Source organism: Nostoc sp. (assembly GCF_036917235.1).
Lineage (GTDB): Bacteria > Cyanobacteriota > Cyanobacteriia > Cyanobacteriales > Nostocaceae > Nostoc.
In genome coordinates this window covers 1-42,855 of sequence record NZ_JBALDU010000056.1, presented here as the reverse complement: position 1 = coordinate 42,855, position 42,855 = coordinate 1, and the positions used below count along the sequence as shown (strand labels likewise).

Annotated in this window: 31 protein-coding genes and 2 pseudogenes; 6 read left to right on the top strand and 27 right to left on the bottom strand. The window is 41.2% G+C overall.

Annotated elements, in window-relative coordinates; all coding sequences use genetic code 11:
• Positions 1-670 precede the first annotated feature (670 nt).
• The 8 genes from dxs to V7K44_RS17210 all read right to left on the bottom strand — a co-directional run bounded on the left by dxs (position 671) and on the right by V7K44_RS17210 (position 10,899).
• Positions 671-2,584 (bottom strand): 1-deoxy-D-xylulose-5-phosphate synthase, encoded by a 1,914-nt coding sequence (dxs, locus tag V7K44_RS17245; RefSeq protein WP_334933150.1) that lies wholly within the window; start codon positions 2,582-2,584, stop codon positions 671-673.
• A gap of 718 nt (positions 2,585-3,302) precedes the next feature.
• A complete protein-coding gene (locus V7K44_RS17240) occupies positions 3,303-3,746 on the bottom strand; it encodes a hypothetical protein (protein ID WP_334933149.1) in 444 nt (147 codons plus the stop codon).
• Positions 3,747-4,198: 452 nt separating this feature from the next.
• Positions 4,199-5,449, bottom strand: coding sequence for a competence/damage-inducible protein A (locus tag V7K44_RS17235; RefSeq protein WP_334933148.1), 1,251 nt, complete (start codon positions 5,447-5,449; stop codon positions 4,199-4,201).
• A gap of 111 nt (positions 5,450-5,560) precedes the next feature.
• A complete protein-coding gene (gene glyA / locus V7K44_RS17230; protein ID WP_334933147.1) occupies positions 5,561-6,844 on the bottom strand; it encodes a serine hydroxymethyltransferase in 1,284 nt (427 codons plus the stop codon).
• Positions 6,845-7,252: 408 nt separating this feature from the next.
• Positions 7,253-7,504 (bottom strand): hypothetical protein, encoded by a 252-nt coding sequence (locus V7K44_RS17225; RefSeq protein ID WP_334933146.1) that lies wholly within the window; start codon positions 7,502-7,504, stop codon positions 7,253-7,255.
• Positions 7,505-7,506: 2 nt separating this feature from the next.
• Complete coding sequence (locus V7K44_RS17220; RefSeq protein ID WP_334933145.1) at positions 7,507-8,358, bottom strand: hypothetical protein; 852 nt, start codon at positions 8,356-8,358, stop codon at positions 7,507-7,509.
• Between the two features lie 163 nt (positions 8,359-8,521).
• Positions 8,522-9,298 (bottom strand): RNA polymerase sigma factor SigF, encoded by a 777-nt coding sequence (locus V7K44_RS17215; protein WP_292729987.1) that lies wholly within the window; start codon positions 9,296-9,298, stop codon positions 8,522-8,524.
• 764 nt (positions 9,299-10,062) lie between these two features.
• Positions 10,063-10,899 (bottom strand): photosystem II manganese-stabilizing polypeptide, encoded by an 837-nt coding sequence (locus V7K44_RS17210; RefSeq protein WP_334721044.1) that lies wholly within the window; start codon positions 10,897-10,899, stop codon positions 10,063-10,065.
• Between the two features lie 564 nt (positions 10,900-11,463).
• Between V7K44_RS17210 and V7K44_RS17205 the strand changes: the two genes are divergently transcribed.
• Entirely contained in the window at positions 11,464-11,811 is a 348-nt protein-coding gene (locus V7K44_RS17205) for a hypothetical protein (RefSeq protein ID WP_334933144.1), read from the top strand.
• 110 nt (positions 11,812-11,921) lie between these two features.
• Here V7K44_RS17205 and V7K44_RS17200 read toward each other — a convergent pair whose 3' ends face one another.
• Entirely contained in the window at positions 11,922-16,970 is a 5,049-nt protein-coding gene (locus tag V7K44_RS17200; RefSeq protein WP_334933143.1) for an nSTAND1 domain-containing NTPase, read from the bottom strand.
• A gap of 103 nt (positions 16,971-17,073) precedes the next feature.
• Positions 17,074-18,405, bottom strand: coding sequence for a P-loop NTPase fold protein (locus V7K44_RS17195; RefSeq protein WP_334933142.1), 1,332 nt, complete (start codon positions 18,403-18,405; stop codon positions 17,074-17,076).
• A 900-nt stretch (positions 18,406-19,305) separates the two neighbouring features.
• On the opposite strand from V7K44_RS17195, the gene V7K44_RS17190 reads away from it, so the two are divergent.
• From V7K44_RS17190 to ftsZ, 3 genes are all read left to right on the top strand, one after another.
• Entirely contained in the window at positions 19,306-20,139 is an 834-nt protein-coding gene (locus V7K44_RS17190) for a cell division protein FtsQ/DivIB (protein WP_334933141.1), read from the top strand.
• Positions 20,140-20,868: 729 nt separating this feature from the next.
• A complete protein-coding gene (locus V7K44_RS17185; RefSeq protein ID WP_334933140.1) occupies positions 20,869-21,156 on the top strand; it encodes a hypothetical protein in 288 nt (95 codons plus the stop codon).
• A gap of 60 nt (positions 21,157-21,216) precedes the next feature.
• Entirely contained in the window at positions 21,217-22,533 is a 1,317-nt protein-coding gene (gene ftsZ / locus V7K44_RS17180; RefSeq protein WP_334877364.1) for a cell division protein FtsZ, read from the top strand.
• Between the two features lie 493 nt (positions 22,534-23,026).
• Here ftsZ and gshB read toward each other — a convergent pair whose 3' ends face one another.
• The 3 genes from gshB to V7K44_RS17165 form a co-directional block, all read right to left on the bottom strand.
• On the bottom strand, positions 23,027-24,001 hold the full coding sequence (gene gshB / locus V7K44_RS17175; RefSeq protein ID WP_334933139.1) for a glutathione synthase: 975 nt from the start codon (positions 23,999-24,001) through the stop codon (positions 23,027-23,029).
• Positions 24,002-24,237: 236 nt separating this feature from the next.
• Positions 24,238-24,510 (bottom strand): glutaredoxin 3, encoded by a 273-nt coding sequence (gene grxC, locus V7K44_RS17170; RefSeq protein WP_334721050.1) that lies wholly within the window; start codon positions 24,508-24,510, stop codon positions 24,238-24,240.
• A 396-nt stretch (positions 24,511-24,906) separates the two neighbouring features.
• Entirely contained in the window at positions 24,907-25,965 is a 1,059-nt protein-coding gene (locus tag V7K44_RS17165) for an XDD4 family exosortase-dependent surface protein (RefSeq protein WP_334933153.1), read from the bottom strand.
• Between V7K44_RS17165 and V7K44_RS17160 the strand changes: the two genes are divergently transcribed.
• Positions 25,928-26,203 (top strand): hypothetical protein, encoded by a 276-nt coding sequence (locus tag V7K44_RS17160; RefSeq protein WP_334933155.1) that lies wholly within the window; start codon positions 25,928-25,930, stop codon positions 26,201-26,203. The genes V7K44_RS17165 and V7K44_RS17160 overlap by 38 nt on opposite strands.
• 521 nt (positions 26,204-26,724) lie before the next feature.
• On the opposite strand, the gene V7K44_RS17155 is transcribed toward V7K44_RS17160, so the two are convergent.
• The 10 genes from V7K44_RS17155 to V7K44_RS17110 form a co-directional block, all read right to left on the bottom strand.
• On the bottom strand, positions 26,725-27,606 hold the full coding sequence (locus V7K44_RS17155; RefSeq protein ID WP_334933138.1) for a 2OG-Fe(II) oxygenase: 882 nt from the start codon (positions 27,604-27,606) through the stop codon (positions 26,725-26,727).
• Between the two features lie 446 nt (positions 27,607-28,052).
• On the bottom strand, positions 28,053-29,822 hold the full coding sequence (gene hflX, locus V7K44_RS17150; protein ID WP_334933152.1) for a GTPase HflX: 1,770 nt from the start codon (positions 29,820-29,822) through the stop codon (positions 28,053-28,055).
• Between the two features lie 230 nt (positions 29,823-30,052).
• Positions 30,053-32,290 carry a Z1 domain-containing protein gene (locus tag V7K44_RS17145; RefSeq protein WP_334933137.1) on the bottom strand — a complete coding sequence of 746 codons (2,238 nt, stop codon included), beginning with the start codon at positions 32,288-32,290 and terminating at the stop codon, positions 30,053-30,055.
• Positions 32,291-32,300: 10 nt separating this feature from the next.
• On the bottom strand, positions 32,301-32,762 hold the full coding sequence (locus tag V7K44_RS17140; protein ID WP_334933136.1) for a hypothetical protein: 462 nt from the start codon (positions 32,760-32,762) through the stop codon (positions 32,301-32,303).
• A gap of 92 nt (positions 32,763-32,854) precedes the next feature.
• Entirely contained in the window at positions 32,855-33,826 is a 972-nt protein-coding gene (gene cofG, locus V7K44_RS17135) for a 7,8-didemethyl-8-hydroxy-5-deazariboflavin synthase subunit CofG (RefSeq protein WP_334933135.1), read from the bottom strand.
• Positions 33,827-33,939: 113 nt separating this feature from the next.
• A complete protein-coding gene (gene crtW, locus V7K44_RS17130; RefSeq protein WP_334933134.1) occupies positions 33,940-34,701 on the bottom strand; it encodes a beta-carotene ketolase CrtW in 762 nt (253 codons plus the stop codon).
• A gap of 763 nt (positions 34,702-35,464) precedes the next feature.
• Entirely contained in the window at positions 35,465-35,911 is a 447-nt protein-coding gene (locus V7K44_RS17125) for an SRPBCC family protein (protein ID WP_334933133.1), read from the bottom strand.
• 19 nt (positions 35,912-35,930) lie between these two features.
• Positions 35,931-36,119: a CPXCG motif-containing cysteine-rich protein gene (locus V7K44_RS17120; RefSeq protein WP_012411100.1), complete on the bottom strand. Its 189-nt coding sequence runs from the start codon at positions 36,117-36,119 to the stop codon at positions 35,931-35,933.
• An 11-nt stretch (positions 36,120-36,130) separates the two neighbouring features.
• Positions 36,131-37,777, bottom strand: a complete 1,647-nt coding sequence (locus tag V7K44_RS17115) for a B12-binding domain-containing radical SAM protein (RefSeq protein ID WP_334933132.1) — start codon at positions 37,775-37,777, stop codon at positions 36,131-36,133.
• A gap of 21 nt (positions 37,778-37,798) precedes the next feature.
• Complete coding sequence (locus tag V7K44_RS17110; RefSeq protein ID WP_334933151.1) at positions 37,799-37,996, bottom strand: SemiSWEET transporter; 198 nt, start codon at positions 37,994-37,996, stop codon at positions 37,799-37,801.
• Between V7K44_RS17110 and V7K44_RS17105 the strand changes: the two genes are divergently transcribed.
• Positions 37,923-38,174 carry a hypothetical protein gene (locus V7K44_RS17105; protein WP_334933154.1) on the top strand — a complete coding sequence of 84 codons (252 nt, stop codon included), beginning with the start codon at positions 37,923-37,925 and terminating at the stop codon, positions 38,172-38,174. The two genes, V7K44_RS17110 and V7K44_RS17105, sit on opposite strands and share 74 nt — an antisense overlap.
• Before the next feature lie 164 nt (positions 38,175-38,338).
• On the opposite strand, the pseudogene V7K44_RS17100 reads toward V7K44_RS17105, so the two are convergent.
• The 4 genes and pseudogenes from V7K44_RS17100 to V7K44_RS17085 form a co-directional block, all read right to left on the bottom strand.
• A pseudogene (locus V7K44_RS17100) lies at positions 38,339-39,268 on the bottom strand (hypothetical protein).
• Positions 39,269-39,295: 27 nt separating this feature from the next.
• Positions 39,296-41,119 carry a hypothetical protein gene (locus V7K44_RS17095; RefSeq protein WP_334933131.1) on the bottom strand — a complete coding sequence of 608 codons (1,824 nt, stop codon included), beginning with the start codon at positions 41,117-41,119 and terminating at the stop codon, positions 39,296-39,298.
• Positions 41,120-41,247: 128 nt separating this feature from the next.
• Positions 41,248-42,336 carry a chorismate synthase gene (aroC, locus tag V7K44_RS17090; protein WP_334933130.1) on the bottom strand — a complete coding sequence of 363 codons (1,089 nt, stop codon included), beginning with the start codon at positions 42,334-42,336 and terminating at the stop codon, positions 41,248-41,250.
• A 285-nt stretch (positions 42,337-42,621) separates the two neighbouring features.
• A pseudogene (locus V7K44_RS17085) lies at positions 42,622-42,855 on the bottom strand (photosystem II q(b) protein); the annotation flags it as partial.

The following is a 42,855-nucleotide window of genomic DNA, read 5'->3' as shown; positions in this document are numbered from 1 at the left end:
CTAAAACGTCCGGATATTGCTATGTCTATGGCTTAGTTTTTAGGCGCTCGGCGCGTTCGACGCACCATTGCTTATGCCAGTTGCGTAAGTCCTATTTATGTTGGCTTTCTTTGTTCAGCCGTGATTTTTAATTGTCAAGAAAATTTCCTGATTACTTTATCAAAACGTCTAATTGCTTTATAAAAATACCCGTTTGCTTGCTCAATATACCGAAATGCTTTCTCAAAATGAGCTTTGACTTATTCAAAAGAAGCTTTTGCTTTCTCATTTTGGTGTTTTCCGCAAACAAAAGCTGCTTTTACTTTCTCAAACCCCGGTTTGCTTTCTCATTTTGGTGTTTTCCGCAAGCAAAAGTTGCTTTTACTTACTGATTTTGGTGTTTTCCGCAAGCAAAAGCTGCTTTTACTTACTCAAACCTTAGTTTGCTTTCTAATTTAAGTGTTTTCCGCAAGGCGTAGGTTAGCTTGAGGAACGAAATCCAACCTACTAATGCCAATCTGCTAATACATCAAGAACAGTCAATTTATGAACTAGCAGTCACGAAACAAAAGTCGGCTTTTAATTTTATTGCAATTGGTGAAGAGTGAATAGAAATAGCGATCGCTAATATTCTCACAAAAATAACCCCTGTTATAGGGGTTATTCTTAGATAATACTGTTGATAAGTAAACTAAACCACAGCAGATGCAGATACTTGCTGCTTAAAGAAAGCTTGCAATACTCTCTCTGCTATTTGATGACTAGTTAAACCTAGTTCTGTCTTAGATTCATTGGGTTCAGCATGATCTACCAATACATCTGGTACACCGAATCGCTTGACAGGAACAAGAATATCTGCATCTAGTAAAGCTTCGGCGATCGCAGAACCAAAGCCACCCATTACACAGCCTTCTTCTAAGGTGACAACACGGCCGATTTTCTTCGCTAAAGGTAAAATCAACTCGGTATCCAACGGCTTAACAAAACGGGCATTAATTACAGTTGCTTCAATGCCATGTTCGCTGAGAATTTCCGCAGCTTGCATTCCTGGATATACCATTGTGCCATAAGCAACAATTAACACATCATCGCCTGTACGTAGAATCTCGCCTTTGCCGATTTCCAAAGGTTCCCAACCTTCTTCCATCAAGGGAACACCGTAGCCATTGCCACGAGGGTAGCGCATTGCGATGGGGCCACTGGTATGGTTAACACCAGTTACTATCATGCTTTGCATTTCTGCTTCGTCTTTAGGTGCCATTATTGCTATGTTGGGAATGCAACGCAAATAGGCAATGTCATACATACCTTGGTGAGTGGGGCCATCAGCACCGACAATTCCTGCCCGATCCAAGCAGAAAAATACTGGCAGGTTTTGGATGCAGACATCGTGAACTATTTGGTCGTAGGCGCGTTGCAGGAAGGTAGAATAAATAACAGCTACAGGTCGCATCCCTTCTGTTGCAAGTCCTGCTGCTAGAGTAATCGCGTGTTGTTCGGCAATGCCGACATCTATATATTGATTCGGCAGTTTTGCTTGAAGTTTATCTAAACCTGTCCCCGTTGCCATAGCCGCAGTAATGCCGACGATTTTGGGGTTTTGTTCGGCAAGTTTTACCAGAGTGTGAGAAAAGACTTTGGCATAAGCTGGGGGTTTGGGTTTATTAGAAGGAATGGCTTTGCCAGTTGCGACGTTGAAGGGGCTTTGGGCGTGGTAGCCAACTTGATCTAGTTCGGCAATTTCATAACCTTTGCCTTTCACTGTTGCCACGTGTACCAAGACTGGGCCTATTATCTGATGTGCTTGTTGGAAAGTGGCAATCAATTCTTCGAGATTATGCCCATCCACTGGCCCAATGTAGGTAAAGCCAAGTTCTTCAAAAACTGCACCTACTTTTGGAACAGCCAAGCGCTTCATACCTTCTTTGATGCGTCCAAGTTCGGGTGACAGGGATTCACCCACGAAGGGAATTTGCTTAAACTGTTCCTCAAGATTATCTTTAATAAATTGCACCGGTTGGCTGAGGCGCATTTTGTTGAGATAGCGAGGAATCGCGCCGACGTTGCGAGATATGGACATATCGTTGTCATTGAGAACAACCAACAGGTTCGTTTTCGGCATGTGTCCGGCATGGTTGATCGCTTCTAAAGCCATACCCCCAGTCAGTGCGCCATCCCCAATCACAGCAACGGCTTTAAATTTTTCCCCTTTCAAGTCTCGCGCTAAAGCCATGCCCAATGCTGCTGAAATACTTGTAGAAGCGTGTCCAGCCCCAAAGTGATCGAACTTGTTTTCACACCGTTTCAGATAGCCCGCAACTCCGTCCTTTTGTCTGAGGGTGTGGAAGCGATCGTAACGTCCTGTAAGCAGTTTGTGGGGATAAGCTTGGTGTCCTACATCCCAAATCACTTTATCCCGATCTAAGTCCAGCGTTTGGTAAAGTCCTAGTGTTAATTCGACAACACCCAACCCTGGACCCAAGTGTCCACCATTAACTGCTACTGTTTGAAGATGCTTATCTCGAATCTGACGGGCAATCTGTTGCAGTTGGCGAACAGATAAACCGTGCAACTGATTAGGATGGGTGATTTCGCTCAGATGCATATTATAAGGTTTTCCTCTCTAACTTCGAGTCTCGGTATTTTGATTTTCCCACGGTCGGGTTGTCCACAGAATCAAACTCTTACATTGTTACTAAGTTGTAGTGGAAAGTATAATTTCGTAATTGTTAATGGCGAAAAGTTTGTTATACATTAACAATTCGTCAAATTAAATTGCAATCAGTTAATGTTATAACACATTTGGCAATAAGTAATGCTACTTAAAAATTGTTTTTAGTCCGTATAGAAAAACAATTTTTCTAGGAGTAGTTTGCGGTAGTTCCCTAAGCAGATTACTCAATTTTGCTATCTTAAGTTAGTACAAAAGAAAGTCAAATATTTTATTTATAACTATATATCTAGCATAATTGCTGGTAAATATTTAACAATAGTTGCTTCTCTTGTGCAGTGACAACAGCTAATTTTATCAGCGATCGCAAGTTCTTATAGCTATACAAATATGTATCTAAAGCTACTTGATTAGTTTATATAAATATCATGTCTGGGTAATTACTAGATTTTAACTATAATTCCCTGTAGTGAAGCAGAGCTAGCTGTGTTACCCTATCCTAATGGTTAAATACTTGTAAATTGCTGTAATAATATTCACATAACCTGAGACTTTTCAAAATTATTCGTAAACAACAATATTTCCGACTTCTTTAAGAAGTCGGAAATTTAAAGCTTTCGATTTTTACGAATCTAATAGGATCGCTATATCTCTATTTACCAAAAGCATCCTTAATGTTTTCAACAGTACGTTCAACAACGTTCTTGGTATTGTCTACTGCTTCTTTAGTGCGAGATGCATCTTCATTTGCTCTTTTCTGAATTGTAGCGGCATCTTTCTTGGCTTTGCGCTCAATAAAGCTACCATTGTCTGTTGATTGGTCAACTTTACTGGCATTGCTCTTAGCAGCTTCCTTAACTTTATCTGCTGCATCATCAATGAAGTTTTTGGTTCGTCCTGCATCTCTACCAGCTTTGTCTTGAGCGCGATCTGCATCATCATAGGCAATCAAGGTTCCAGCAGGAGCAGCCATTGCTGAGGTGTTCGAGAAAAATGCACCTTGCCAAACGAAAGCGATCGCTAACATACAAAACAGCGCTGTAGCCATCCAGCGTTTTACGGTGGAAAGCTGTTTTGCAACATAATTGGATTTCATACAATACAATCTCATGTGATTTAGTATACTATTTCTACTTCATTTAGCTTATTAGCCATATCGATCCCTAGATAGAAGTTCTGGCATCAATAGTTATGAAAAGAATTCACTACTTTGATAGATTGAATTTTGAGTAAAGGTTATTTTCTGGTAATCAAAGGTGGAATTAAACAGTTTACAGACTTTGAAAATGAGCGATACCTACGGTAAGCTACGCTAACGCACCCAGAAAAAAGTTAGCGATCGCCCTTGAGTTAATCAACTTGCGATCGCTTCCAGCAGACGGTTACGCCATCCCAACTACTGTTTCCGATTGGGGCGTTTGCGTTTGATTTTTTCTTCAGTCCAACATCTGATGAGTGCTACACCTACTACAAAGCCAATGCTGAGTTTCAATTAGAAATCTCTTGGAAGCAGGGTGCAGAAATCACAGAAATAACATAATATACCTGCTACCTCGTCAACAACTTCCGGCGCAGATTATCCAACGCTGCATTCGCACTCACATGACGAATTAGAGCGCGTCCTCTCACAGTACCAAACTGATACTCAAAACTTGTCACTTCATCCTTTGGCCCGGCTAAACCAATGTAAACTAAACCCACTGGCTTCGTATCTGTCCCTCCAGTTGGGCCAGCAATTCCAGTAATACTCAGTCCCCAAGTTGTTGCAAGGCTGGTTTTGACTCCAACAGCCATTTGCTCTGCAACAGTAGCACTTACCGCCCCAAATTTATCTAAATCTTCCTGGTTAACCCCCAACAGCCTAACCTTCACCGAATTGTCATAAGAAATTACTCCACCCCAAAAGTAATCAGAACTTCCAGAAATCTCAGTCAACATTTGGCCTAAACTACCACCTGTGCAAGATTCTGCCACTGAAAGCGTTTCTTTTGATGCCCGCAACAACTGACCGACTACGGAAGCCAGAGTATCATTATTAACGCCATAAAAATCCAGTCCGACAATTTCTTTAAGTTGTTTTTCAATGGGCGCAATTAGGGCTTCTGCCGCTGCTTCTGAATTTGCTTTTGCAGAAACTCGTAATCTTACTTCCCCCTTACCTGCATAAGGGGCGACTGTGGGATTTGGCAACTTTAAATAGGAAGCAACCTTTTCCGCTAAAGCAGATTCACCAATACCCCAAAACTTTAAACTCCGGCTGTAAATAATTTCTTTACCCCAACCTTGACTTTTGAGAAATGGCACAGCTGTTTCTTCCCACATCGCGTGCATTTCACTTGGAACACCGGGAAAGGTAAAAATTGTGATTTCAGGACGAGGTTGCCAAATGATGCCGGGTGCTGTTCCAGTGGGGTTGGGTAGAATTTCTGCACTTTGGGGAATCAAAGCCTGTTTGCGGTTACTTGGTGACATAATCCGACCACGTTGGGCGAATTTCTGGGTTATGTCTTCGATGATGTCAGAACGTTCTACCAACGGAACTTTAAAAAAATCGGCGATGGTTTCGCAGGTGAGATCGTCTGGTGTTGGGCCGAGTCCACCAGTGAAAATGAGAATTTGCGCTCTGGAAATAGCAATTTCTATAACTTGCTTTAACCGTTCTGGATTATCTCCAACCACTGTTTGATAGTAGTGGGGAATACCTAGTTGCGCTAATTGTTGCGCCAAAAATTGAGCATTGCCATTGAGGATATCTCCTAGCAATAGTTCAGTACCAACACAAATAATTTCTGCACTCATTAGAAGGAATAGTTAGGAGTTAGGAGTTAGGAGTTAGGAGTTAGAAGTTAGGAGTTAGGAGTTCAATATTTAAAACTCATCACTCCTAATTCTTAACTCCTAACTATCATGTCAGGCTAATGCTGGTACAGGAATTTCCAGGTGAGGATATAAGGGGAAGCGATCGCACAATGCCGCTACCCGTTGCCGACAATCTTGGGTTACTACGTCGGAATCTGGAGAAAGCAAGCGATCGCTAATAATATTGGCAATCTCAGTAAATTCTGCTACTCCTAAGCCCCGTGTGGTCATTGCTGGCGAACCTAACCTCAGACCGCTGGTAACAAATGGCGACTGCGGATCAAAGGGAATAGTATTCTTGTTAGCAGTAATATTCACAGTACTGACTAACTGATCTGCCTGCTTACCAGTTAGACTTACAGAGCGTAAATCTACTAAGATTAAATGATTGTCAGTGCCGTTAGATACTAACTTTAAACCACGGTTTTGCAATTGTTCGGCCAAAGCACGAGCATTTTCAATCACTTGGGCAGAATAAGTTTTAAACTCAGGCTTGAGGGCTTCTCCAAAAGCTACTGCCTTGGCAGCGATAACGTGTTCCAATGGCCCGCCTTGGCTGCCAGGAAAAACAGACTTATCTAGCTTTTTACCTAGTTCTGCGTCGCCAGTCAAGATTAAACCACCTCTAGGGCCGCGTAGAGTCTTATGGGTAGTTGTTGTGACTACGTGACAGTGAGGAATGGGATCGGGATGAAGACCAGTGGCAACTAAACCAGCAATGTGAGCAATATCGGCAAGTAAGTAAGCGCCGATTTCATCAGCAATACTACGGAACTTTTCAAAGTCAATTACACGGGGATAAGCCGAATAACCACAAATCAAGAGCTTAGGACGCTCCCTCAGCGCCAGCTCGCGAATTTGATTGTAGTCAAGTTGTTCTGTTTGTTGACTGACACCGTAATGACTAACTTGGAACCACTTACCTGAGAAATTGACAGGGGAACCGTGGGTAAGATGTCCTCCATGAGACAAATCCATCCCCATAATTTTGTCCCCTGGTTCTAGGAGTGACAAGAACACAGCAAAATTGGCTTGTGCGCCAGAATGGGGTTGCACATTTGCATGAGCAGCCCCAAATATCTGTTTAGCGCGATTGATCGCTAGTTGCTCGATTTTGTCGATAAACTCACAACCGCCATAGTAGCGTTTGCCAGGTAAACCCTCAGCATATTTATTTGTCAATACCGAGCCTTGAGCCGCTAGTACAGCCGCGGAGGTAAAGTTTTCACTAGCAATCAACTCCAAGTGATCTCGTTGACGCTGTAGTTCGTCGTTGATTAACCCTGCGATCGCCGGATCGCTGGAAGAAAGAAAGTCTGAATTAGTCCTAGTCACTTGAATTATCCTTATGGAAATTTGTACAACGGCTGATTTTGGTTGGACGTAGCACCTAAATATACACTCAAGAGCAATGGTTTTTGACTGCTGTACAGAGGCAATTAATCGTCTCCGTACTCTGGAGGTTTATTTGTGCCAACTTATTTATTATTAAACCCAAGCTCGATTAATGCATTAATTATCATAACGTTGCTTTTTGAAATCCTCACCTTGCTGCGTGTTGTGAGGTCGTTAGACAGTATTCTTTATGAACCTATGTTAAATAATGCTTGCTGCGTAGGCGTAGCCCGTCGGAGACATCGCTGCACTGTGGAATGAACTTCAGAATGATTTGCGAACAACAAGAATCCCGACTTTTTTAATAAGTCGGGGTTCTGCGGGTTGCAATTCTCACAAATCAAAAAATCAAATAGGATTCATATAACGATTTTGATAGTAAGCCAAAATCTGGTTAACTCGTTGACGATTTTCTAAGGTAGAGTTTGGTGCCCATGAGAGGTTCAAGCCAGCAATTTGACTTTGATTGTAATCAAACTGTTGGGATGACTGGGGAATTAAATCCACTTCCACCCCTTCGACTTGACCTAAATGAGCTGCTATTTCTCTATAAACAGCTAAAGGCAAACCAACGAATTCAACTTTTTCCTTAGTCTCCATCTTTATGAAGCTCCCACATTAAAGGTATTTTGGAGGGGCGTTGTCACTGAAATAGCATTGCCGGTAGCAGATGCAGCTGACGACGTTGATTTGACAGTCCCTTCCCCTACCATTTTGGCAACTTCAATACCATATTGTTCCAAAATCACGATGGGGTTGTAGCCCTGATTCATTTCAATACGTTTAATCAGTACGCCATTTGCTAATCGCTGTCCCGCCTGTACATACCGACTTGTCGGCTCATCCGGTACTTTGATAATTGCTTGTGGTTCTTTACTAATTAGAACTACACCAGTCACAACCACTGCCCTTGCTAACTCAGGCTGTGCTGGCGGTGGCAATACAGAGACTAAAGTGGGGTTGGGGACAACTTGAGGCAAAACTTTAGGCAACACTGAAGTCAAGGTAGGATTGACTTTTTTTGGTAGAGAAGAAATGTTATTTTTCTTTGGATTTAAAGCGATGCTGCGTGTTGGAAGTTTTCGTACTGCTAGTGATGCAGTAGGTAGCTTAGGCAACACGGGAACTGGTCTTCCAGATGTTTTAGACATTCCGAGAACAGTCTGCCCGAAAAGTTGTGCAAAAGGGTCGCTTCGAGCTTTTGATACCACAAGTTCCCGTGTCCGCTCTGTAGCATTAGTGGATTGAATCAAGCTAACAGATGCAAGATTAACTTGTGAGACCTGTTTAGCCGGTATCACTGGATTCTTAAAGGATTGAGCCGCTGGTGGCGACTTTTTTGCTATTTTGGGAACTGGCACAGGATTGATGGCTTGTGGTGTATCTTCAGAAGCACATCCGGCGATCGCCAAAGTTAAAATAGCTGCAATTGTAATTTTTGAAGTTATGCCCATGAGCCTTTCTCAAAAGCCATTGGAAAATTGAAAATTGGAAATAAACAATGCCTATAATTTGGATTAAAGGCAAAGTATGTTTCCTTTATAACCTAATTTTTTACATTTCAAGGGTTATTTTTAGTACTGCATACCCAGTATAACTGCGGTCTGTTGTTTGCAGTCAATCTTCTGCCACACCCATAAGCTCTTTCATCAAATCCAGTCCTTTCTTGACTCTACGGGAAACCGTTACTACACTGATGCCCAGATGTTCTGCAACTTGTTTTTGGGTCAAATCCTGCAAAAATACACATTCCAACACATCGCGGGTGCGTTTTTCTAGCTGAACCAACGCTTGTTGTAAGCGAAGTTGGTCTTCTTGTGCCAGTTGAAAGCTGCGATAGTGAGGATCTGGAACCAATTCTCCCAAGCAGGTAGAACCTTCTTCTCCATCTTGGATTGGCACATCAAGACTCAAGGGAGCGCGATTGACCCATGCTAATTTAATTTCTTGCCATTCGTTTGGAGAAATTTCCAGTGCTGCTGCTAATTCCGAGTCGGTTGGTTGACGATTGTGTTTTTCACGCCAAGAACGTGATACTCCTATTGCTTGCTGTTGGAGTGCTAACCATCTCCGAGGAATTCGCACGGTGACACCTTTATCTCGGAGATAGTGTTGAATTTCACCCCGAATATAAGGAAGAGCGTAGGAACTGAAGGCATGTCCCTTGGAAATTTCAAATCTTTCAATAGCTCTGATTAAACCCAAACATCCAACTTGGAGCAAATCATCGTAGGTTTCATGACATTGATTTGTCCAATAGTGAGCTTCTTTTCTCACAAGTCCAAAATTGAGTTTTACCAGTTGATTGCGGATATTTTCTGACGGAGATTGCTGATATTCTCGCAACAACTGCCAAATTTCGTGCTTTAGTTCATTGGTGACTGTGGTAGGCATAGCACCGGGTTTATTGAGCAAATAAAGAATCAATTATTCGCTTTTTAAATTCAGCTGCGATCGCACGATATCAAATGAAATATTGCGCTATATTTTTTAGCAAATACTATGGGAGATAATAAAGACTTTCTATTAAAATTCCATAGGTTATTTGACAATCGAGCAGAATTTAAATGGGCGAAATCGCTATTTAGTTGGTTATTTATCTTTGGTATGACCTGTAGCTTTTTTAGAACCACATAGAAATAAAATATAAAATTAATCACTAAATATCAAACCGAGATTGTACTTAACTTGAATTAATTAATGATGAAGTTAATTTAGAGAAACGAAACAACAGTAGTCGAGCTTTTGTTTGACAAGTAAAAGTTGGATTTACAGTAAAATTACGTGTTCATCCCACTAAAATTTATCCAATAGTTAAAAATTACTAATAATTTAAAAAAATCTTACGTATATTTACGCAAGCAAACAAAAAAAGGGCGTCTCACCCTTTTTTGTACTTAAGTCTATAGTGTTTTAATGAAAGGGAAAAGGTTAAAGGGATGAATTAAGTCACCCATAAGACTGAGGGATAATAATTTTCCCAATTGTCAGGGCTATTTTGCCCCCAGTTTTACTCAGATTTAACTTTTTCTCATTTTTGTAAAAAATTTATCCACCCTCTTTTTTAAAGAGGGTGGATAGTTTAACTTTTGCGATCAAGTCTGATACTTACAGAATTGTCGTTTTGAGTGCCAGTCAGTTGCCTTACTTTCGAGGATTTAGCCACGAGTCGATTCAACCCGTCCATAAAATAGACCACGAATCTTGACTTCTTTAGGTTCGCCAGCACCTAAATCTGTATCAGATGGCTGTTCGCTCTCGAAAGTACCAGCAATTTCACCGCTAGAACTGTCTATTTTGGCGATTTGCAGAGAAATCTTGCCATTAAGATTTTCAGCACGCTTGACGTTAGTGCGAGTAAGTTCTTCATCATCTGCTTGGGCGGGGAGAGCTACGGCATTATCGTAGCCACTGACTACACCACGACCTTTAGGATCTAGGAAGGCAGCACCACGATAGGAAGGAACTTTAAAGCTGCCTTCAAAGTCCGTAGAGGTGTTAATACTAGTCAAGCTGGGTTGGCTTTGAGCAACCAAATTTTTGATGGTGAAGAGGAAAGGTACTCTTTCACCACCAGGAAGTTGCACAGTGATGGCTTGGAAGTCAAGACCATCAGTTTCCGTAAAAGTCAGGCTATTATCTGCGTTGACTTTCAGATTACCTTGTACTTGGTCAATGGTGGAAGTGTATCTGGTCAACAATTTGCCAGCAACAAATTCTGCTTCTTGCCGTTTATTAGCAGGTTCTTCTTTAATGAAGAAGCTAGTTGGTTCCAAGCAAAGTTCTTTGATGGTATAAGACTGGCTAGAATCAATGGGAAGGGAACCACGGCTTGTTTCTGCTAGTTGGGGGCATTTGTTAGCCAAGCCAGTGCCGCGAATTTGATCGTAAGTCAGTACATCTCTACCACTACTGCTAGCAGGAGCATCACTACAAGCGGTTATTAGCCCCAGGCACAAAGCCAAGAATGCAACAATTAAAGCGCGATACCTCATGGTCAACCTCAATCTCAAAAATTAATATCTAAGTTGTAAAACTGCATCGAAGCTTTTATCTCTAATGAGAAGCCGCTACTCTGCGAAAAGCTACCTTAGAGTTGGGCGAGTGTATGAGTAAGCCTCACACAGAGAAGCATAAATGCTTGTGCCTTGAAAAATGCGAACAGTGGTGTCTGCTTCGCACTTTGCTTTTGCTTATCGCAAAAGCGGCGTCGCCCAAGTCTTTTTGTATCATGTATGTGACGCCACTACATACAGCCCATTGTTAGATGGGTAAATCAGCCAGATCATACGATTTTTTTTAACTCAAAATCAAAGTTCTCAAAATCCAAGAAAGTCTCGTCCCGATCGCATCTAGCTTCTGTAGAGCCTATGCTAAAGGTTACTACGCTCTTTTTGGAGCGATCGCAATTGCTTTTGATAAAGATACAAATCTAGTTATATTCACCCCTGACTAGGGCAAGTGAGGAGATGGGATAAGAGGGAGACAACTGACAAACTAGGGAAAATTAAAAATCTCCGGTAAATTTGAGTTGATCTCATTTATACGGAAAAGGTGGCATGAACGATCAAAAAAATATTGAATCAGAGAAGTTGTCTGGTAAACTGCAAGCGATCGCAACTGTGGTGTATGATGCCGCTACAGCTTGTGAAGGCGAGACTGTAGCTCTTTTAGCTTTGCTGCGGCAATTAGAGCAGTTACACCGAGAGATCCGGGATGGGGTTTTTCAAGAGAGTTTACCTGTTAACCGTCGCCAACTTTACTCACTGCTGAAAGATATTGAGTCTGAGGGAGGCTGGCCCTATATTGAGCGGATGAGGCTACAAGCCTTTTTAGCGAATTTGCCACAAGAGGCTCCCAAAGAAAATAGCCATGAACTTTTGGAGAGCGATCGCTCCTTTGACTGATTAGCTCGAAATTTATTTCTAGCTCTGAATTAATAACTTTGATCGCCTCATCAACCGCTAAACCAAGAGCGGTTGCTCATTGAGGCTTCAACCTAATTTATAATTCGTAATTAAAAAGGGTTTGTACGGGTTATCCCATCACAAAGAAGGCGATCGCGCTCTTCAAGATTGTGGTTGTGCTTAAGGTAATCACCCACCCAATCGCAACCACGAACAAGCAGATCGTCAAGATGTAAATTCCACAGAATTATCGTGTTGTCATCACTAGCTGATGCTAGTGTTTGACCATCTGGGCTAAAACTGACACTTAATACCGGAGCGCGATGCCCATTGAGACTTTTAATTAATTTGCCATCACGGCTCCAGAGTTTCACTGTACTGTCCCAACTAGCGGCGGCGAGTAATTCACCATTGGGGCTGAAAGTCACGGCATTGACGCTATCACTGTACCCCTTTAATAAAGTTTTTAACAACGTCCCATCCCGTCGCCACAGTTTCACGGTGTTATCCCAGCTAGCAGAAGCCAGCAACTCGTCAGTGGGACTAAAGCTGACACCCAATACCCAGCTATCATGAGGCGAGAAAGTTTTGAGCAAAGTACCATCCCGCCGCCAAAGTTTCACTGTTTGATCGTCACTGGCAGAGGCTAAAACCTGACCATCAGGGCTGAAATTGACGCTATTTACCCAACCCTGATGTCCCACTAAGGTTTTGAGCAACTTGCCCTCACGGTTCCAAAGTTTCACTGTTTTATCTTTGCTAGCTGATGCTAAAAACTGACCATCAGGGCTGAAATTGACGCTCATGACGCTATCGCTATGTCCGTGGAGAGTCATGATTAAAGTACCGTCAAGCCGCCAAAGTTTCACAGTTTTGTCATAACTTCCTGAAGCCAGCATTTGACCTTTTGGGTCAAAACTGACACTAGGAACTTTATTTGTGTGTCCCACCAAAGTTTTGTAAAGTCGAGTTTTGATCTCGCCACTACTGGTGTATCGCTGCCAAAGTTTGACAGTGCGATCGCTACTACCAGAAGCTAGCATCTGACCGTCGGGACTCCAAGCAACGCTCAAAACTCGATCTCGATGCCCTTGAAGCATAGACGGTCTTGGAGCATCTAAACTCCATAGTTTCACACTTTTGTCGAAACTTCCTGAAGCTAATAATTTGTTTTTTGGACTGAAAGCAATGCTAACGACAGCATCACTGTGTCCTTTGAAGGTTTTGAGTAAATTACCAGTGATACTCCAGAGATTTATGGTATTGTCTTCACCTGCGGAAGCTAACTTTTTACTATCCGAACTAAAGCTCAAACTCCACACCGTACCGTTATGCTGCCGTAAAGTTTTGTAAGGAAAAAAGTCAAAACCGTCTTTAGTGTTGCTACTCTCCCGCCGCCAAAGTTTCACTGTCTGATCTCGACCTGCTGACGCCAGAAATTTACCGTCTGGGCTGAAAATAGACACAATTACGCCTTGCTTATGTCCTTGCAAAGTTGTAACGAGGCTACCGTCCCGCCGCCAGATTTTTACTGTTTTGTCGTCGCTAGCTGAGGCGATGAATTGACCATCAGGACTGAAGTTTACCCAGTTAACCCACCCTTGATGTCCTCTCAGTATTTTTACTAAGCTACCGTCTTTGCGCCAGATTTTTATGGTTTTATCCTTACTGCCAGTAACTAATAACTCGCCATCAGGACTAAAATCGACGCTATAAACCCAATCTTCATGTCCTCTCAGGGTTTTATATGGTTTGGGGTCAAATTCACCTGTAACCGAGTTTTTATGCCAGATTTTCACTGTTTTGTCAAGGCTAGCGGAAGCTAGGGTTTGACCATCAGGGCTAAAAATGATACAAGTAACAGCATCAGTGTGACCTTTGAGGGTTTGGAGTAAAGTACCGTCAGAATGCCAAAGTTTCACTGTCTGATCTCGACTACCTGATGCTAGCAATTGACCATCTGGGCTAAAAGTCACTCCCCAGACGATATCAGTGTGCCCTTCCAAGCGGTTAACCTCAGTTACCCCGTAAACTGCCTGTTGCAGTGCTGTTACTACCCGCATTCGGGTATCTGGCTGAACTCCATCTGCTTGTTTAAGTCCTCTCCAAGCCCGTAAACTTTCTAGGAGGGCATCAAATTCTTTATTAGATGCAAACAGAGCTTCGCTAGTAGCAGTAATCGCACTAATTTGTAAGTTGGTTTCACTATGTTCAGCTCGTAGAGTTTGACGGACTGCTGCTCTTTTTTGTAAGTCGGCTTGCCACCATAACGCTGCGATTGTTCCCCCCATAATTGCTAGGATTGCACCTGCTACCCGTGCTTCCCGCAGTCGTCGTTGCAATACCAAATTTAGTTGCTTTTGACTAAGTTGTTGGGCTGCTTCGGCTCTAGTTTTTTCAAGTTTGATTTTTTCTAATTCGGCGAGCATACCATAGTTGTTCTTTTGGCGAATTGGTTCAACTAAATAATCGTGAACCAACTGGTAGCGATCGCCTAACTCTTCTCTGACTCGCAATACCAATCCTGAGCCTACCAATATTTCTAAAATCAGTTCTCCAACTTTGTCAAAGCTTGATATTGTATCTATATCATAATTATTCACTAATGCAGCTGCTAAATCAGCTTTAGTTTTTAAAGGTCGCGTCCCCTTTTCATCTGTTAATTCAAATAATAATTTCCAACTTAAATCTTCGTTCTCTTGACCGCAGTCTTTGATAACTTCCCCTAACCAGCGTTCTACCAATTTTGCCGAGCCACCACAAAGCTTATATTCCGCAAGTGTCGTAATATTTTCTATTTGTAGTTGAGCACCGACTATTTGTAATTCAATTGGATGTACTTCGTCTAGTTCTCCTGTCAAATCCAGGACTAATCGGTTAATTAATTCCTCACTTAGTTCATAATGTGAACGTTGAGTAAGACTGTGAATTATGGCTTTGGCATCTCGGCTAGAGAATTTTCCTAAATAGTAGCGAATGTCCTTATCAAGTATATTTTTATTAATTACTCCTAAATCATATAAGCCAGTACTATTTTTCTGACTCAAACGTTCAAACTCTAATAAATGATGTAAGTAATCTTCTCGTAATGAAAGAATAATTTTTACATAAGAAATATTTAAACATTCACTAAAAAATTTATAAAACTCTATTCTTTGTGTAGGAGGATTACTAATAAAGAAAAATTCTTCAAACTGGTCTAATATGATAACTATTGTATAATTACGTTCAGATGCTAGCCGAATTCTTTCTAATAGTATGGTGGGTGTAGAGTCAATATTAACCGATATTTCTGTGTATGCTAATGCTTGGTTGATACTGCTGCTCAAGATTGTTATCCAATCAGTATAAACAGACAAAACAATCGGTATAGGAATGCGTTCACCGATAACTTTTCCCTTGAGTGCTGGGACTAAACCAGCTTTGAGAATTGAACTTTTACCTACACCAGATGGCCCATAAATAACTGTGAGTTTGTAGTCAGCGCGGGTAATTCTTTCAATTAAGCGATTGACATCTTGTTGCCGTCCAGAAGCAGATATTTCTTGAGCAATTTCTTCAGGAATAAACGGTATTTTGTGAGGTTCTAGTACTGGGTTAATTCTAGGGCGTTGTGGCTGTAATTGACTTGCCCCGATAAAGGCACGAAAGCCATACTGATGTTCTATTTTAATTTTTTCTTGCTTCAGCTTAAAGGCTTCTGTATAGTTATGACACTCAAAAAAGTAAAGCGATCGCAGTTCCTCTAAAATCTCTAAGTACAGTAATGGCTGATGTTGTAGCTCACAAACTACCCTCGCCCATTCCAAGTTATTGATAGCTTCCTCGCACTCACCCAAATGCCGTTGTGTGCGTGCTAGCAATAGAAGATACCAACTTTCTTGTCGTCGTCTTCGCAAAGCGTCTCGCAAAGAAACTTGTGTTACTTCTTCGGAGATAGAAAGCGCTGTATTTGCTAATTCATGAGCCAGTACCCAATTCGATTCTGAAGCCGCCACATTTGCCAAAAAACCATAATTCTGAGCAACTTGTGCGGGAGTTCCATAAGTTTTATGTAGGTTTAATGACTTTTGAGCTAATTCTTTTAAGTCATCCCAGGCTTGTAGACGTTGTAGCATTTCACAAGCAGGCAAAATGAATTTAGCAACTAAGTCTTCTCTTTGTACCTCCTCCAATAGCTCCAAGCATTGTTTAAACCAGGACAGGGCATGTTCGCAATAGCTACTAGTATTCTGGTATAAGTCTGCCATTCGGTGATAACAAAGCCCTAGGTGGAATAGTACTATTGCTTGCTTGAGTAAAGATGAGGGGGGCATAGGTTGAGGACATGAGAGAGGCAAAGAAGAATTACTCTCCCACTCTGCTATTCTCCTCACTTCCTGCTGCCATAATGCTAGGCTTCTTTGATAATTGGCTAAAGCACCGTTAATTTGATCGTTGGCGTATTTATCTCGCCCCAACACAAATTCTAAACTAGCTTCTAATCCTGGTGTTAATTTAACGTTATACAGGCGTAGTAAATCATTACGCGCTGATTCTATTTCGTGGCGGTGTTGCGACTTAGGATCTAAATCTAGGAAAGCATTAGATAAAAAAGTTTCAGCACCTGCTTCTAAAACTTTCTCAAATAAAGATTCTTCCTCTTGAGATATCAAAGCAATTAAATCTGCTTTGGTCATTTCAAATTTAATAGTGGTTGCAGCCCAGCTTTTGAAATCAGGCGCTAATCTTGAAAGCAATGATGCTACTTCATCCTGTAGCCACAACACGACTGGAAATGGAAAAGTAGCAGCATAGATATCTCGTGCTTGGTTGATACCTGTAAGTAAGTTTTCTAGATCGGTAGTTGACTCAATACCGAAAATCATTACAGCAGACGGTAAAGAGTCTGTAAGGACGGCAGGATTATCTAAAGATAGTTCTGAGATTATTGTGCTGTGTAAAGAAGTAGTTGATGGATTGAGAACGATTTCTCTGATATGAATTTCTTTAGTGTTCGAGCGAATATTCTCTAACATTTGCTCGCGTAATCGCCCATAGTTGCATCGAACTAAAATCAGAGCAAATTGACCTTCGGAAAGTGCGATCGCTCTAATCAGTCTTTGCAAAGTATGCTGATTTTCTTTGGTGTAGACACGTAGCTGCTTATCATTACTCATTGGATATGGGGCTGGGCATTGGATATGGAGTATTAGGCATTGGATATGGGGCATTGATCATTAATTCACTAACAAATGACCAATGACAAATTACAATTGACTGTTACTTGTTTTGTTGCCAAGCTAAAACTTTTTCTGTTTCTGCCAAGGCTGGACTGATTCCAAACCAGCGCCCCACAGGATCGCGATATTCAAACAGATACATGCTTCTTAGTAAGCTCTGATAGTCAGACTCACCTTTAACTCTCTGCTGCTGTACTACTTCAAACAATAATTCCCACTGGGATTCATCAATAGCTAATAGCAGATCGTCACGGTAGTCCTTAATCACGGCTTCTAAGCAGTCCCTAGAAAAAGGCGGATCTTGTCGTTGCAGGCAGCTATAAAGTAAGCCTAATAAGTTACGAATGTGACCACCACTAACACGACATAGACGATCCAAGGTTTGGGAGTGATCGAATAATTCTGTAATTAATAAAAGTCTGCTATTCAAAGGAACTTCTGGAAAAGCTCTAGCTAGAACTAACTGGCGTACTAGTGACATTCCTGGTTCGTAGTCACTGCCATCTCTTTGCCGCACTAATACCATCGGCAGTACTTTTGGTGCAATCCCTCCCCCTAGACGATTTTTCAGTGTCTCATATTCATTGGAGAAAATTAATGTTAGGGGAATTGTGTAAACTAGGTGGCATTTAAGTCGGCGTAACTGTTCGCCTCGGTCAATGAAGAGATATTCTGGTTGTGATCGCCCGGATGCTAAGGGACGCATATCCACTCGATCCAAATTATCTACAATCACTACCAGTCCTTTTTGACCCCTTAGCTTTAGCTGTTCAACAGCCTTTTCTAAAATCTCTTCGTTAATCGCTTGCAAAATACTATTGGTTCGTGGTTCGAGATATTGTCTTAGTTGATTCCGCATCTGGGTGCTATCTTTGGTTTTTGCAGTAATTTTGGCAATACCCAAGGACAACTCTGCTTGTCCAGAAAGTTCTATAGGGCTTTGCAAAAAATCGCCTACTTCTTTAAACAAATTGGTAAAGTAACCAGGTTTGAGTTTGATGCTAATCCCTTCTAAACTGGCACTGACTTGACGGGCTACACTCAGCAAAATATCGCTGATATCAATATCTGCCATGTCTAAGTCTTGACTGGACTCAAAATAAACCACATGAAATCCTGCCAACTCTAGTTCTGTCTTAAGGCGCTGCAATTCCGTTGACTTACCGCAGCCGATATGACCCGTAAATAACTGACAGGTTGGCTCATCAGGAGAAATACGAATGATAGTTCGTTGCAATTCTTCGACAATCTTGCAACCACGTACATCAGCAAAATCTATGTAATACTGCCGATCTAGTATGTTACTTATATTTAGCGTGTAGCTAGGGTTACATGCTTTATAAAAACGTGACAAATTTAATGTCGTTTTCATGTATGTAGAGGTTTATGTAGATGCAGCTTAGTTTGGATTTTTTATACAATAAATCCCTATCTAGGATGTAGATAGAGCGCAAGGAGGTGGTAGTGTCTTGCAAAAGACAGCGTTTGTTGCCAGATTACTGTCAGTAGTATGGTGGAGATTTAATTGACCCTAATAGCGAATGGCACTAAGATAATGCAAACCCATTATCTACAAAGCTTTGGGGTGTGGGGTGTAGGGTGTGGGGTATAGTGACGTTCGCGCCAGCGCTGCGTACCAAAGAAATTTGTTTATGTTCGCACTTTATTTTTACTTTTCTTGATTTTTTCTGAACCTACACCCTACCTTCTATACCCATACCTGGCAAGGATTTCATCATTTATTAGTGCCGTTCGACCCATCAGGTCTTAAGCATATCTGTCCTTTTTACACCCGTCATTGAGGTTTTGACAATCTCTCCCTTCTGTTCGACCTGCCACAAAATTATATGTTTGAGAAATTAAGTAAAAAAAGCTACAAATTTTCATGGGTTTCAGTTTGGATAGATGATGAGTATGACTGGTATGAATTATAGCAAGCTACACAGAGATCCAGGAATACTTGTGTATCATTTCACATTCTATTTGTCAAGAAAACAAAATTCCACACATGTCAATTAATATTTTGTAATCTTTAACGAAAAATCTTCAAAAATAACTTGTCAAAAACACTACAGTCAGTTAAAAATGGACACCGGAAACTTTAATAGGACTAATTACTAGCGCCATAATCATTGTGTAGTTACTGTAAAGTGTTACTAAAAATAAAAAAAGTCTTGAGGAGGGCGGCTAAAAGATGCCAACAGTGTTTACTGAAATTAATAATGATACGAGCTTGTTAAGGAATTTAGATTGCAATCAAAAAGGGGTGTGAATGGCTGGCATAATATCAGTTTCCCGCACGCATCTAGCCCAGCGTCGTCAGAAATTGCGTCGACAGCGACAGATGAGAATTATTCAAGCTATTTGGCGAACCTTTGCCATTACTGGTTTAGCGGGTGGATTGTTGTGGGTGGCTGTCCAACCGATGTGGATGCTAAAGGCTCCCAAACAAATAGTGATGAAATCAGGTAATAAATTGCTGTCAGATCAAACAACTCAGTCATTGTTGGTGCTATCTTACCCTCAATCTTTGTGGCGGATTGAACCGTCAGCGATCGCTAACTCTTTGAAGAAACAGCCAACTATTGCCCAAGCGATCGTCAGACGCCGCCTCTTTCCTCCTGGACTAATCATTGAAATCCAAGAACGAGTACCTGTAGCGGTAACTCAAACACGTGGCAACAAAAAAGTAACAATCGGCTTGCTAGATGCAAGTGGGGCCTGGATGCCTTTAGAAAAATATACATCCCTGAATCCTACTAGAAAATTACCCAATCTCAGAGTAATTGGCTTACCAAATCAATACTGCCTTTACTGGACTCAACTCCATGAAGCTGTGAGCCAAAGTCCCGTGAAAGTGATGGAAATTGATTGCCAAAATCCAACAAATTTAATTTTGAAAACAGAATTAGGAAATGTGCATCTTGGTGTTCCAGGTCCCCAATTGTCTGAACAAATTAAGGTACTCGCCCAAATGCGTCATTTAGCAACAAAATTTAATTCTGGTCAAATAGAGTATATCGATCTGAAAAATCCTGAACTTCCATTAGTACAAATGAACCAAAAAGAGCAAAAATTAACTCCCAAAATTCCTAAAAACATCTAGTGTGTTTATTATTTTGATAGCTCTTAGTAAATTAAGAAGCTTTATGCTGATAAATATATTTATTATTTTCAGTTTTCCAGCAAATCGCCCGAAAATCGGCATTAACTTCTAATTAAAATGAGAAGATCAATCATAAAATCTCTATTGCGAGTAAAAGACTCTCAATTGTTACCCTAACATCTAATAGTAGGGTGCAAGATGTCAGACAGTCTAATGATGGTCTGTAGCGTACAAAACGCCTTCTGCCCATACATTCTTTGACTAAACCCAGTACAAAAAAGAGAAAGTTGCTTGAGCTTTTCATTCAGATTCAGACTCGTGGACAGAGGTCACTGATGAGAACGGTTTATGCCGCCATCTAAGTGCAGAGGCAATAAGGCTCTGGCTTTGGTCTGTTGAGGACACTTCCAAAGACAGTTTACCGAAGTTTAAATCTGTAACGAAAAATGCCAGCCAAAGTTGTGTAAGCATTGCTTCTGGGCAATAAGTTTGGACTGTTCTGTGCTGTAATTCCTATTAGGTAACGAAATCTCTTAGGAAATCTTGATTTGTTGGCCGCACTAGTGAGGGTTTTTGTAAGATAGACTATTGCTCCAACAAAGTGTCCATTGAGACCACCCAAACAACAAATTAATCATGTATAGTCTGACAAGTAAATTCTTGCTTAGTTTAACTTAAGCATAAGTAAGTAGAAGGTAAATTTTGTGTCTAAAGTTGCAATCATCCCCAATGGTGAAACCTATTAACAATATTATTATTGAGGCAGAGAAGATACGCTGTAGTGTGTCTTTACAAGTTATGCCCGCTGCTGAGAATAATGAAGAGATCAATGTCTGGTTGAAGTTATACAGGTCAGTTTTATATAAATATAGGTATACTTCTCTAGAATTGGCTGTGCGATCGGCTGTGTTAAAAGCTTATCCCATAGCAAATTTTCACACTGCCAATTCTGTTAGGCTTGGCAGTAGTGAAAACAATAAAGAACAACGCCATAATATTGTGGCATTGTCAAACTAAAGTTGACTCTTAGGTGAATAACACCTGAAAAAGTCGTTTATCTACCCTTTCACAAATCCAATGACACTTGATAATAACCAAGGACTTAACTATAAAAATTCCCAATCTACGGGACAGCCGGGGTTTTCTCTGGCAGTTAACTCGACCAATCCCTTTAATAACTCTGGGCTGAACTTCGGGCAAAATCACGATAATAAGAAAATTTCTCCGGAAAATAGCCGAATTGGCGAGATTGTTCCTGGTCGGGTCGCCAACATCAAAGTGATTGGTGTCGGTGGTGGTGGTGGCAATGCTGTTAACCGCATGATCGAGTCTGATGTCTCCGGGGTAGAGTTTTGGTCAATTAACACCGATGCCCAAGCTCTTACCTTAGCTGGCGCTCCAAGTCGATTGCAAATTGGGCAGAAGCTAACACGGGGTTTAGGAGCAGGTGGTAATCCTGCTATCGGTCAAAAGGCTGCTGAAGAATCACGGGACGAAATTGCTACGGCTTTAGAGGGTGCAGATTTAGTATTTATCACTGCTGGTATGGGGGGTGGTACTGGGACGGGTGCAGCACCAATCGTGGCAGAAGTGGCCAAAGAAATGGGCGCTCTCACTGTTGGTGTAGTCACACGTCCATTTGTTTTTGAGGGACGCCGCCGCACCAGTCAAGCGGAACAAGGTATTGAAGGACTAAAAAGTAGAGTAGATACGCTCATCATTATCCCCAACAACAAACTGCTGGAAGTAATCCCCGAACAAACGCCTGTGCAAGAAGCTTTTCGTTATGCAGATGATGTGCTGCGTCAAGGGGTGCAAGGTATTTCTGATATCATCACGATCCCCGGTTTAGTAAACGTTGACTTTGCTGATGTCCGAGCTGTGATGGCAGATGCGGGATCGGCATTGATGGGAATAGGCGTTAGCTCTGGAAAATCTAGAGCTAGAGAAGCTGCGATCGCAGCTATTTCTTCACCATTACTAGAGTGTTCTATTGAAGGTGCTAGAGGAGTTGTATTTAATATAACAGGTGGTACTGACCTGACTTTGCATGAGGTGAATGCAGCCGCAGAAGCAATCTATGAAGTAGTCGATCCCAACGCCAATATTATTTTTGGGGCTGTAATTGATGACAGGCTTCAAGGAGAGGTAAGAATTACTGTAATTGCCACTGGATTTACAGGTGAAGTGCAAGCTGCGGTACAACAAAGCGTGGCTAACGTTCGAGTAGCACCTAATACCTCGAAGCGTCCAACAACACAGCAACCCGCTGTTAATCCCCCAACCTCAACTCCAAATTCAACTCCAACCCCAACTCCAATTCCAGAACCAAAGGAAAAACCTGGATTAGATATACCTGATTTTCTGAGAAACCGACGTACACCAAGGAATTAAAAGATTTCGGATTTTAGATTAACTTAGCAGTCCCAGGTCAGGCTGAACGCTGTATAAAATCTGCTACTTCCACCAGGGTTTTACCAAGGGTAGGGATAAGCAATCTTTTGCTGTACCCAATTTTGCCAATTGGTAAAAAAACTTGTCAACGCTACTTTATAGAATGAATTTGGGCAGGAGTCTACTGGCTTGCATGTCCAGCTATGCTTTCAGAACAAAACAATAGGAATACCTGCCCAACTATGGATGCATCACCGATAGCGCAGTGTTAACGAGTCTTCTCCCAAAAGGAGACACCAAGGGCAAACGAGCATCACAGCCGATCGCAGAAATAATACATCTACCCCTCGCGATCCACTAAACTCATATTCCGTACAAGTAAATATATTTACTTAAAACAAGTAGCGTAGCGTAGCGAACCAGCCCACGCAAGTATCCGAAAGAAGTCTGTTTGCTGGGGAATAGGACATCAAACAAAAAAAACAAATGTAAATTATTTTTGAATTTTGAGCGTCTGCTCAATCCATTGAATAACCTGATGACCAAGGCGAGTACCATCTAGGCGGTCAATCTCACGAATGCCAGTAGGACTAGTGACGTTAACTTCAGTTAGGTAGCCACCGATAACGTCAATACCCACAAAAATTAAGCCGTCTTGGCGTAAGCGTTCGGCTAGTTGGGTACAAATTTCATACTCTCTTGGGGTAATTTCGGTTTGGGCGACTGTACCACCAGTTGCCATATTATTGCGAAAATCAGTTCCACTAGAGAGGCGATTGAGCGCACCAATTGGTTCACCATTGAGCAAGATGATTCGTTTATCTCCTTCTTTTGCCTCCGGTAAATAGGTTTGTACCATTACTGGCACTTTACCTTGGAGGGTACTGAGTTCAACAATGGAGTTAAAATTGCGATCGCCTGATTGCAAAAACAAAATTCCTTCGCCAGCTTTATTACCGAGTGGTTTGAGAACTCCTGCCCCCTTTGCTTCCACAAATTGCCGGATAAATTGCTTATCAGCACTGACAATCGTTTCTGGAATCGCTTTGGTAAACTGGAGGGCATACATTTTTTCATTTGCCCCTCGGATGCCACTGGGACTGTTAATCACCAGGGTTTTATTTTGGTCAATGTAATCCAGAATGTAGGTGGCATATAAATAGGAATCATTGACAGGTGGATCTGTCCGCATAAATACGGCGTCCATTGTCTCTAAAGAAGTTAAGAAGGAATCGCTCAACTTATACCAAGGATTCGCCGCTACCCAGCGTCCCTCCACTAACTGCACTGGTACAAGTTCGACTCGCTGTAGGACAGCCCAAGCTTTGCCCTCCACCACACTCAGCAGATTTGCCTGAGTTACCCAAACTTCATGTCCCAGAATTTGCGCTGCTTCAATTAGGGCAACACTCGTATCATGACACGGGTCAAGTAGATGGATGGAATCAATGATAAAAGCCAGTTTCACCCTTTATACCTCAATCACCAAGAAATTAAATCGTTATTCAATTATTATCCCTTGATGATCTTAGCAATTGACGTACATCTGTACTACTGAGTAGAACTGGAGGGTAAAGTCTTGTGGACAGATATCGGTTTTGTGGGGAAAAAGCCCGTAGACAAGGCAGCACGTTGTTTTTCTATAGTTGTAGCGACTGCCGTGTAATTTGCAGCGGCTTGTCGCTAGTGCAATACCTTCTGAATCTATACGCTATTGCTAGAAGTTAGTAACTCATCAAGCTTGCCTTGACTGTCTAAAGCGTGGATATCATCACAACCACCCACATGATTATCATTGATGAAAATTTGCGGTAAAGAGCGCCGTCCATTTGCCCTTTGAGCCATTTTATTTCTGGCTGCTTCATCTCCATCAATACTGTATTCGATAAATTCAACACCCTTGTTTTTCAGCAAACTTTTGGCACGGATACAAAACGGGCAAGTCCTCCAAGTGTAAATTTCTACTTTTGCAGCCATGATGTCCTCAACTTGATTTAATACTTTTTAATTTTAGAGCTTTGCCACTGACTGTGGCTGCTTTATCCCTTCATAACCTAATCTACAGAAGCAGTGAATGTGGACTGCAAAGTTAATGCTAGCCAAATATGTAGAGTGTTGTTATTTTTTATCCGACTTAAAAAACTAATAATATTTCAGTTTAAATGCTGGGAATACCAGTAATTGTATTGAGATTGTTTCTATCATTCAACTTTTTTTGAGTACTAAGCGCTAGTTAAAAAGCGGGAATTTTCTAGGCGAGTTTTAATTTCGCATTTCTTACCTCTAACAAATATGGGTTTAGAAGTGCTTATGTTCCTCTAAACCCATGTATTTAAGACCCTTCCTACTAAAACTTAGCTGTGCGGTTTAAGTTTAGGAAAGATTTTTTTTGTTTTTCTTCTGGAGTCCGAAAACACCCAAGCCTAATAATCCTAATGCTGCGGTTGTACTAGGTTCAGGTACTTTTTTCGGTTGAGGTGCAGGGGGTTGATAGTAAGGCGGTACTGAGGGTGCGGGTGCGGGTGCTGGCGCAGGTGCTGGCGCAGGTGCTGGCGCGGGTGCGGGTGCGGGTACTGGCGCGGGTGCTGGCGCGGGTGCTGGCGCAGGTGCTGGTGCGGGTGCTGGCGCGGGTGCTGGCGCGGGTGCTGGCGCGGGTGCAGGTGCGGGTGCTGGCGCAGGTGCTGGCGCGGGTGCTGGCGCAGGTGCGGGTACTGGCGCGGGTGCTGGTGCGGGTGCTGGTGCGGGTGCTGGTGCGGGTGCTGGTGCGGGTGCTGGTGCTGGTGCTGGTGCTGGTGCTGGTGCTGGCGCGGGTGCTGGCGCGGGTGCTGGCGCGGGTGCTGGTGCTGGCGCTGTGGCAGGTTTTATACTAGTTTCGTCTAGTGATGTACCGTACTGAAAACGGATGTTGCCAATCTTGGTGATGTCAAAGTCGGAGGTTAGCCCTGATAGCAGGAAAGTAGCTGAACCTTGAATAAAAGTCCCCGAACTCACGGCTGGATTTGCATCATTAGCGTAGCCACTGATGATGCCGTAATTAAATTGCTGTCCACCACCACCTTGGAAAATGCCTAAGCCAGCTGTACCCAGACCGTAGTGTTGGTCAATGCCAGGAAGTCCTCCAGTATTACTCGTGTTTGGCAATTTCCATTCTTTTAGAGCTAGAAGATCAACATTATTTGTAGTGGTGGAACCTGCGCTTGAGGTCACTGTCGGAGCTAAAGCCGAAACCAGCGATAAATTGTTTAGGGCAGAACCAGCATAGTCCCAGAAGACTGATGTCAGAACATCAGAAGGGTTTGAGATTCCTACAGAAGATTTGTTAGTCAGGGTCAGTGACAATAAACCATTGTCTAGGAAATTAAAAAGGACTGACGCTGCGAGAGGATCATTGGATTTGTCGTATGTATTGGTTCCTGTAGCTGAAAAACTTATAGACCCTAAACTCTTGGGTGCTGGTGCTGGTACAGGCGCTGGAGCAGGTGCTGGAGCAGGCGCTGGAGCAGGTGCTGGAGCAGGCGCTGGAGCAGGTGCTGGTACAGGTGCTGGTACAGGCGCTGGAGCAGGTGCTGGAGCAGGTGCTGGAGCAGGCGCTGGAGCAGGTGCTGGTGTATTTTTGTTGCCGTTGCCGTTGCCGTTGCCATTGCTGTTACCGTTACCGGCCTGTGCTTGAGGTATTTGTGACCCTAAAGCTAAGGTGAATGATAATAAACCACAACTTATATAACCAATTACTTTTTTTGAATATGCTTGAGACATGTAAATCAAACCTCTTCGTCTTAAACAAGATATGGAAAAGCTTCCTAATAATGATGTTTATATGAGCATCATTGACATCATTTGCTGATCTAAATTCGCACAAAAAAAAGAGATATAATACTGTTTTCTTTAAGCTTCATCAAAAATTTAATAGAGCATAAACAAATGACACTCACACGATAAAGTTACGATTGCTAAGTGTTTATACTATGAAAATATTTTTTTTCAATTACGTAATATTTCTAGTTTTAAGTAGTAAATTAAATCGCTTTTTTGAACTTATAAATAAATTGCTATAGACTATTTATAATGCAACCACAAATATTATTCAGAAAGTCCATTGGCTATGAGTTTGCAATAAATTAAGTAAGACGAGCGCCTTACCTAAAGTTAAATATTCATGGTGGTATTATACAGTAATTATACTGAATTTGCTTATCGACGCACCCAGCCATTGATAGTAAATCGACTATCTCCAAAAGCTTGAGAGGGACAATTCACAGGCAGTACTTCGTGCATATAACGGCTGAGGAAAAATACAATGCTGTTGTTGCGAGGTTCGACTGTTTTGAATGTCTCAGCATTTACATATACGTTATTTTCAATTTTGCTGTCGTATATCAACAACTCACCACCAGAAAATGATTTTGGTTCTTGATAAAAATAATAAACGTATGTTAATTCTCTAGTAGCAGTATCTGGACTACCATTGTCATTATGAAGTTTGTAATAGTTACCATCATTATGTGCAGTTAGTTGGCTTTCAACTTGTGATACAGAAAATAATGGTAAGTTTAATTTGCTCATGATATCAGGAATCATTGCTTGAATTCTCTTTAATATCAGTTCAGAAAATTCAGGGAATGAGTAGATAACCATTGATTGGCGATAGTTAATATCCTTTGTAGAAGTATTGCTTGGCAAGAAGTCCGACTCTTTCTCTAGGACATATTTGAGTAAGTGTTTGTGCTCTTCTGGTTTAAAAAAATTATCTATTTGTATATAATCAGAATCCAAAATATAATCATTTTGCTGTTGTATTTTCTCTGATTGCTGTACAAAAATTGGGGGTTCTGTAACCACGCCTATAAGATGTTCGCCAGGAAAACACAAAACCGAGCGACCTTCATTGATGGGAATTTGGAATAAATTTTGTAACTCAGATTCTTGTTTGTAAGCACGAGCCACAACTGTTGTTAAAAGGCTATGCAGTAAAGGTGCATCCGATTTTAAATAAACGGTATATTGATGTCCTCCAGTTAAAAGAAGCTGTACTTTGACATCTTTCGACTCAAATGGCTGTGAAGCTAATTGCATATACCTTTCTTTATATAATGTTGATAAATGAGATAAATCAAAAAGTCATTCTGAAAGGTTAATACATTACTTACAGCAGATTTAAAGTTGTAAGGTACACAAGCTAAGTCTGTTACCCAGATATAAAGTGTGTTTTACTCTCCTTAGCGCAGCCCATTCTGAGTTCTGCTGTAGAAAATTAATTAAGAACAAGTTCAATGCTTAAATCTTTATACGTAATTGAATTTATTTTGTGAATAAATTGAATTCCTGTATCAGTTATAAACATAAAAATACTATTAATCAATTGTTCTAGCACGTCTTTTATAAGATTGTCATTCAGCAAATTCCACATAACCCGATAAAGCTTTAGTAAAGTAGAAATATCTATTATTTTCAATAAAAAATGCCATAGTTACTATTAACTACGGCATTTTCAACTAGAAATTAAAAATTTATTTCAGTATTTACTGAGAATCAACGGCGTATTCAATCAACTTGGCAAGGCGCTGACGTAGGGTTTCTAATCCCAAGCGCTGACTCGCAGAAATAAATACCGCGAGGGGAAATTCTTCTCTAGCTATGGCTAGTGTCTCACTATTGGCTTGATCGATCTTGTTAAAAATCACTAGCGCCGGGCCAGGAGTTATTGGCATTTGTGCCAAAATTTCTCTGACTGAGCGAATATGACGCAACCAAGCTGGGTGAGACAAATCTACCAAGTGTAGTAGGGCATCGGCTTCTGTGACTTCCTCCAAGGTGGCACGGAAGGCATCCATTAACGATGCAGGCAGTTCGTGTATAAACCCTACTGTATCTGTAATCAGAATTTCCTGATGTTCATTGGTTTCGCCATAAGGAATCGCCAAACGGCGGGTAGTCGGATCGAGAGTGGCAAATAACTGGTCGGCTGTATAAACTTCTGCATTAGTGAGAGCATTCAGCAAAGTTGACTTGCCAGCGTTGGTATATCCAACTAAAGCAACTGAAGGAACTTCTCGATGCTGTCTTCGTTGCCGTAACCGCGAACGATGGGCTTGCAACTGAGTTACTTCTTTTTGCAGTCGAGAAATGCGTTGCCCAATTGCACGGCGCTCAGTTTCCAGTTTGGTTTCACCAGGACCACGAGTCCCAATACCACCACCTAATCGGGACATGGTGCGACCTCTACCAGCCAGTCGCGGTTGCATGTATTCTAACTGTGCTAGTTCTACTTGCAACTTACCGGCACGAGATTGAGCGCGTTGGGCAAAGATATCTAAAATTACTTCGGTGCGGTCAACCACCCGGATACCAATTTGCATTTCTAAGTTGCGGACTTGGGAGGGTGAGAGGTCGCGGTCGAAGACAACGAGGTTGACTCCTAGTGTTTGGGCAGTTAGGGCAATTTCTTGCACTTTACCTTCGCCAACTACGGTTTGGGGATGAACGCGCGATCGCTTTTGTTGTATTGTTTGTAATACATCTCCCCCAGCGGTATCAACTAAACGTGCCAATTCCACTAGGGTATCTTGGAATTGTAGGGGAGTCACCTCACTGGTCATCAGCCCCACAATCAGCACGCGATCGTGGTCAGCATCTACTTCCTGAGCGATAAATTCGCGCTGGAATTCCGCTTCCAGATTTTCTACCAAGTCTACTAAATCCTGGTCTGCCAGATCGTCCAAATCCAAAGGTGGTGATATATTCCAACTTGGGGATTGGATTTGTTTAGAGTGAGCGAAGCCGAATTGGCTTTCCTCTACTTTGACAGCAGCAGGACTAGGAATCAGGGTGCGAGAGTCTTGGGGTGTCAGATGAGCTAGATAAGCTTCTTTGACATAGCCAGTCGCACCGCCTCCCCGACGTGTAAATCCGGTTCCGGTAATATTTAGGACAACTAGGGCATCTAAGCGTTGTAGTGCCATAGCCGTGAGCGCCGCTTCATTGGGCGGTTCTGGCTTCAGATGGGTGGCAATACAACGAATACCACTGAGTCGTTCTGCACCGTAACGGGGCAATTCCATCGGTGGTATTTGCGTTTGACGCGGTGTGCCTACCCCGACGCGAATCACTTGTCCGCGACGGTTGATGTAAGCGCACACAGGCTGATTGACTTCTGTGCTAATTGCTGCCAGACGCTGGGAAAACTCAGGCGTGGTGATGCGATCGCCTGGTATGCGCTGGTGATACAGCCGCTGTAGTTGCTTCAGCTGGCTGGACTTCAGACCTTGGAGATTTCCAAAAATAGTTTCTATAGGCGTTTATGACCACTTAAATGGCCCCCCGAATCCTTATATGTCTATTTTACAACAGGGTTTAGGCTCCTATCTCTCTCCTTTGGGGGATGCAATGATGAATTAGTTCGCCGGGGTATTGATTTGAGACTATTTTGGTGGTACTGGCTTAAGTTGCTATTGCAAGTGAGATTGTGAAAGCGATCGCTTATGCGAAAATTCTATTAATTATTAATTGTGCGATAGCTACATCACGCACTTATTTTTCCATCCTGTAAGTCTATATCATCTTCTAATTCTTCAGCAGTCTCTGAGTAATTAAACATGAAGACAAACTTGTTTTTCGGCAGAACTAGTGTTGGAAGATAGAAAGGTAGACCTTCCCAGCCATCTTCTTTTCTACCTTCTTCCAGAATTACAATAAGTGTAGGAACATTAGGATATTCTTGTTTTGCTTTATTTACCCATTCAGGACTAGTAAAACCAGAAGTTCCTCTCCACGTTCCTGACCCATCTTTTGCTGCTGGTCTATTTTTTAATCTAAATCCCTTGCCTTTTGTTTCTTTTCCCCGACGAACATTGAGTCGTCCCTGCTGAATACCTGCCGTATTCTTCATTGCCTTAAGTACCTCTTGAACTCGTTTATCCTCCCAGGGATAATTACCAGCAGGGCGACTTGGCATATATGATAGTACATTGAGTAGAAAGTCAATATCTACTTCATATCGGATATCTTCATCGCTATACGGCTCTAAAAGCTTGGTCAAACTCTCTGTATGCTCCTTAATTTCCGAAGCTTTCCAGAGTGGATCGGGTGGAAAAATAGCTATACCAGGCGTAAAAGCATTAATTGCTGACGGATTTAAGACATTAGAACGAGTTGCTTTCAGTGTTGATCCTACCCAAACGGGCTGAATATTAATATTTTTAGGATCATCACCTATAGCTTGGCGCATTCCCTCGTCAGCTTCATGAATTGCTCGGAAATCTTCTAAAATATGCTGAGGCAAAAAAAGGCGAGTCACATCAAGTAGTTCCTGACGATAACCAAACATCCGTGCGTGCTGATGAACTGTATCCATCGTCTTTTGCTTGGCATCACGAAGGTAGTAAGTTACCATTAATCCGTCAATAGTTACACCACGTCCAAGTCTATTACCCCCTACAAGAATATTCATTCCTGGACTATACTTTAGTTCTTTATCTGGGTTGTTAGCATTAATAATTTTTGGTCTGACACTTTGTAATTCAGGTTTTAGTTCTTCAATAAGTTGATTAAAAGATGGTAAATTTACTGCTGTTTTGCTCAATTCATTATAAGCTTCATTAAGATACTTTAATGCCTCTTTTTGCTTGTTGGCTGAGGATTCTCCACAAATAGCCTGATCAATATCTAAAACAAAGGAACTGATAATTTCTTCTAAATTTTTGTGATTGTCTTTTTTGTAACATATATGAGCTAGAAAAGAATATTTAGCATCTTCGCTCCCTGATTGCATCTTGTAAATCGACCCAAGGAAGAAGCAGCACAGAGCTAGTTTAAGACCATTAGGAATATCCCAGTTCTTGCTAGGGTTCTCTCCTTCCTGTTTTTTTAAGCGATCTAATTCTTCGGCTTGAACTGTGCAGGAGTATAGACTATTTTCTTCAAAAAATAAGTCACCTCCCATATAACTATTACCTGGCTGAGGAAGAGCAGCGCAAAAAACTGGTTTGCAGGGATGTTCAAGATTTTGCAGCAGAAGGCTTTGAGGAGTTGCAGTAATTTGTATATATATATGATTAGCTATCTCTTTCCGAATATCGCCAATTTTAACAAAAACTGAGCTATCTGGAGCTGCCGCTTTACCTTTCTTACTCTGTTTTGCTTCGTTTGTATTCAAACTAGCATTATCAGCTTCATCATCAAATATTAGAGTGGGTACAGTACTAGCTTTAGCAAACTTGAGAACCTGAAGAAGGTTATCTAAGTGGCGTACATTTTTTGTAGATACTAGAACAATTCCTCTTTTTTTGATATAGGGAAGTAATTTGCTTTCAGCAAAGTCTTTTGGTCGATCATTTCTCCATTCTTCCCAATTAAAGACAACAGGCCCACCCTTGAGTTGATTGACAAAACGATCAGCAGTTTGTTTACCTAGCCATGTATTATCAGAAGTCAAGACAATGAAACAACGGAAATGGTTAGCCTGAGCAAGTGCCAGTGTAGCAATGGTAGTATTGGTTTTACCACTTTGGACTTTGCCATAAATTAGTCCGGTAGTACCATCAGCTATTTTTCCTTTGTGAGACTGACTAACAATACCTGTACCTGTAGCGCCAACATCACCAGAACCAAAAGTGGTGGAGTAGAAATGAACGCAATTCTGGACTACCTCAACAGCAGTTTGTTTTAATTGCTCTGCTGCTTTTTCCCCAATTTTGCTATTAACTTTGTCAATAACCTTATTAATACAATATCCATCCGTTGCAATATCTATCTTACTCATCAGTATTGTCCTAGTTGGAAAAAAGTACACGAGGCCAGGCATTTTGAGGTATTGTTTGATCCAGATGCTGCCTACCTGGGCCACTAACATGATAACTACCATGTGTTTTTCGAGACACAGATATGTGTTGGTCAGCAATGCCAATATATTTGTCCAATATACTCCAAAGCCTTTCTTGCGAAATGCAACAGATACCGTCTTTATGACAGATTAATGCCAAAAATACTGAAATATCGTGGTATTTACTATGCAGAGTATCTAAGGCTAATTCTTCTTGACTACTGAAGGTAAAAGACCATACAGATTTGGGTTTTTTAGAAACCTTAAAAAGAATAGCCGATTTACTGTTTTCTGTTTCAACTAGATAAATGGATGAATGTATCGAAGATGCGTGAGTTATTGTAAAGCGTTCTCCATAATCAATTAGCCGCAAAAATGCAGCACCATGAAGGAATTCCTGATCGTTGATCATTGTCAAATCTGGGCAAAGTCAAAGGAGATGTATCCGTTCTGGTTAATCAGTAGTAAGATAATCGCTCTTGGTTAGCGATCGCACTCAATCTGTTAAACCAATAACATAGCATTGCGCGATCGCTTCACCACTGTTTGTAATTCTCCCGACAACCAACTATCAAATTGTGGATAAACTGGCAAACGAGCTACCAATTCCCACCCCGCAGGTTGTAAAATTTCTCTTAAAGCCTGTTCCTGAACATGAGGATAATCAGGATTCACTTCATCTTTTGGCCCTATTCCACCTAAATCTCTAGCACCAGCTTCGATACAAGCGAGCAACCATCGGTCATCTTTAACTAAATTTGGCGGAATTTGAATCGTAATATCTGGTGGTAAAATCTGACGTGCTTTAGCAATTACTTCTGGTAACTGATGAGGGTCAAAAGGTGGTGCATCAAAGGTTTGTTGATATCCTGGACTATGAGGTTGCAAGATAACTTCTTGAATATGGTGATAACGTTGATGCAGTTGAGATATAGCTGTTAATGTTTCCCAGCAATTATCTACAGTTTCCCCAATTCCCAACAGTAACCCAGTTGTAAAGGGAATCTGCAACTCTCCCGCCCATTGCAATTGCTGTAAACGAACTTCTGGTAATTTACTCGGTGCGTGCCGATGTACACTATTTAACAATGTTGGCGTTAACTGTTCCAACATCAGCCCCATCGAAACATTCACACGCTTGAGCTTTTGCATTTCTTCAAAACTCAGTGGCCCCGCATTTGTATGAGGTAAAAACCCCATTGAAAGCGCTAATTCACACAAATCATAAATTCGCTCAAACCACGCCTGACGTTTTGGCGAATGAGGATGTACTTCACCGCTAAGTATGAGAATTTCAAAGACTTTTTCGCTTTGAAGTGGTTTCAAAATACTGTCTGCATTTGAAAGACTCATCCACGGACTTTTACCCGGTTCGCTGCGAAAGTTGCAGTAACTACAGCGATTAAAGCACTCGTAAGTGGGAACGATTGTATAAGCAGGGCTATAAGTGACAAGACGAGAATTATTAATTGGCATAAGCAGAATAAATTTGCTCTTAGTAAGCAGCCCCACACTTATTTTAAGGGCTGGAGACACTGACTACAAACCTTTAATTATTCACGCCCACTTATTTATTAGAAGAACAAGAACTATTTTGCTTTGTAAATTTCTGGTAACTGCCACCAAGGAATATGAGGATACTCGTGGTGTTCTTCGTGATAGCCAAAATGATAGCACGTGATAAATGACCACCAAATTGGACGGTTAATCGTTTGGGCACAATGAGGCTGAATATAACCTCCAATAGGTTCACTATGTGGGAGGAAAGTACCAAAATAAAATAATTGTAATGAACTTAAAAGCGAAGGAAACACCCAAAAGTAATTTAAATTATCACTGGGTATATGGAGTATATATTTAGCAAAGTTATAAATTAGGGTTAGCGCAATTATTTGTCCCCAACTCCAGTAACCTTTCATAAAATGTAAATACCAAGCAAAAAAGTTTCTGTGTTTGCCATTATGAAAGTCTGGGTCTATTTGAGTTGCTGGATTGTGGTGGTGTAACCAATGCTTTTTCAATAATTTTTTATATGGTAAAAGTCCATAAAAAGATAAAGTTAATGTCCCAATAAGATGATTAATTTTGCTGTTTTGGGGAAACACTACCCCATGCATAGCATCATGAGATGTAATAAATAATCCTGTATATAAAAATGTTTGCCAAAGTATACTGGGAAATAGCATCCAAAATTGTAATTTTGAGATGTCAAGGGAGAGTAATAAACTCAGACTAATTACCCATACGCTAACAATGACAATAGCAATGAAAAGCCCTTTAAACTGAGATTTACTTTTCACTACTGGAGTCACTTTTGATTGATGACTGGGTGGTTGTTCTAATTGAATCACGCTTTTACTCCGCCTCGTATTCAGGTGAAAATTCCTAAAATAAGCCACAACAAAAAGCACTAACCACTAGCCAGAAAACTCTATTAGTGGTCAGTGTTTTGCATTGGATAGGGCCAACATTTATAGCGATTCTCGCTTGGGTGAGATACAGGAACCCCACCTCCAACCCTCTCCCCGCAAGCGATGAGGGGACTATTATTAGTAAACGCTATAAGACATTTAGAAATATTAAGATACTTTAACTATTATTACACATACAACCGCCATACCAACAACTGTTTTTGTTATGGCGGTTGGATTATGTAAGTTATAGCACTGATAGCTTTGGTGATTATAAAAACTAGTGTTTTTAATATGGGGCTTTTTAAACAGCTGAAGTCTGGGAAAAAGCCGATAACATAATTAGCGTCAAGAGTAGGGAATGAAGTGGAGTAATTCGTGCATGATGCTGTAACAGTTGAGATCCCAAACTAATGTAGGCTAAAAACCGATCTTTGCCAAGCGATCGCTCCAAAGTTCAGACTATAGGACTCATATTTGATTTTTGAAAATATACGTAGGGTGTGTTAGCGACAGGGCAACGCCCCCTACAAATACTTAATTTTGTTCAAAAATCAAATCGGATTCCTATAAGAATCGCACCCCAACTCTAAAGCATTACTATCTTTGACAAGGATGAGATTTTTAAAATTCTCAGAAAATACTTTGAAATTAGCTCAATAGTATTTCAGATGCCAAAAAAATCTAACAAAAGTTAGAGGTTTTATGACTCGCACTCACGTTTAGTCACATAGTGGCGGTAACGAAACATCGCTTCCAGTTGCGCTTGCACTAGCCAACCACTGACAAATTCAACAGTTCCTCCACCAGGCATAGAGAAGGAAATAGCGTCAGTTAATCTGGTTTTGCCATTTTCTGGTTCAAATTCATGTCGATGTACCCACGATTCAAAGGGGCCAGATATCTGTTCGTCGGTAAACAGGCGATATTGTTCACATTCAGTATGACGCGCTAACCAAGTTAAGGGTAATGGGCCGAGAAACAAGCGAAATTCGGTGATAGCGCCCACGTTCAGTCCTCCTTCACGACGAACCACTTGGACTGGCTGCCAAGGTGGATTCAACAGTTGCAAAATATCTGGCCTTTCGTGAAATTTCCAAACTACTTGTGGCGACGCATTAATTACTGAGGAATGTTTAAAGTGCAGCATGGAAAGAAAAACCTAAAATTCAACTTTCGGATTCGGTATCAATTTCGATATCTAGGGTATCTTCATCAACTCGTACATACAAAATATTTGGATTGCAACAAACTTGACAATCTTCAACGTAAGATTGCTGTCCTCCAGCACTCAAATCAATAAAAGTTAAGTTCGGTTCGCCGCAATAGGCGCAGTAATACTCAGCTGTGTTTTGCATCAAGTTTTCAGCTATGAATTCAATGGCTGTAATTCTTTTGAGGATGGATTGATATAACTCTTAGCATCAGCCAAATGCTTTAGTAGTGTAGACTGTGGCAGAGGCCCTTGCAAGTGGCTCCAGGGTAATACTTGTTCTGTTGACCATTCGGCGTGGACGTAGAAATCTAAGTCGGGGATTTGTCCTTTGAGTTGTTTGAAAGCACGTTTGTAGCTACCCAAGGAATCGCCAAAGTCACGAGTAAGTTCGAGTAGTTGGGACACTCTGCGATCGCCTCTCGATAACAAAGCCTGTATAATCGACCAATTATAGCTTTCTGGGCGAAACTCTATCCCCTGTGGTTTTAGCTGTTTTTGTAAAAATTGCAACCGCTTTTCTGCTTGACGATTCACCCCAAACCATTGAAACGGTGTGTGTGCTTTGGGGACAAAGGTGCTGCACCCGTATGTTAACCGCAATCCCGGCGCAGCTTTTTTGATATTACGCATCATTGCCACGGTTTGTTCTAAATCCTCTGCTTCTTCACCGGGAATTCCTGCCATTCCGTAGAGTTTCAAACTTTTTAATCCGCCAGCTTTGGCATTTACCGCTGCTTGGATGATTTCGTCGTTATGCAGCTTTTTGTTGACGATTTGCCGGATTTTCTCGGAACCACTTTCTACAGCAATGGTAAGCGATCGCGTGTCTCGTTTCGTCAAAGTTTCTGCTAACTGGACTGTTACAGTATTAGTTCGCACTGAAGCAATACTGAGACGGACATCATCGTATTTTGGCTGACTGATATAATCTAGCAACGCTTCAAACTCTGGATGCTGTGTAACAGAAGCTCCTAATAATCCTAGCCGATTTGTGACTTCTAAACCTTTTGCGATCGCTGGAATTAACGAATCTTCCAGACTGGCTGTTCTAAAAGGCAGGGTGAGATAACTCGCCAAACAAAAGCGGCACATTTCTGGACAACTTCTCACCACTTCCACCATGTAAATATTTTCCCAGGCGGCTTTTTCGGTGACTACAGTCGATGCCGATAGCGTATTTCCCCGGTAAGTTTGCTTTTGCACCACTGCGGGAATTTCAGAAGAAATTGGTTTGATTGACTTTACTTCACCATCTTTTGTGTGATATTCCACCTCATACAAACTTGGTACATAAATTCCTGGTATTTGTGCAAGTCTTTTTAGTTGAGTTTGTCTTGAGGCATTTCTGACTTCTTTGTAAGCCTCAATAAAATTCCCTAACAGGGTTTCACCATCACCCAGTAAAATGACATCAAAAAAATCTGCAAAAGGTTCGGGGTTAGCAGTGAGAACTGGGCCACCACCAAAAATTATCGGATGAGAATCATCACGAGAGGTTCCTCGAATGGGAATTTCTAAAGATTCCAGCAAATTTAAAATATTCACATAATCCAGTTCCCACGAAATCGAAAATCCCACAATTTCTGGCGTTCTAGGGAGTTGTTCGTGAACATCAGTAAACAGGCGACTTACCTGTACATCATCACGCATTGCCAAAGTTGCCCACACTACTTGATAGCCAAGGCTAGTGATACCTACGTTGTACTCATTGGGAAAGGCGAAGATTATGGGGATAGCGTTGGTGTCTGGGGTGGTAGGTGTAAATAGAAGGCGTTCAGAGTCAAATACAGATGATGTCACAGGTGTTTGTTAGAGACAAGTTTATCTATATTTAATTTTAAGCCATAGAATAATTAAGTTAAAAACCAATGTTACGGCGTTAGCAAGAATAATTGGCAAGGATTGTAAATAAATTCCATAGATTAGCCACAAAAAAACACCACTTATGAATGTCATTAGCGTAACCAAAGAAACATCTTTTGCAGATTTTGTTTGCCATGTTTTAAACATCTGTGGCAAAAAAGAGATTGTGGTTATTGTGGCGGCAGCTAATCCTAGAACTGTCAGAAAATCCATGTTTAATTATTTATATCAAGTTGCCATATCATACATCAGCGATCGCCCTTCTCTGCTTGATGCAACGCTATACGAGACATTTTACACTGTTGAGCGATCGCTACAACAGCTTAACAACTAGATTGCCGACTTATTCAATCAGCAGGTAATCTAAAAATGTCTCACGGTCTTAGCAAGAATAATCGGTTAAAATTCTAATTTATGTATATTAACCACCAAAAAAGACCGATTATAAATGCAATTAGCATGACAAAATAAAACTCATTAAAGGATATGTGATAAACACTAGCAAAACCGATGAATTAATTCTTCACGAGATAACTGCAACAGTAAAGGCGTAAACTCTTCTGGCGGTAAGGATAATAAAGGTTCAATAATTGCTTGAAGCTCATTATCTATTTCACCAAAGCGAACTTTCAGCAAGTTTTCCACTACTAAGCGTTCTCCCTGCTGAATTCCTGTTTGGAGTCCTGTTTGGAGTCCTGTTTGGAGTCCCCGTTGTTCTCCTTCTTGTATCGCCTGTTCTCGGTCTTGTTGGTAAAGTGGTGCTAATCGCATAAGTAATTCCCTATCTTCCTCGTCTTGATTTTGAGTGACTTGTAAGTTTTGTTGCAAGTTGTACAGCAATTCTAACGCTGCTTTTCGGAAAGGATTATCAGGAGTAAGTGCTTCTAGTTCGTCAATTGCTTGCTTTTGAACGTTTCCCTTACCGATGATTCTCAGCCATAAGGTTTCTGAGATAGATGGCAACTGATGAATTGTTACTATCGCGGTACGCAAATATTCTGGCATGAAGTATATTCCAGGCAGGTAGTCATCTTTTGGGTTAGCACCAAATCCTGATAAGAGTTGTGCGGATGCTGTGGGGGTAAGAATCCATAATTTTGGTAAATCAGATTCTAGAATACGAGTTTTATTGCGATTTGCTTGTCGTTGTAAATCGCCACGCACCTCTAATAATTTTAAGAGACAATCGCAAATTTCTGTAGCTGAGGCTGCGTTACGAAATGGTTCAAGTAGAGAAGGGGTAGTGACAATTTGACCTAATAATCCGAGTGTTCCTGGTATGTCCCTTGGTTGTGGTTTGGGAATGAAATAAACGTCAATCTATCTAACTTCTCCTGCGACTCGTCTAGCTGCTTGGACTTCGCCGTAAGGAGTGAGTAATTGTTCGAGGTAGTCTTTGGCAAATTGGTCATGGATGAATCTGGTCATGTTGGTAGTTTGGTGATGCAAACCAGTTTATTTACTATTATTTGGCGATTTTTTGAGATAAGACTTAGCCCAAGAATATCGTTGTGAATCTTTTTTCAGTAAATATTCTGCTGCTTCATGTCGTTTATTCTCATCTTTTGTACTTCGGAATATTCGCTTGATCTCATCATCTATATCTTCAGTTTTAGCTCCATGTTGTATGGCTTGTTCAAACCAATAATCACCTTCAACATAGTCACCGATGTCATAATAAATTGCTCCCATTAAAGTATAGGGTTGATAACTGTTAGGCTGATACTCCATAGCTTTTCTGGCACAATTTTCAGCATCAGCTAAATTGCCTATATCTCTGAATGCTGCACCTCTAGTCACTAAAATAGCTGATTTTAGATTACCTTCTTTAATTCTTTCTAAATCCAAGCTAGTAATTTTTAATGCCTGTTCAGGTTGATTGGCTTTACGCCAATAACTACTAGCAGTAGGTATATGCCATTTATGCCCAGTACGCTTAATTTCCTGTTCATAAAATTCTGCTTCTAGTCTGTAATGTGCGATAGCAATCTTACCATCACGAGATAACATATTTTGTTCTATTAGTTGAGCGACTAAAATAATATCTAGTCGTTCTTTTTTCTCCAGCTTTACCATAATTGTGTAAAATGGCTGCATTGGTAGAGTAGGAGCTATCAATCCATATTTTCTTTTGAGAATAGCGAAGTGCTTTTGTTGAGCGAGAACAATGATATATTCACGTCTATTATTTTTCAGCCAGTCAATTTCTGATTCATTAAGTAGTTCTCCTAAATCTATCTTAGATTTTAGGGTAGAGGCGTATTTTTCATTTGCAATTTCTATAATCTCAGTCAGCTTGCGTTTTTTGAGAAAGTTAATATCCTGTTCGCCTAACTGATTGGACAACTCAAGCCTTTTGAGAATTTTATACAGGTGACTTTTAGGCGATGAATCCTGATACTCAGTTGCTTTATACTTAAGTCTCAAGGCTGCAAATTCTCGTGTTTGTTCCAACTCTTGAGCAATGGCAATTGTTTCGCTAAGTTCTTGCTGTTCCAGCCAGTTAATTTCTGACTCACTCAAATTAGTTTTGGCGTCAATATTTTGCAGTATTGGATACAGTGGACTCGACAATGATAAATCGAGGTGTTTATTAGCTTGGTATTTATCTCGTAATTGAGCAAAGTGAGTTTCTTTTTCTGAGTCTTGTTGTTGGAAAATTTCTGCTGTTTCTAAGAGTTGGTTATTAAGCAGCCAATTATATTCCGAATCACTTAAACGTTCTGTAACCTCTAACTTTTTTAGTATTTGATGCAAGAAACTATCAAGATATGAGTCTTGATATTGAGTAGCTTTGTACTTAGATTTTAGTTGAGTAAATCGGCTTCTCTCTTGAGCAATCTTCTTCTTCTCTTGAGCAATCTTTTTCATCTCTTGAGCAATCTTCTTGGCTTCAGATAAATCATTTTCTCTCAGCCATTGAACTTCTGAATCAGTAAGTAAATTCCCTGAATCAATTTTCCAAAGTATAGAATACAGATGACTAGATTGCCAGGAAGTACCATGCTTTGTAGCTTTGTACTTAGACTTTAATTTTGAGAATTCAACCCCTAAATTTACAAAGTCCTTTAATTTATCTTGCTGTTCTTGACATATAAATTCAAGCTCATGTTCTCTTAACCATTCAATTTCTAGTGTAGTTAGTTGAATTCCTAAGTCAACTTTTCGCAGGATGAGATAAAGAAGACTAGAGGGTGATGAATCGGGATAATTAGTTGCTTGGTACTTGGACTTTAAAGCAGCAAAGTGTTTTAAGCGATTTTGAGACTCTTGAAGCATATTGCTAGTAGATACGATCGCACGTAGTTAAATGTGTTATCCGCTACTATAGCAATACAGATAAAAAAGGGCGAGTTTGACACCCACCCCCGAAGCATAAATATTTTCTGAAAGTCAAAGTATAATCCCTACAACACCTTACACTGTCCATGATGCCGTAACAAATGGTCACACAATACTAGCGCCACCATCGCCTCAACCATTGGAACTGCGCGAGGTAACACACAAGGATCGTGTCGTCCTTTCGCAGCTAATAGGGTTTCTTCACCTTCACGAGTTACTGTCTTTTGCTCTTTTCTAATTGTCGCCGTCGGCTTAAATGCAACTCGTAAAATGATATTTTCCCCGTTAGAAATTCCCCCCTGAATACCACCAGAACGGTTAGTTACAGTGCGAATTTCCCCATTTTCATCAATATAATATTCGTCGTTATGCTCAATTCCGGTTAACAACGTTCCGCCAAAACCGGAACCGATTTCAAAGCCTTTGCTAGCAGGGAGAGACATCACACCTTTAGCAATATCAGCTTCCAATTTATCAAATACTGGTTCGCCTAAACCTTTCGGCACATTTCGCGCCACACATTCTACGACACCGCCGATAGAATCACCTTGTCTACCAACTTGCTCAATTAATTCAATCATGCGATCGCAACATTCAACATCAGGACAGCGGACAATATTACTTTCCACTTGTTCTAAGGTGACAGTATTTGGATCGACCACACCTTCCAAGTCTTTGATGCGCTTGACATAACCGATAACTTCGACATTGGCAACTTGACGGAGAATTTTTTTAGCGATCGCACCTGCTGCTACTCTGCCAATTGTCTCACGAGCTGACGATCTACCCCCGCCTTGCCAATTGCGAATGCCATATTTTGCATCATAAGTTGCATCCGCATGAGAAGGGCGATATTTCTCGGCCATCTCGTCGTAGTCTTGCGAACGAGCATCTTTGTTCCGTACCAAGATTGCTATAGGCGTTCCTAGTGTTTTGCCTTCAAATACCCCTGATAAAATCTCGCAGGTATCCGCTTCTTTCCGAGGTGTCGTAATTTTACTTTGTCCCGGACGCCTTCTATCTAATTCTAGTTGAATTTCTTCCGCCGAAATTTCTAGTTGTGGGGGACAACCATCAATCACAACCCCCACACCGCCGCCGTGAGATTCGCCAAAAGTAGTGATGCGAAATAGATGACCAAAAGTGTTGCCCATGATCTTAAAGAAAAAGGATTAGGCTTATGTATTTTACCTAGAGTTCGTGCAAAAGTTAATTTTTATGCTTTGGCACTGGGAATATTTGATGTATAGCATTCCTAAATTATTTGTTAAAACCTCTATTTCTTATCTCTCCGTGTTCTCTGCGCCTCTGTGGTTCGATTAGAAAACTATTTTTCACAACTCATTTAGGATTGCTATCTAACCTATCTTTTACCTATACAAATAAGAAAGCGCCCTCCGTTACCAGAGGGCGCTTTCTCATTTAGCTAAACTTCAGAATTAACCGTTGATAGCAGGAGCAGTAAGAGCTACAGGAGCAGAATCACCAGCAGCCAAATCTAGAGGGAAGTTGTGAGCATTACGCTCGTGCATTACTTCCATACCCAGGTTAGCGCGGTTGATTACATCCGCCCAAGTTGCAATCACACGACCTTCAGAGTCAATGATTGATTGGTTGAAGTTGAAACCATTCAAGTTGAACGCCATTGTGCTTACACCCAAGGCGGTGAACCA

What these genes read in the sequence shown, in the direction of transcription:
- dxs (WP_334933150.1), bottom strand. Translation starts at nt 2,584, where the DNA reads ATGCATCTGAGCGAAATCACCCATCCTAATCAGTTGCACGGTTTATCT.
- V7K44_RS17240 (WP_334933149.1), bottom strand. Translation starts at nt 3,746, where the DNA reads ATGAAATCCAATTATGTTGCAAAACAGCTTTCCACCGTAAAACGCTGG.
- V7K44_RS17235 (WP_334933148.1), bottom strand. Translation starts at nt 5,449, where the DNA reads ATGAGTGCAGAAATTATTTGTGTTGGTACTGAACTATTGCTAGGAGAT.
- V7K44_RS17225 (WP_334933146.1), bottom strand. Translation starts at nt 7,504, where the DNA reads ATGGAGACTAAGGAAAAAGTTGAATTCGTTGGTTTGCCTTTAGCTGTT.
- V7K44_RS17220 (WP_334933145.1), bottom strand. Translation starts at nt 8,358, where the DNA reads ATGGGCATAACTTCAAAAATTACAATTGCAGCTATTTTAACTTTGGCG.
- V7K44_RS17215 (WP_292729987.1), bottom strand. Translation starts at nt 9,298, where the DNA reads ATGCCTACCACAGTCACCAATGAACTAAAGCACGAAATTTGGCAGTTG.
- V7K44_RS17210 (WP_334721044.1), bottom strand. Translation starts at nt 10,899, where the DNA reads ATGAGGTATCGCGCTTTAATTGTTGCATTCTTGGCTTTGTGCCTGGGG.
- V7K44_RS17205 (WP_334933144.1), top strand. Translation starts at nt 11,464, where the DNA reads ATGAACGATCAAAAAAATATTGAATCAGAGAAGTTGTCTGGTAAACTG.
- V7K44_RS17200 (WP_334933143.1), bottom strand. Translation starts at nt 16,970, where the DNA reads ATGAGTAATGATAAGCAGCTACGTGTCTACACCAAAGAAAATCAGCAT.
- V7K44_RS17195 (WP_334933142.1), bottom strand. Translation starts at nt 18,405, where the DNA reads ATGAAAACGACATTAAATTTGTCACGTTTTTATAAAGCATGTAACCCT.
- V7K44_RS17190 (WP_334933141.1), top strand. Translation starts at nt 19,306, where the DNA reads ATGGCTGGCATAATATCAGTTTCCCGCACGCATCTAGCCCAGCGTCGT.
- V7K44_RS17185 (WP_334933140.1), top strand. Translation starts at nt 20,869, where the DNA reads ATGGTGAAACCTATTAACAATATTATTATTGAGGCAGAGAAGATACGC.
- ftsZ (WP_334877364.1), top strand. Translation starts at nt 21,217, where the DNA reads ATGACACTTGATAATAACCAAGGACTTAACTATAAAAATTCCCAATCT.
- grxC (WP_334721050.1), bottom strand. Translation starts at nt 24,510, where the DNA reads ATGGCTGCAAAAGTAGAAATTTACACTTGGAGGACTTGCCCGTTTTGT.
- V7K44_RS17155 (WP_334933138.1), bottom strand. Translation starts at nt 27,606, where the DNA reads ATGCAATTAGCTTCACAGCCATTTGAGTCGAAAGATGTCAAAGTACAG.
- V7K44_RS17145 (WP_334933137.1), bottom strand. Translation starts at nt 32,290, where the DNA reads ATGAGTAAGATAGATATTGCAACGGATGGATATTGTATTAATAAGGTT.
- V7K44_RS17140 (WP_334933136.1), bottom strand. Translation starts at nt 32,762, where the DNA reads ATGATCAACGATCAGGAATTCCTTCATGGTGCTGCATTTTTGCGGCTA.
- cofG (WP_334933135.1), bottom strand. Translation starts at nt 33,826, where the DNA reads ATGCCAATTAATAATTCTCGTCTTGTCACTTATAGCCCTGCTTATACA.
- V7K44_RS17125 (WP_334933133.1), bottom strand. Translation starts at nt 35,911, where the DNA reads ATGCTGCACTTTAAACATTCCTCAGTAATTAATGCGTCGCCACAAGTA.
- V7K44_RS17120 (WP_012411100.1), bottom strand. Translation starts at nt 36,119, where the DNA reads ATGCAAAACACAGCTGAGTATTACTGCGCCTATTGCGGCGAACCGAAC.
- V7K44_RS17105 (WP_334933154.1), top strand. Translation starts at nt 37,923, where the DNA reads ATGAATGTCATTAGCGTAACCAAAGAAACATCTTTTGCAGATTTTGTT.
- V7K44_RS17095 (WP_334933131.1), bottom strand. Translation starts at nt 41,119, where the DNA reads ATGCTTCAAGAGTCTCAAAATCGCTTAAAACACTTTGCTGCTTTAAAG.
- aroC (WP_334933130.1), bottom strand. Translation starts at nt 42,336, where the DNA reads ATGGGCAACACTTTTGGTCATCTATTTCGCATCACTACTTTTGGCGAA.